The organism is Bradyrhizobium sp. 191 (assembly GCF_023100985.1).
Lineage (GTDB): Bacteria > Pseudomonadota > Alphaproteobacteria > Rhizobiales > Xanthobacteraceae > Bradyrhizobium > Bradyrhizobium diversitatis.
The window spans coordinates 5,456,903-5,512,827 of sequence record NZ_CP064692.1 but is presented as its reverse complement, the minus strand read 5'-3'; the positions used below and the strand labels follow the sequence as shown (position 1 = coordinate 5,512,827).

56 protein-coding genes (2 of these 56 running past the window's edge) are annotated in these 55,925 nt (G+C 65.1%); 21 read left to right on the top strand and 35 right to left on the bottom strand.

The window, feature by feature from the left end; all coding sequences use genetic code 11:
• The 3 genes from metG to IVB23_RS25605 form a co-directional block, all read left to right on the top strand.
• Positions 1–1,258: the 3' portion of a methionine--tRNA ligase gene (metG, locus tag IVB23_RS25615; protein WP_247800467.1), read on the top strand. It extends 422 nt beyond the left edge of the window; 1,258 of the gene's 1,680 nt are visible here — the last part of the coding sequence; its start codon lies beyond the left edge, outside the window; its stop codon occupies positions 1,256–1,258.
• A 66-nt stretch (positions 1,259–1,324) separates the two neighbouring features.
• Entirely contained in the window at positions 1,325–2,323 is a 999-nt protein-coding gene (locus IVB23_RS25610) for an NAD(P)H-quinone oxidoreductase (RefSeq protein ID WP_247800466.1), read from the top strand.
• A 151-nt stretch (positions 2,324–2,474) separates the two neighbouring features.
• Positions 2,475–5,351: an EAL domain-containing protein gene (locus tag IVB23_RS25605; protein ID WP_247800465.1), complete on the top strand. Its 2,877-nt coding sequence runs from the start codon at positions 2,475–2,477 to the stop codon at positions 5,349–5,351.
• Between the two features lie 240 nt (positions 5,352–5,591).
• Here the strand turns inward: IVB23_RS25605 and IVB23_RS25600 are convergent, their stop codons facing one another.
• Entirely contained in the window at positions 5,592–5,855 is a 264-nt protein-coding gene (locus IVB23_RS25600) for a hypothetical protein (protein WP_035708505.1), read from the bottom strand.
• A 144-nt stretch (positions 5,856–5,999) separates the two neighbouring features.
• Here IVB23_RS25600 and IVB23_RS25595 point away from each other — a divergent pair, with 144 nt between their 5' ends.
• Entirely contained in the window at positions 6,000–7,496 is a 1,497-nt protein-coding gene (locus IVB23_RS25595) for a sensor domain-containing diguanylate cyclase (protein WP_061880936.1), read from the top strand.
• Positions 7,497–7,702: 206 nt separating this feature from the next.
• On the opposite strand, the gene IVB23_RS25590 is transcribed toward IVB23_RS25595, so the two are convergent.
• Complete coding sequence (locus tag IVB23_RS25590; RefSeq protein WP_061880937.1) at positions 7,703–8,581, bottom strand: UTP--glucose-1-phosphate uridylyltransferase; 879 nt, start codon at positions 8,579–8,581, stop codon at positions 7,703–7,705.
• Positions 8,582–8,786: 205 nt separating this feature from the next.
• Between IVB23_RS25590 and IVB23_RS25585 the strand changes: the two genes are divergently transcribed.
• Both IVB23_RS25585 and IVB23_RS25580 read left to right on the top strand, forming a co-directional pair.
• Positions 8,787–10,172, top strand: a complete 1,386-nt coding sequence (locus tag IVB23_RS25585; RefSeq protein ID WP_247800464.1) for a lytic murein transglycosylase — start codon at positions 8,787–8,789, stop codon at positions 10,170–10,172.
• 169 nt (positions 10,173–10,341) lie between these two features.
• Complete coding sequence (locus IVB23_RS25580; protein ID WP_247800463.1) at positions 10,342–12,045, top strand: DUF459 domain-containing protein; 1,704 nt, start codon at positions 10,342–10,344, stop codon at positions 12,043–12,045.
• 76 nt (positions 12,046–12,121) lie between these two features.
• Here the strand turns inward: IVB23_RS25580 and IVB23_RS25575 are convergent, their stop codons facing one another.
• Entirely contained in the window at positions 12,122–12,490 is a 369-nt protein-coding gene (locus IVB23_RS25575) for a CsbD family protein (protein ID WP_131871924.1), read from the bottom strand.
• A gap of 60 nt (positions 12,491–12,550) precedes the next feature.
• Entirely contained in the window at positions 12,551–13,288 is a 738-nt protein-coding gene (locus IVB23_RS25570; protein WP_197964906.1) for an SDR family oxidoreductase, read from the bottom strand.
• Positions 13,289–13,384: 96 nt separating this feature from the next.
• On the opposite strand from IVB23_RS25570, the gene IVB23_RS25565 reads away from it, so the two are divergent.
• Positions 13,385–14,164: an SDR family NAD(P)-dependent oxidoreductase gene (locus IVB23_RS25565; protein ID WP_247800462.1), complete on the top strand. Its 780-nt coding sequence runs from the start codon at positions 13,385–13,387 to the stop codon at positions 14,162–14,164.
• Between the two features lie 98 nt (positions 14,165–14,262).
• Positions 14,263–15,150 carry a TauD/TfdA family dioxygenase gene (locus IVB23_RS25560; protein WP_197964904.1) on the top strand — a complete coding sequence of 296 codons (888 nt, stop codon included), beginning with the start codon at positions 14,263–14,265 and terminating at the stop codon, positions 15,148–15,150.
• 249 nt (positions 15,151–15,399) lie between these two features.
• Here IVB23_RS25560 and IVB23_RS25555 read toward each other — a convergent pair whose 3' ends face one another.
• Positions 15,400–16,044, bottom strand: a complete 645-nt coding sequence (locus tag IVB23_RS25555; RefSeq protein WP_061880942.1) for a YqgE/AlgH family protein — start codon at positions 16,042–16,044, stop codon at positions 15,400–15,402.
• A 142-nt stretch (positions 16,045–16,186) separates the two neighbouring features.
• Here IVB23_RS25555 and IVB23_RS25550 point away from each other — a divergent pair, with 142 nt between their 5' ends.
• The 3 genes from IVB23_RS25550 to IVB23_RS25540 all read left to right on the top strand — a co-directional run bounded on the left by IVB23_RS25550 (position 16,187) and on the right by IVB23_RS25540 (position 19,729).
• The gene (locus IVB23_RS25550) at positions 16,187–17,026 is read left to right on the top strand and encodes a protein-disulfide reductase DsbD domain-containing protein (RefSeq protein WP_061880943.1); all 840 of its coding nucleotides are present in this window, start codon (positions 16,187–16,189) and stop codon (positions 17,024–17,026) included.
• 322 nt (positions 17,027–17,348) lie between these two features.
• A complete protein-coding gene (locus IVB23_RS25545; protein ID WP_247800461.1) occupies positions 17,349–18,716 on the top strand; it encodes a flippase in 1,368 nt (455 codons plus the stop codon).
• 188 nt (positions 18,717–18,904) lie between these two features.
• Positions 18,905–19,729, top strand: a complete 825-nt coding sequence (locus tag IVB23_RS25540; protein ID WP_197964902.1) for a sulfite exporter TauE/SafE family protein — start codon at positions 18,905–18,907, stop codon at positions 19,727–19,729.
• A gap of 132 nt (positions 19,730–19,861) precedes the next feature.
• Here the strand turns inward: IVB23_RS25540 and IVB23_RS25535 are convergent, their stop codons facing one another.
• The 7 genes from IVB23_RS25535 to IVB23_RS25505 form a co-directional block, all read right to left on the bottom strand.
• On the bottom strand, positions 19,862–20,650 hold the full coding sequence (locus IVB23_RS25535; protein WP_061880945.1) for a 3-hydroxybutyrate dehydrogenase: 789 nt from the start codon (positions 20,648–20,650) through the stop codon (positions 19,862–19,864).
• 1 nt (position 20,651) lies between these two features.
• Positions 20,652–21,827: a patatin-like phospholipase family protein gene (locus IVB23_RS25530; protein ID WP_247800460.1), complete on the bottom strand. Its 1,176-nt coding sequence runs from the start codon at positions 21,825–21,827 to the stop codon at positions 20,652–20,654.
• A gap of 77 nt (positions 21,828–21,904) precedes the next feature.
• Entirely contained in the window at positions 21,905–22,408 is a 504-nt protein-coding gene (locus IVB23_RS25525; protein ID WP_247800459.1) for a CAP domain-containing protein, read from the bottom strand.
• Between the two features lie 200 nt (positions 22,409–22,608).
• Positions 22,609–23,643: a sulfate ABC transporter ATP-binding protein gene (locus IVB23_RS25520; RefSeq protein WP_028178407.1), complete on the bottom strand. Its 1,035-nt coding sequence runs from the start codon at positions 23,641–23,643 to the stop codon at positions 22,609–22,611.
• Positions 23,633–24,544, bottom strand: coding sequence for a sulfate ABC transporter permease subunit CysW (gene cysW / locus IVB23_RS25515; RefSeq protein WP_061880949.1), 912 nt, complete (start codon positions 24,542–24,544; stop codon positions 23,633–23,635). The genes IVB23_RS25520 and cysW overlap by 11 nt, the downstream gene beginning before the upstream one ends.
• Positions 24,545–24,553: 9 nt before the next feature.
• Entirely contained in the window at positions 24,554–25,339 is a 786-nt protein-coding gene (gene cysT, locus IVB23_RS25510; protein WP_247804962.1) for a sulfate ABC transporter permease subunit CysT, read from the bottom strand.
• An 88-nt stretch (positions 25,340–25,427) separates the two neighbouring features.
• Positions 25,428–26,429, bottom strand: a complete 1,002-nt coding sequence (locus tag IVB23_RS25505) for a sulfate ABC transporter substrate-binding protein (protein WP_156505192.1) — start codon at positions 26,427–26,429, stop codon at positions 25,428–25,430.
• Between IVB23_RS25505 and IVB23_RS25500 the strand changes: the two genes are divergently transcribed.
• Positions 26,416–26,559, top strand: coding sequence for a hypothetical protein (locus tag IVB23_RS25500; RefSeq protein ID WP_156505193.1), 144 nt, complete (start codon positions 26,416–26,418; stop codon positions 26,557–26,559). The genes IVB23_RS25505 and IVB23_RS25500 overlap by 14 nt on opposite strands.
• On the opposite strand, the gene IVB23_RS25495 is transcribed toward IVB23_RS25500, so the two are convergent.
• From IVB23_RS25495 to cysG, 5 genes are read right to left on the bottom strand one after another with little or no spacing between them, the layout of a single operon-like run.
• Positions 26,538–27,263: a phosphoadenylyl-sulfate reductase gene (locus IVB23_RS25495; RefSeq protein WP_247800458.1), complete on the bottom strand. Its 726-nt coding sequence runs from the start codon at positions 27,261–27,263 to the stop codon at positions 26,538–26,540. The genes IVB23_RS25500 and IVB23_RS25495 overlap by 22 nt on opposite strands.
• Positions 27,260–27,775, bottom strand: a complete 516-nt coding sequence (locus IVB23_RS25490) for a DUF934 domain-containing protein (protein WP_061880952.1) — start codon at positions 27,773–27,775, stop codon at positions 27,260–27,262. Before IVB23_RS25490 ends, IVB23_RS25495 begins: the two co-directional genes overlap by 4 nt.
• Positions 27,762–29,417: a nitrite/sulfite reductase gene (locus tag IVB23_RS25485; RefSeq protein WP_247800457.1), complete on the bottom strand. Its 1,656-nt coding sequence runs from the start codon at positions 29,415–29,417 to the stop codon at positions 27,762–27,764. Before IVB23_RS25485 ends, IVB23_RS25490 begins: the two co-directional genes overlap by 14 nt.
• 11 nt (positions 29,418–29,428) lie before the next feature.
• The gene (locus tag IVB23_RS25480) at positions 29,429–29,746 is read right to left on the bottom strand and encodes a DUF2849 domain-containing protein (RefSeq protein WP_028178414.1); all 318 of its coding nucleotides are present in this window, start codon (positions 29,744–29,746) and stop codon (positions 29,429–29,431) included.
• A complete protein-coding gene (gene cysG, locus IVB23_RS25475) occupies positions 29,743–31,167 on the bottom strand; it encodes a siroheme synthase CysG (RefSeq protein ID WP_247800456.1) in 1,425 nt (474 codons plus the stop codon). Before cysG ends, IVB23_RS25480 begins: the two co-directional genes overlap by 4 nt.
• Positions 31,168–31,411: 244 nt before the next feature.
• On the opposite strand from cysG, the gene cysD reads away from it, so the two are divergent.
• From cysD to IVB23_RS25455, 4 genes are all read left to right on the top strand, one after another.
• Positions 31,412–32,206, top strand: coding sequence for a sulfate adenylyltransferase subunit CysD (gene cysD, locus IVB23_RS25470; RefSeq protein ID WP_061881234.1), 795 nt, complete (start codon positions 31,412–31,414; stop codon positions 32,204–32,206).
• 14 nt (positions 32,207–32,220) lie between these two features.
• The gene (gene cysC / locus IVB23_RS25465) at positions 32,221–34,137 is read left to right on the top strand and encodes an adenylyl-sulfate kinase (protein WP_247800455.1); all 1,917 of its coding nucleotides are present in this window, start codon (positions 32,221–32,223) and stop codon (positions 34,135–34,137) included.
• Positions 34,138–34,433: 296 nt separating this feature from the next.
• Positions 34,434–36,599 (top strand): malate synthase G, encoded by a 2,166-nt coding sequence (locus IVB23_RS25460; protein ID WP_247800454.1) that lies wholly within the window; start codon positions 34,434–34,436, stop codon positions 36,597–36,599.
• Between the two features lie 129 nt (positions 36,600–36,728).
• Complete coding sequence (locus IVB23_RS25455; protein ID WP_061880957.1) at positions 36,729–36,929, top strand: CsbD family protein; 201 nt, start codon at positions 36,729–36,731, stop codon at positions 36,927–36,929.
• 119 nt (positions 36,930–37,048) lie between these two features.
• On the opposite strand, the gene IVB23_RS25450 is transcribed toward IVB23_RS25455, so the two are convergent.
• The 3 genes from IVB23_RS25450 to IVB23_RS25440 all read right to left on the bottom strand — a co-directional run bounded on the left by IVB23_RS25450 (position 37,049) and on the right by IVB23_RS25440 (position 38,872).
• On the bottom strand, positions 37,049–37,204 hold the full coding sequence (locus IVB23_RS25450; protein ID WP_061880958.1) for a Thivi_2564 family membrane protein: 156 nt from the start codon (positions 37,202–37,204) through the stop codon (positions 37,049–37,051).
• 218 nt (positions 37,205–37,422) lie between these two features.
• Positions 37,423–38,070 (bottom strand): DUF2865 domain-containing protein, encoded by a 648-nt coding sequence (locus IVB23_RS25445; protein ID WP_247800453.1) that lies wholly within the window; start codon positions 38,068–38,070, stop codon positions 37,423–37,425.
• 16 nt (positions 38,071–38,086) lie between these two features.
• The gene (locus tag IVB23_RS25440; protein WP_247800452.1) at positions 38,087–38,872 is read right to left on the bottom strand and encodes a L,D-transpeptidase; all 786 of its coding nucleotides are present in this window, start codon (positions 38,870–38,872) and stop codon (positions 38,087–38,089) included.
• A gap of 207 nt (positions 38,873–39,079) precedes the next feature.
• On the opposite strand from IVB23_RS25440, the gene IVB23_RS25435 reads away from it, so the two are divergent.
• The 5 genes from IVB23_RS25435 to IVB23_RS25415 all read left to right on the top strand — a co-directional run bounded on the left by IVB23_RS25435 (position 39,080) and on the right by IVB23_RS25415 (position 43,210).
• Positions 39,080–40,192, top strand: a complete 1,113-nt coding sequence (locus tag IVB23_RS25435; RefSeq protein ID WP_061880961.1) for an AI-2E family transporter — start codon at positions 39,080–39,082, stop codon at positions 40,190–40,192.
• Positions 40,193–40,269: 77 nt separating this feature from the next.
• Positions 40,270–40,641, top strand: coding sequence for a DUF883 family protein (locus tag IVB23_RS25430; protein ID WP_061880962.1), 372 nt, complete (start codon positions 40,270–40,272; stop codon positions 40,639–40,641).
• A gap of 92 nt (positions 40,642–40,733) precedes the next feature.
• Entirely contained in the window at positions 40,734–41,189 is a 456-nt protein-coding gene (locus tag IVB23_RS25425; protein WP_061880963.1) for a hypothetical protein, read from the top strand.
• Positions 41,190–41,376: 187 nt separating this feature from the next.
• A complete protein-coding gene (locus IVB23_RS25420; RefSeq protein WP_247800451.1) occupies positions 41,377–42,519 on the top strand; it encodes an OpgC domain-containing protein in 1,143 nt (380 codons plus the stop codon).
• 46 nt (positions 42,520–42,565) lie between these two features.
• The gene (locus IVB23_RS25415) at positions 42,566–43,210 is read left to right on the top strand and encodes a TetR/AcrR family transcriptional regulator (protein ID WP_061880965.1); all 645 of its coding nucleotides are present in this window, start codon (positions 42,566–42,568) and stop codon (positions 43,208–43,210) included.
• Here IVB23_RS25415 and IVB23_RS25410 read toward each other — a convergent pair.
• From IVB23_RS25410 to urtA, 15 genes are all read right to left on the bottom strand, one after another.
• Entirely contained in the window at positions 43,207–44,868 is a 1,662-nt protein-coding gene (locus IVB23_RS25410) for an HWE histidine kinase domain-containing protein (protein ID WP_061880966.1), read from the bottom strand. The genes IVB23_RS25415 and IVB23_RS25410 overlap by 4 nt on opposite strands.
• A 299-nt stretch (positions 44,869–45,167) precedes the next feature.
• Complete coding sequence (ureG, locus tag IVB23_RS25405) at positions 45,168–45,791, bottom strand: urease accessory protein UreG (protein WP_197964890.1); 624 nt, start codon at positions 45,789–45,791, stop codon at positions 45,168–45,170.
• Positions 45,792–45,829: 38 nt separating this feature from the next.
• Positions 45,830–46,558: an urease accessory protein UreF gene (locus IVB23_RS25400; RefSeq protein ID WP_247804961.1), complete on the bottom strand. Its 729-nt coding sequence runs from the start codon at positions 46,556–46,558 to the stop codon at positions 45,830–45,832.
• Positions 46,539–47,156, bottom strand: coding sequence for an urease accessory protein UreE (gene ureE / locus IVB23_RS25395; RefSeq protein ID WP_247800450.1), 618 nt, complete (start codon positions 47,154–47,156; stop codon positions 46,539–46,541). Before ureE ends, IVB23_RS25400 begins: the two co-directional genes overlap by 20 nt.
• Before the next feature lie 12 nt (positions 47,157–47,168).
• A complete protein-coding gene (locus tag IVB23_RS25390; RefSeq protein ID WP_027573733.1) occupies positions 47,169–47,468 on the bottom strand; it encodes a putative quinol monooxygenase in 300 nt (99 codons plus the stop codon).
• 127 nt (positions 47,469–47,595) lie between these two features.
• Complete coding sequence (ureC, locus tag IVB23_RS25385) at positions 47,596–49,311, bottom strand: urease subunit alpha (protein ID WP_247800449.1); 1,716 nt, start codon at positions 49,309–49,311, stop codon at positions 47,596–47,598.
• Positions 49,312–49,345: 34 nt separating this feature from the next.
• The gene (locus tag IVB23_RS25380) at positions 49,346–49,885 is read right to left on the bottom strand and encodes an HD domain-containing protein (RefSeq protein WP_247800448.1); all 540 of its coding nucleotides are present in this window, start codon (positions 49,883–49,885) and stop codon (positions 49,346–49,348) included.
• A 57-nt stretch (positions 49,886–49,942) separates the two neighbouring features.
• A complete protein-coding gene (locus IVB23_RS25375; RefSeq protein ID WP_247800447.1) occupies positions 49,943–50,248 on the bottom strand; it encodes an urease subunit beta in 306 nt (101 codons plus the stop codon).
• Between the two features lie 129 nt (positions 50,249–50,377).
• Positions 50,378–50,680, bottom strand: coding sequence for an urease subunit gamma (locus IVB23_RS25370; protein ID WP_007605424.1), 303 nt, complete (start codon positions 50,678–50,680; stop codon positions 50,378–50,380).
• Between the two features lie 24 nt (positions 50,681–50,704).
• Positions 50,705–51,535, bottom strand: a complete 831-nt coding sequence (locus tag IVB23_RS25365; protein ID WP_247800446.1) for an urease accessory protein UreD — start codon at positions 51,533–51,535, stop codon at positions 50,705–50,707.
• A 51-nt stretch (positions 51,536–51,586) separates the two neighbouring features.
• Complete coding sequence (gene urtE, locus IVB23_RS25360; RefSeq protein WP_028177269.1) at positions 51,587–52,282, bottom strand: urea ABC transporter ATP-binding subunit UrtE; 696 nt, start codon at positions 52,280–52,282, stop codon at positions 51,587–51,589.
• Positions 52,283–52,284: 2 nt separating this feature from the next.
• Positions 52,285–53,046: an urea ABC transporter ATP-binding protein UrtD gene (gene urtD / locus IVB23_RS25355; protein WP_197964884.1), complete on the bottom strand. Its 762-nt coding sequence runs from the start codon at positions 53,044–53,046 to the stop codon at positions 52,285–52,287.
• Between the two features lie 4 nt (positions 53,047–53,050).
• On the bottom strand, positions 53,051–54,220 hold the full coding sequence (urtC, locus tag IVB23_RS25350; protein ID WP_061880975.1) for an urea ABC transporter permease subunit UrtC: 1,170 nt from the start codon (positions 54,218–54,220) through the stop codon (positions 53,051–53,053).
• Positions 54,217–55,824, bottom strand: coding sequence for an urea ABC transporter permease subunit UrtB (gene urtB / locus IVB23_RS25345; protein WP_247800445.1), 1,608 nt, complete (start codon positions 55,822–55,824; stop codon positions 54,217–54,219). The genes urtC and urtB overlap by 4 nt, the downstream gene beginning before the upstream one ends.
• A gap of 83 nt (positions 55,825–55,907) precedes the next feature.
• A protein-coding gene (gene urtA, locus IVB23_RS25340) for an urea ABC transporter substrate-binding protein (protein ID WP_028177273.1) crosses the window boundary here: on the bottom strand, positions 55,908–55,925 show its final stretch. The gene runs 1,311 nt beyond the window's last position; 18 of the gene's 1,329 nt are visible here — the last part of the coding sequence; its start codon lies beyond the right edge, outside the window — the gene reads right to left on this strand; it ends in the stop codon at positions 55,908–55,910.

The window sequence follows — 55,925 nt, the reverse complement described above, 5'->3', positions numbered from 1 at the left end:
CACTTGCCCGCATTGTGGCGACCCATCCGCACGCGGCGATCAATGCGATCACTGCGGCACGCTCCTCGATCCGCCCGAACTGATCGATCCGCGATCTGCGCTATCGGGCGACCGCGCGCTTCAGACCCGCGAAAGCCGCCATCTGTTCCTGCGGCAGTCGCGGCTGGTCGCGGCGTTGAGCGAGTGGTTCGACAGCCGGTCCGGCTGGCCTGCCTTCGTGGTATCAACCGCGAAAAGCTGGCTCACGGCTGATTTGCGCGATCGCTGCATTACGCGCGATCTGACCTGGGGCATTCCGGTTCCGCGCCAGGGATTCGAGAACAAGGTCTTCTACGTCTGGTTCGACGCGCCGATCGGCTACATCGCAGCCACGGAGGAGTGGGCCGCCGCCGCACCAGGCCGCGACTGGCGAAAATGGTGGTGGCAGGCCGATGATGTCCGTTACATCCAGTTCCTCGGCAAGGACAACATCCCATTCCACACCGTAAGCTTTCCGGCAACGCTGATCGGCTCGAACGAGCCGTGGAAAACCGTCGATATCGTCAAGGGATTCCACTGGCTGAATTACGAAGGCGGCAAGTTCTCAACCAGCCGCAATCGGGGCATCTTCACCGATCAGGCCCTGGAAGAACTGCCGGCCGATCTCTGGCGCTGGTGGCTGATCGCCAACGCGCCCGAAAGCGCCGACACCGATTTCAGTATCGCGAAGTTCGTCGCCGACGTGAACAAGGATCTTGCTGACATCTTCGGCAACCTCGTCAATCGCATCGTCCGCTTCGCCCATCGGGCCTTCGACGGCCGAATTCCGGAAGGCGGTGCGCCAGGCGCGGCCGAGCACCTGCTCGCACGCGAACTCGAGCAACGTATCGCGACGCTGCGACGGCACCACGAGGCGCTCGAGTTTCGTGCGGCGGCGGCGGCAACTCGCGCGATCTGGGATGTCGCGAACGCTTACCTGCAGCACGCCGCGCCATGGACGGCCAGCAAGTCCGATCCGGTACGCGCAGCGCTCGTGACTCGAACAGGACTCAATCTGATCAGCGTCTGCGCCGTGCTGGCTTGGAGTATCATACCCAGCCTGTCGGAAAATGTGCTGCGCGCTTTCGGTCGCATTGACGCTGTTCCCAGCTGGCCCGTTGGCCCACTCGCGGACCTGCTCGATGGCGGTGCCGGCACGGCCGTCGCACCGATCCGTCCACTGGTCGAGAAAATCTCTCTCGAGAGAGCACGGCATCTGGCAGCGCGGTTCGGGCCTTAATGTCGTTTCACTTTGGCGGAAAAGGCGATATGCCATCCGCCGATCCCATGCACTCAAGGACACATCATGGACAAGCTGCCCGCGCAAATGACCGTGATCGCCATCTCCAAGCCCGGCGGACCGGAGGTGCTGGTGCCGGAACAGCGCGTGCTGCCACAGCCCGGCCCGGACGAGATCCTGGTCAAGGTCGAAGCCGCGGGCGTGAACCGGCCTGACGTTGCGCAGCGCTCCGGCGCCTATCCACCGCCGCCCGGCGCCAGCGACCTGCCGGGCCTCGAGATCGCGGGCGAGGTGGTGGCGGTCGGCAGCAATGCCAGGCGGCACAAGGTCGGTGACAAGGTGATGTCGCTGGTTGCCGGCGGCGGCTATGCGCAGTACTGCATCGCCCAGGATGCCCAGGCGATGAGCGTGCCGCCGGCCTTGTCGATCAAGGAAGCCGGCGCGCTGCCGGAAACCCTGATGACGGTCTGGCACAACGTGTTCGAGCGCGGCGGCCTCAAGGCCGGCGAGACGCTGCTGATCCATGGCGGGTCTTCGGGCATCGGCACCATGGCGATCCAGCTTGCGAAGGCATTCGGCGCAAAAGTGTTCGTCACCGTGGGATCGCAGGACAAGATCGATGCCTGCCTCAAGCTGGGCGCCGACCGCGCCATCAACTACAAGACCGAAGACTTCGTCGCCGTGGTCAAGGCCGAGACCAACAACCTTGGCGTCAACCTGATCCTGGACATGGTTGCCGGCGACTATGTCGATCGCAACTATGATGCCGCGGCGGTCGACGGCCGCATCGTCCAGATCGCCACCCTCAACGGCCCCAAGGTCAACGTCAACATCGCCAAGGTGATGGTCAAGCGCCTGACCCATACCGGCTCGACGCTGCGCCCCCGTACTAATGCGGACAAGGCGGCGATGGTGGCCGCGATCGAGGCGAAAGTGATGCCGCTTTTGCGCGAAGGCCGCATCAAGCCGGTCATGGACAGCGCTTTCCCGCTGGAAAAGGCGGCGGATGCCCACCGGCGCATGGAAACCAGCGCACATATTGGCAAAATTGTGTTGGAGGCCTAGGCCGCCGGCCCACAGGTCAGGCTGGAAACCCTTTGATTTTCCTCGCTTTCGTGGCATCTATCGCGACGCGCCGAACCACTTCGGTCCGGTTTGAATCGTCTTCTAGATTCGCCTTGCACTCAGAGTTTGCGTCGAACGCGGAGAACTGACCTTGCGTCTGATCAGGTGCCTCGCGCCCATCGCGCTGGGCCTCATGATTCTTGTCGCCGCGTATCCCGCGCGCGCGCTGGACGCCGTCAGCGTCCGCAGCGACGCGCCCGCGATCGACCTCACCGGCGTGCTCGAGCATCAGCGCAGCGATGCCGATCGCATCCAGGTCTCCACCGCGCCCGGCACTGACGGCATCGTCCGCCGCATCGAGGTGCGCGCCCGCGAAGGCGGGCAGAACTGGGTGGTGTTCGCGCTCGCCAACAACACTGACGACCAGCTCGACCGCCTGATCGTCGCCCCGCATTATCGCATCGTCGCCTCGGGGCTGCTGTGGCCCGACCTCGGCCTGTCCCGCATCGCGACCATCACGCCCTCGATCGGCGACCGCCCGGAACGTCAGGAAAGCGCCACCGCCGACGTGTTCCGCATCACGCTCGACCCCGGCGCCGTCGTCACCTTCGTCGCGGAGCTGCGCACCGACAAGCTGCCGCAGCTCTATCTATGGGAGCCGGAATCCTACAAGGACAAGGTCAATTCCTTCACGCTCTACCAGGGCATCGTGATCGGCATTTCCGGCCTGCTCGCGCTGGTGCTGACCATCCTGTTCGTCGTCAAGGGCAGCATCATGTTCCCGGCCGCCGCGGCGCTGGCCTGGGCGGTGCTGGTCTATATCGGCGTCGATTTCGGCTTCTGGGGCAAGGTGCTCGACATGTCGAACAACGCCGAGCGCATCTGGCGCGCGGCGGGCGAGGCCATCCTCGCGGCCACGCTGCTGGTGTTCCTGTTCGCGTACCTCAATCTCAGCCGCTGGCACGTGCGCTATTCCCACATCACGATCGGCTGGCTGGCCTTCCTCGGCTCCCTGGTGGCGCTGGCGCTGTTCGATCCGGCCGTGGCTTCCGGCATCGCACGCATCTCGCTGGTGCTGATCGCCTTCGCCGGCTTTGCGCTGATCGTCTATCTCTCCACCCACGGCTTCGACCGCGCGGTGCTGTTGATCCCGACCTGGTTCCTGCTGGTGGTCTGGGTGGTCGCGGCCGGCATGACCGTCGCGGGTTCCGTCACCAACGACATCGTCGGCCCGGCCCTGCTCGGCGGCCTCGTGCTGATCGTGATGCTGATCGGATTCACGGTGATGCAGCACGCCTTCGCCGGCGGCGGCGCCACCACCGGCATCGTCTCCGACATCGAGCGGCGGGCGCTGGCGCTCGCCGGCTCCGGCGATCTGATCTGGGATTGGGACGTCTCCGCCGACAAGGTGTTCACCAGCCCCGAGACCGAAGCCCTGCTCGGACTCAAGCGCGGCACGCTGGAAGGCCCCGCGGCGTCCTGGTTAGAGGTGCTGCATCCGCTCGACCAGGACCGTTTCCGCGCCGCGCTCGACAGCGTGCTCGACCAGCGCCGCGGCCGGCTGGTGCAGGATTTCCGCCTGCGCACGCCGGACGGTCATTTCATGTGGTTCGCGCTGAAGGCCCGCCCGGTGGTCGGCTCCGACGGCGAGGTCTCGCGCGTCGTCGGCACGCTCACCGACGTCACCGAGCTCCGCAACGCCGAGGAACGCCTGCTGCACGATTCTGTGCACGACAACCTCACCGGCCTGCCCAACCGCAAGCTGTTCATGGACCGGCTGGGTGCTGTCGCCAACTTCGCCAAGACCATGCCGACGCTGCGGCCGACGCTGATGGTGATCGATCTCGACCGCTTCAAGCAGGTCAACGATTCCGTCGGCATCGCGGTCGGCGATTCCATCCTGCTGACGCTGGCCCGCCGCCTCACCCGCATCCTGAAGCCGCAGGACACGCTGGCGCGACTGGCCGGCGACCAGTTCGGCCTGATCCTGCTGTCCGAACAGGACCCGGCGCGCATCACCGCCTTCGCCGAGACCATCCGCAAGACCATCCGCGCGCCGATCGCCTTCAACGACCGCGAGATCTTCCTGACGGCATCGATCGGCCTCGCCTTGTCCGATCCTCAGACGCAGCTCACGGACGAGATCATCAAGGACGCCGAGCTGGCGATGTACCACTCCAAGCGCATCGGCGGCGACCGCATCGACGTCTACAAGCCCGCCATGCGTGCGCGGAAGACGGACCGGCTGACGCTGGAGAGCGAATTGCGCCGCGCCATCGAGCGGCAGGAGATCACCATCCTTTATCAGCCGATCGTGCGGCTGGAGGATCGTTCGATCGCCGGCTTCGAGGCCCTGGCGCGCTGGGATCACCCGAAGCTCGGCCGCATGGCGCCGTCGGAATTCATCACCATCGCCGAAGAGACCGGGCTGATCGTCGACCTTGGCATGTTCGTGCTCGACCAGACCGCGAAGCAGCTCTCGGTGTGGCAACGCGCGATGCGCTCGCGCGAGCCGATCTTCGCCTCCGTCAACGTCTCCTCACGGCAGTTGTTGCGCCACGATCTGATCCACGACATCCGCACCGTGCTGTCGCGCTCCTCGGTGGCGCGCGGCACGCTCAAGCTGGAGCTGACGGAATCGCTGGTGATGGAAAACCCGGAGCACGCGGCGCAGATGCTGACGCGGATCCGCGAGCTCGGCACCGGGCTGTCGCTCGACGATTTCGGCACCGGCCACTCCTCGCTGGCCTATCTCCAGCGTTTCCCGTTCGACACCATCAAGATCGACCAGTCCTTCGTGCGCACCACCAGCCGCGGCACGCGCCCGGTGATCCTGAAGTCGATCATCGCGCTCGCGCACGATCTCGGCATGGACGTGGTGGCGGAGGGCGCCGAGACCGATTCCGATGCGGTCGAGCTCTACCAGATGGGCTGCGAATACGCGCAAGGTTTTGCCTTCGGCGAGCCGATGGATGCGGACGCGGCGATGCGCCTGCTGACGGAAGTGCGGCTGGAAGCGGCGAGCTAGGCTCTCTTCTTCCCTTCTCCCCTTGTGGGAGAAGGTGGCATAGGCGGCCTGTGGCCGCCGTTCTTAGGAACGCCGAAGCGAGCTTCGGCTATGGCGCCGGACGAGGGGTTCGTTCCGCAGGTTCAGATGCGAGAGACTGGCGCGCGGTGAGAACCCCTCACCTGTCTCGCCGCTTCGCGGTGAGCCACCCTCTCCCACAAGGCCCACAAGGGGAGAGGGGAAGAGCGCGCCTCGTCGACGTTAACGCCGCCGCTCGTTCCTCTGCTTCCTGAACCGCACGCTCGCACCATCAGGCATCCGTGTCGCCACGAACCCCGCGGCGAGGCAGGCTTCGCGTTGCGGCATCTGGATGTCGGGGCTGCGCAGGCTGTCCCACCAGGAGGCACGATGGGCCGCGCGCGGCAGCGCGGCGCCGATGATCTCCTCGATCTGCTCGAAGCTCAGCACGAACTCCTCCTGCTTCTGCCGCATCAGATAGTCGCGCAACGCGTCGTAGTCGTTCACAAGCGTCCTCTCGTCCGAAGTCCCGTCCGATCTGCCTAAAACCGTTCGATCCATAAACCGATTCTTAACTCATTGCGGTAGCGCCGTCCTGCCTTAAACACTACGCAAGCTTTCGGGCGCATCCACTGGTATCGGGAGCGACCGATGCCCTTTGGATGGCGCGAAATCACGGCCCGGCGGCCATGGCGGATTTCGGCGAAGCTGCTGATCATCTCGTCCGTGGTGACGGTGATCGGCTTCTCGGCCGTCTGCATCAACGTCATGCTGGACATGCGCCGCGGCGAGGAGGCGCTCGCCCGCCAGACGCTGGAGAACCTCGCAACCTCCATCGAGTCCGACATCGGCCGCAACATCGAGATCTACGACCTGTCGCTGAAGGCGGTCGCCGGCAACATGCTGCTGCCCGAACTCGCGACGGTCTCCAAGACGATCCGCCACCTGATCCTGTTCGACCACGCGACGACGGCCCGGCATTTCGGCGCCATCCAGGTGTTCGATGCCGAGGGCCGGCTGATCATCGACGCTTCCACGCTCGATCCCCTCGTCGAGAACCGGAGCCAGGAGGACTATTTCACGGTCCACCGCGACAATCCCGGAGCCGGGCTCTTCATCAGCCGCCCGATGCTGTTCCGCGGCGCCTATTCCATCGTGCTGAGCCGCCGCATCAGCGATACCGACGGCGGCTTCCTCGGCGTCGTCGCCGGCTCGATCCGCTTCAGCTATTTCCACGAATTGTTCGAGCGGCTGAACCTGGACCCTGAAGACACCATCACCGTGCTCAGGCGCGACCGCACCATCATCATGCGGCGGCCGTTCGATCTCGACATCATCGGCACGAACCTGAACGACCGCCGGAGCTGGAAGGCCGACAATCTCCCGGCCGGTGCCTCCTATTCCGGACAGGGCCCGGTCGATCCGACGCCGCGGCTCTATGTCCGCAGCGGCGACAGCGGACCGCTGTTCGTGGTGGCGGGCAAGCCCCTGGCCGCAGTGTTCGCACTCTGGCAGAGGGAGGCGTTCCGCATCGGCGCCGTGGTGCTGGCACTCGCGCTGTTCGTGCTGGGATCGACGCTCGTGCTCGCGCGCGAGATCGGGCGGCGCGCCGAGGCCGAACGCAAGCTCGAGGAGATGGCGACGACGGATGCGCTCACGGGGCTGAGGAACCGCCGCAAGTTCGATTCCGTCATCGACGTCGAATGGCGGCGCGCCATGCGCCAGAAGGCTCCGATCGCGCTCCTGATGATCGATGCCGATCATTTCAAGGCCTACAACGACACGTTTGGCCATCAGGCCGGCGACCAGGTGCTGGTCGGCATCGCCATCTGCATTTCGGATTCCGTGAGCCGCGCCGGCGACTGCGCCGCGCGCTATGGCGGCGAGGAATTCGCCGTATTGCTGCCGAACACCTCGGCCGACGACGCCTTCAAGGTCGCCGAGAAGATCCGCCTCAAGGTGCAGGGCTGGTCCGACGATCAAACGGCCTCGACGGTCTCCTGCGGCATCGCCAGCCTCGTGCCCGCGGCCGGCATGGACTGGCCGGTCCTGGTCGCTGCCGCCGACAAGGCGCTCTATGCCGCGAAGGCCGGTGGGCGCAACCAGTCGGTGGTCGCTAGCATTCCGAAGCTGTCGCGGGTGGCGTGAGGCTTGGTCATCGCCATTACGGCGACGCGCGCCACACCACAGGTGTCGTCCCCGCGAAACGCGGGGACCCATAACCACAGGGAGCGGTTTGGCGAAGACTTGTCGTTCGGTACTCCTACCGAACACACCCGATAGACTCCGCGGTATGGGTCCCTGCGCCCCGTGCGCAATTGCGCACTAGGCAGGGACGACAGCGGAGTTTGTAGCTACTCCTGCCCCAGATACTTCTTCATCTCGGCGATCAGCCCGTCGCGCAGTTCCGGGCGCTTCATGCCGTAGGCGATATTGGCGCGCAGGAAACCGGGCTTGGAGCCGCAATCATGGCGCTCGCCCTCGAACTCGACGCCGTAGAACTTCTGCGACTTGGCGAGCCCGATCATGGCGTCGGTGAGCTGGATCTCGCCGCCGGCGCCGCGCTCCTGGGTCTCCAGGATCTTGAATATCTCCGGCTGAAGGATGTAGCGGCCGGTGATCGAGAGATTGGAGGGCGCCGTGCCCTTGGCCGGCTTCTCGACCATGCCGTCGACCTCGAACATCTTGCCGTTGCGCTTGCCGACGCCGCAGATGCCGTATTGGTGGGTCAGGTGATCGGGGACCGCCTCGACCGCAATCAGATTGGATTGCTCGCCAAGCGAGGATGCCATCTCGATCATCTGCTTCAGGCAGCCGGGCGTGTTGAGCACGAGCTCGTCGGGCAGCACCACGGCAAACGGCTCGTTGCCGACGATGTCGCGCGCGCACCAGACGGCGTGGCCGAGGCCGAGCGGCGCCTGCTGCCGTGTGAAGCTGACGGCGCCGGCTTCCGGCTGGTTCTGCGCCAGGATGTCCTGCTCGGCCTTCTTGCCGCGCGCGGCCAGCGTCGTGTCGAGCTCGAACATGCGGTCGAAATGATCCTCGATGACACTTTTGTTGCGGCCGGTGACGAAGATGAAATGCTCGATGCCGGCTTCCTTCGCCTCGTCATAGACGTACTGGATCAGCGGCTTGTCGACGATGGTCAGCATTTCCTTCGGCATCGCCTTGGTGGCGGGCAGGACGCGGGTGCCGAGGCCGGCGACGGGGAATACAGCTTTGCGAATTCTCATGTGATTGATCGAATACCTGGGGGCACATGTGACGGGAGCAATGGCTTCTTGCTAGCCTGTTTGCAGCCGCCAACAAAGGCGGATGTGGGGCCTCGCCCGGTCAGAGTTAAGAAAAACGCCGTCACCAAAATTTCACCTTTGTTAAGCTATTGGCAACGCTAACCGGGCCTCCTGTGGCGGAATTTTTCAGGCCGACGGGTGAGACATGATGCAAACGATGGCAGGGCTGGCAAAACGGGCGGGATTTCTGACCGGCGCAGCGATGGTTGCTGCCGCTTCGCTGCTGCCGGCCTGCGCACACGCCCAGGCGCAGAACGGCCTGTCCAATCTGTTCGGCGGGATCTTTTCCGGCGCCAGTCAGGCACCTTCGCAAGCGCCGCCCGGCCCCGGCGGCGCTCAACCCTGGAGCGGCGAGGACGGCGCCTCGGGCCATCCGTCGATGACGGCCGCCGCGATCCGCGAAGCCGCCGGCAATTTCAGCAATTGCGTCGCCGCGATGTGGCCCGATGCCGCACGGCGCGGCATCACGCAGGAGAATTTTCAGCGCTTCACCGCAGGCCTTGGCCCCGACCTGCGCATCATGGACCTCATGGACTCGCAGCCGGAGTTCACCAAGTCGATCTGGGACTATCTCGACATCCTGGTGAACGACAACCGCCTCGCCAAGGGCCGCGAAATTCTCGCCAAGCACAAGGCGCAGTTCGACGCCACCGAAAGGGCCACCGGCGTCGACCGCTACATCATCGCCTCGATCTGGGGCATCGAGTCCAATTACTCGACGCAGATGGGCGACCGCAGCGTGCTGCAATCGACCGCGACGCTCGCCTGCATCGGCCGCCGCCAGGCCTATTTCAAGGACGAGTTCCTCTCCGCGCTGGAGATCCTCAACCGCGGCGATCTCAGGCCTGAGCAGCTGCGCGGCTCCTGGGCCGGCGCCTTCGGCCCGACCCAGTTCATGCCGACCGCCTTCAAGCGCTTCGCAGTCGATGGCGACGGTGACGGCAGGCGCGACGTCGTCGACAATCCCACCGACCTGATCGCCTCGACCGCCAACAACCTGAAGAAGGACGGCTGGCAGTCCGGCCAGACCTGGGGCTACGAGGTCGCGGTGCCGCAAGGCTTCAACTACATGCTGGCCGACCGCGCCAAGGCGATGCCGATCGCGCAATGGGAGAAGCTCGGGCTGAAGCGGGCGACGGGGCAGCCCTTCCCGCACCCGGCGGAGAAAGCCTATCTGCTGGCACCGGCCGGCGCGCAGGGACCGGGCTTCCTGATGCTGCAGAACTACCGCGTCATCATGAAGTACAACCCGGCCGAGGCCTATGCACTGGCAATCGGCCATTTCGCCGATCGCCTGCGCGGGGGGCAGCCCTTCGTGCAGCCCTGGCCGCGCCAGGAGCGGGAGCTGGCGCGCACCGAGCGGCTGGAACTGCAGCAGCTGCTGGCCCAGCGCGGCTTCTACAAGGGCACCCCGGACGGCCAGTTCGGCGGCCAGACCCGGGAAGCCCTGCGCAACTTCCAGGCCTCGATCGGGGTCCCCGCCGACGGATTTGCCTCATCGGACGTGCTGGACCGGCTGCGCGGGCGGTAAAATCGCGCTAAAAGTAACCCTGAGGCGGGATTTCGACAGGCAGCCTTGACGCCGGCCGCCGTTCCCCGGCCTATGGAGAGGAATCTGCAAAGAGAATCTGCCCGTTTGCGGCCTGATTCCGTTATTATATTAAGCTGCCTCCAATCCCCTCGCGCGCGCCCGAGATCGCATGTCGAAGAAGTCCCTGTTCAAGGTGCTGACCGAGACCGGCCCGTTGATCGCGCTGGGGACGGCGCTTGCGATCCTGGTCTCGGTCGCAGGACCTGCCTCGGCGCAGTTCTTCAACTTCCCCGGTTTCGGCGGCCCGCCGCAGCGCGCGGCCCCGCCGCCACGGGGCGGCGGCGGAGGCGGCGGATGGTTCGGCGGCGACTTCTTCGCACCGTACCCGCCGCAGCAGCAGCAGGCGCCGCGTCAGGATTTTTCGCGCGCGCCGGCGCCGGCGAAACGCGACACCATCCCCGAGAAGAACGTGCTGGTGATCGGCGATGCCATGGCCGACTGGCTCGCCTACGGCCTGGAAGACGCCTACAGCGAGCAGCCCGACATGGGCGTGATCCGCAAGCACAAGACCACGTCGGGCCTCATCAAGTATCAGCCGAGGGGTGAGCCCGCGGACTGGGCGGCGGCGGCCAGGGGCATTCTCGAGACCGAGAAGCCCGACGTGATCGTCGTCATGCTCGGCCTCAACGACCGCTCCGCGATCCGCGAGCCCGTCGCCGACAAGGCGGCCACGGAGAAAGACAAGGACAAGAAGAACGACAAAGGGGCGCGCGCCAAGCCGCCAGCAAAGCCGGGCGAGGCCAAGCCCGGCGACACTGCCGCCGCCGCCAAGCCGGACGACAAGCCTGCCGATGCCGATCTGCCGCAGGACGATGCCGACAATGCCGATACGCCCGCGGCGGCGCCGGAGAAGACCGCGCGCAACCCGAACGGCCTCTACGAATTCCGCGACGACCGCTGGGTCGAGCTCTACGGCAAGAAGATCGAGGAGCTCGCCAACATCCTCAAGGCCAAGGGCGTGCCGGTGCTCTGGGTCGGCCTGCCCGCAGTTCGCGGAACGAAGGGCACCGCGGACACGCTGTTCCTGGATTCGCTGTACCGTGAGGGCGCGGCCAAGGCCGGCATCACCTATGTCGACGTGTGGGACGGCTTCGTCGACGAGGCCGGCCGCTTCCTCCAGAAGGGCCCGGACTTCGAAGGCCAGATCCGTCAGCTCCGCAGCTCCGACGGAGTCTATTTCACCAAGGCCGGCGCGCGCAAGCTCGCGCATTATGTCGAGCGCGAGATCACGCGCCTGCTCGCGGCACGCTCCGGCCCGATCGCGCTGCCGAGCGAGCCTGCCACCCCCGATACCAGCGCCGAGCCGGGCAAGCCCGCGCCGCGGCCGCTGGCGGGGCCGATTGTGCCGCTGGTTGCAGCCTCGATTTCGACCGATCAATTGCTGGGCGGGCCGGGCACGCGTCCCGCCGCCGTCGATGCGCTCGCAGCCAAGACCATGGTAAAGGGTGAGCCGCTGGCGGCACCGGCCGGCCGCGCCGACGATTATGCCTGGCCGCGCCGGGAAGTCGGCCGTGAGCAGGCCAAGGGCGATACGCCGATGGCCACAACGACGCCCGAGGGCGGCACGGCTCAGGCGGCGCCAGGAGCGGCCGCGGTGATCGCGCCGCCGAAGCTCGCGCCGAAGAAGCCGCAGGTCCCGCCGCAGCAGCCGGCACAGGCGACGCCGGCTGGCCGGGATTTCTTCGGCTTCGGCTTCGGCTCTCCGCAGCCGCGCCAATGGACGCCGGCTCCAGGGCCGCGCAATCCGAATTCCAATCCAGGGATTCCGCGCCCGCCTGCCAATGTCGGGCGCTCGGCGGAGATGTTCCGGTAATCTGCCTTGCTGATTGAGATGTCATTCCGGGGCGCACGAGGTGCGAGCCCCGGAACGAGGTGGTATTGGCTCGGCTCTAGTAGCGCCAACGCGGCGGCGGGCGGCGCGCGGGTCGCGACATCAGGAGCGCGAGCGCGAAGCCGATGCCGCCGGCGACCAGCAGCGCGCCGAGCGGGTTGTCCTGCACCTTCTGCGCGATCGCCTTCGAGCCGTCGCGGAAGGTCTCGCCGCTGTTCTCGTAGGCGTCCTTGGCATAGCCCGCAGCGGTGTCCGTGGCATCGCGCACCGCATCCTTGGCCTGGCCGTAGAGATTCTGCACCGTGCCTGCAGCTTCCCGCGCCTTGCCCGACGCCTGCGTCTTCGCATCGCCTGCGATGTCTCCGATCGCGCCTTCCGCGCGGCCGGCATATTCCTTGGCCGATCCGACAATCCGATCCGTATCCATGTTGCTCCTCCTCAGGGGTCAACCCAAGTAACCGATCAAGAGCAGTGCAGTTCCACGGGATCAGAGAATGAGACCGCCATCGACGACCAGCGTCTGGCCGATGATGTAGGACGACAGCGGCGAGGCCAGGAACAGCGCCGCGCCGGCCATGTCGGCCGGCGTGCCCAATCGCCGCAGCGGGATGCGCGCGAGCGCGCCTTCGAGCCGCTTCGGATTGTCGGTCGTCACCTTCGTCATCTTGGTGTCGACGAGCCCCGGCGCGATGCCGTTGACGCGGATGCCGTCCTCGGCCCAGGCTTCGCCCAGCGTCCGCGTCAATCCGACCGCGCCGGTCTTCGACGCATTGTAGGCGGGATTGCCCATGGTGGAATGATAGGCCGCGGTCGAGGACACGATGATCAGCGAGCCCCTGGAATCCCGCAACATGGAATGGAAGCGCGTCGCGCAGGCCATCAGGCTCATCAGGTTGACCTCGACCACCTTGCGAAAGCCGGCCATCTCGAACTCGCCGCGGCGATAGAGCACCGCGCCCTGCGCGAGCACGAGCACGTCGAGCCTGTCGAAGGACGGCTTGAACGCCTCGATCGCTCCGGCATTGCCGACGTCGAGCTGGGCATAAGCGAGCCCCGTGAGATCGGAGCCTTCCTCGATGGAATATTCCCCAGGCCGAGCACGCGTGCCGCAAACCGCGACATGTGCGCCTCTCGCGCGAAAAGCCTGCGCGATGCCGTTGCCGATGCCGCTGGAACCGCCGACCACCAGCACCTGCTTGCCCGAGAAATCGAGTTCGTTCGCCATCGCGGCCTCCCCTTTGTCTTGCTTGTTTGACCTGTCTGCGGATCGATGCCAGCCTTGTCAATCACAACAAGAACAAGCACGGCGCGAGGAAACAGCATGTCCGACTCCAGGGAGCTCAGCCGGTCCGTCAAGGGCCTCACGGTTCTCGTCACCGGCGCGGCCAGCGGCATGGGGCGCGCGACGGCGCGCGTGTTCGCCGCCGAGGGGGCGAATGTGGCCGTCACGGATTTCGACGAGCAGGGCGCGCATGGTGTCGCCAGGGAGATTGCGGCGAGCGGCGGTTCAGCAAGGGCGTGGAAGCTCGACGTCGCCGACGGCGGCGAGATCAAGCGCGTGGTCGGCGATGTCGCCGCGCATTTCGGGGCAATCGACATCGTCGTCAACAATGCCGGCATCTCCGTGCGTGTTGCGATCGACGACGAGGCCTATGAGGACGCCTGGGCCCGGGGCATCGCCGTGATGCTGACGGCGCATCCGCGCATCATCCGAGCTGCGCTGCCGCACTTGCGCAAGTCGAAGAGCCCGCGCATCGTCAACATCGCCTCGACCGAAGCGCTCGGCGCCACCGCATTGCACAGCCCGTATTCGGCAGCCAAGGGTGGCGTTGCCAGCCTCACCCGCTCGCTGGCGGTGGAGCTCGGCCGCGAGGGCATCACCGTCAACTGCATCTGCCCCGGGCCGATCCGCACCGCCATCACCGACCGCATCTCCGAGGAGCACAAGACCATCTACGCCAAGCGCCGAACCGCACTCGGCCGCTATGGCGATCCTGAAGAGGTCGCGCATATGACGCTGAGCCTGTGCCTGCCGGCGGCATCGTTCCTCACCGGCGCGGTGATCCCGGTCGATGGCGGGCTGATGGCCCGCAACGCGTGAGAGCCATGCGCTCGAAGCGTTGACAACGACTGACGCGGGAGTAGCTTTTTCGTCAACAGAGCGGGAACAACCGCTCGCGACCCGCGGGAGAGAACGTCATGACGATCGCCATCCGGCAGCTTCAGAAGCATTTTGTCGGCGAGGTTTCCGGCCTCGACTTGCGAAAGCCTCTCACACCGGATGAAGCGCGCCAGGTCGAGGCGGCCATGGACAAATATGCGGTCCTGGTTTTCCACGACCAGGACATCACCGACGAGCAGCAGATGGCTTTCGCGCTGAATTTCGGCCAGCGCGAGGATGCGCGGGGCGGCACCGTGACCAAGGAGAAGGACTACCGGCTGCAATCCGGCCTGAACGACGTCTCCAATCTCGGCAAGGACGGCAAGCCGCTGGCGAAGGACAGCCGCGCGCATCTGTTCAATCTCGGCAACTGCCTCTGGCACTCCGACAGCTCGTTCCGTCCCATCCCCGCAAAATTCTCGCTTTTGTCGGCGCGCGTCGTGAACCCGAAGGGCGGCAACACCGAATTCGCCGACATGCGTGCGGCCTATGACGCACTCGACGACGAGACCAAGGCGGAGATCGAGGACCTCGTCTGCGAGCACTCGCTGATGTATTCGCGGGGATCGCTCGGCTTCACCGAGTACACCGACGAGGAGAAGGAGATGTTCAAGCCGGTGCTGCAACGGCTGGTGCGGACCCATCCCGTCCATCGCCGCAAGTCGCTGTATCTCTCATCGCATGCCGGCAAGGTCGTCGGCATGAGCGTGCCGGAGGGCCGGCTGCTGCTGCGCGACCTGAACGAGCATGCGACGCAGCCGGAATTCGTCTATGTCCACAAATGGAAGCTGCATGACCTCGTGATGTGGGACAACCGCCAGACCATGCACCGCGTCCGCCGCTACGACCAGTCGCAGCCTCGCGACATGCGCAGGGCCACGGTGGCGGGAACCGAGCCGACGGTGCAGCAGCAGGCGGCGGAATAGGCGTTCACCGCTGTCGTCCCGGACAAACGCAGCTCTTGGCAACGCGTAGCGTTGTCGAGAGCGGAGCGCAGATCCGGGATCCATAACCACGGGGAGTGGTTTGGCGAAGACTAGTGGTTGAGAGCTCGCGCCAAACTCCTCCCTGGGGGTATGGTCCCGGATCTGCGCGCGCTTGGGGCGCGCTTGTCCGGGACACCGGAGGATGATGATGCACGACAGCCGAGCATGTCGCGCTAGGGACTACGCCAGCTACGCGTGCCCTGCCTCGTTCGAGAGCATGCCGGGATCGATGCCGATCTTCTGCAATGCGCGGTTGTACTTGTCGTCGACGTCGTCGCCGAAGATCAGATCCGCATCCGCATCGCAATGCAGCCAGCCGTTGCTCTGGATCTCCGTCTCGAGCTGTCCCGGCGCCCAGCCGGCATAGCCGAGCGCGAGGATGGCATGCTTGGGGCCGGAGCCGTTGGCGATCGCGCGCAGGATATCGACGGTCGCGGTGAGGCAGACGCCATCATCGATCCGCAGCGTCGCATTCTCGATGTAGAAGTCGCTGGAATGCAGCACGAAGCCGCGGCCGGTGTCGACCGGTCCGCCCCGCAGCACCTTCATGCTTTCGGCATTCTCCGGCAGCTTGATGTGCTCGCCCTTCCTGATGATGCCGAGCTGCTGCAGCAGCTCGGGGAAGTCGATGCTGCCGGCGGGGTGGTTCACGATGATGCCCATCGCTCCCTCGGCCGAATGGGCGCAGAGGTAGATCACCGACCGCTCGAACCGGGAATCGCCCATCACGGGCATCGCAATCAGGAGCCGGCCGTCGAGATAACCGGCCGAATTGGGCAGTGCGGGGCCCGAGCTGCGGGTGCTTTCGCCCGTCCTCTTGCCTGTGGGAGCCATCGGTGAAGCACTCCGGTTTCAATTCCTATCCTGATGTCGGGCCGGTCCGCTGTCAAATCAAGCCTTGCGGTGACTTGGTTCAAGTGCATCCATCACAAGCAATTCAATGGTTTGCCCTGGGCCGACCCTGTAAAGACGTGCCATGCTCACAAGAGTTCCCCTGCGTGCGGCGATTGGCGTCGCGACAACCGTGCTTGCGTCGTCGTTGGCCATCGTAGCACGTGCCGATGACGCTTCGCCGTGGCAGCGCGACGGACATTCCGCGGTGCGGCTGGTGGCGGGATCGCGCAGCGGCGCGGTCCTGCTAGGCGGTATCGCGTTCCAGCTCCAGCCCGGCTGGAAGACCTACTGGCGCACCCCCGGCGATTCCGGCGTTCCACCGCGGTTCGACTTCTCGAAGTCCGAGAATGTCGAGGCGGTGACGATCATGTGGCCGGCGCCGCTGAAATTCGACGACGGCGCGGGCGGCCATTCGATCGGCTACCACAACCAGATCGTGCTGCCCTTGCGCATCGTCGCCAAGGCGGCCGACAAGCCCGTGACCTTGCGCGCCGAGATCAATTACGCGGTGTGCGAGAAGCTCTGCATTCCGGTCGAGGCCAGCGCCGAACTCGGCTTCAACAGCGTCGCCTCGACCGAGGATGCGAACTTGCGTGCCGCGCTCGACACCGTGCCCAAGCCCGCCAATATCGGCGACCCCAATCCGCTCACCATCCGCGACGTCAAGCGTGATGGGCCCAAGAACGTGGTGGTGGACGTGGTGACGCCGGATAACCGCAACGTCAATCTGTTCGTGGAAGGGCCGACGCCAGACTGGGCGCTGCCGATTCCCGCACCAGTACCGCACAGCCCGCCTGGGGTGACGCGGTTTTCTTTCGAGCTCGACGGGCTGCCGCCGGGCGCCAAGCCGGATGGTGCCGCGCTGAAGTTCACGCTGGTCGGGCCCGACAAGGCGTACGAGTTCAATACGAATTTGGAGTGAGGCGGAGCTGTCGTTCCGGCCGCCGTCCGGACCGCCAGCGCGACTGAATTGGACTGCTCTCGCCCACGCTCAGCTGTCGTCCCGGACAAGCGCGCCTCAGCGCGCGCCGATCCGGGATCCATAGCCACAGGGTGTGGTTTGGCGAAGACTCGGAGTGACCAGCTCGCGCCGCAACTTCTCCCTGGGTTTATGGGTCCCGGATCCGCGCTTCGCTTGTCCGGGACGACACTGAGTATGGGAACCCCACCCAACCGAATCTTAACGAATGGTTGCTAGTCCCCTGGCATGCCGCTGTACGCGGGACGCTTGGGGACTGTTCGACGTGGCCGTGATGGATGCACAACCCGGAACGACCGGACCGGCCGGGCTGATCGCGCGGCTGCGGGCCAAGCTGACGGGCGGATCGACCGAAGCGTCGCTGACGCGGCGGCTCGCCGGCACCATCTTCGTCATCCGCGTGATCAGCGCGGGGCTCGCCTATGTCTCGCAGGTTCTGCTTGCGCGCTGGATGGGTACGTCCGACTACGGCGTCTATGTCTATGTCTGGACCTGGGTGCTGCTGCTCGGCAGCATGATGGATTTCGGCATCTCCGCCTCCGCGCAGAAGATCATCCCGGAGTACCGCACCAGCGGCGAGCAGGCGCTGCTGCGCGGCTTTCTCTCCGGCAGCCGTTGGCTGACCTTTGCCGTGTCGACGCTGGTCTCGCTCGCCCTAGCCGGCATCGTCAAGCTGCTGTCGCCGTGGATCGATCCGGCCGAGGAGCTGCCGCTCTATATCGGCTGCATGACCCTCCCTGCCTTCGTCGTCGCCAATACCCAGGACGGCATCGCGCGCTCGCATGACTGGATGCAGCTCGGCCTGATGCCGCAATTCATCATCCGCCAGGCGCTGATCATCGGCCTCACGGCCGCGACCTTCCTGCTCGGCTATCATCTCGGCGCGGTCGCCGCGATGGTCGCGAGCGCAGGTGCGGTGTGGATCGCGATGACCGGGCAGATGTTGGTGCTGAACCGCAAGCTCGCCGACCACATCGAGCCGGGGCCGAAGGCCTACGACGTCAAGGGCTGGCTCGCCATCTCACTACCGATCCTGCTGGTCGAGAGCTTCTACCTGCTCCTCTCCTACACCGACGTGCTGGTGCTGCAGCAATTCCGCCCCTCGGACGAGGTCGGGGTCTATTTCGCCGTGGTGAAGACGCTGGCGCTGGTCTCCTTCATCCACTACGCGATGTCGGCCACGACGGCGCATCGCTTTGCGGAATACAATGCGCTCGGCGACAAGGCGCGCCTCTCGGCCTATGTGGCGCATGCCATCAACTGGACGTTCTGGCCGTCGCTGGGTGCGACCATCGTGCTGCTGGCGCTCGGCAAGCCGCTGCTGCGGCTGTTCGGGCCGCAATTCGTGGTCGGCTACGACATCATGTTCGTCGCCGCGATCGGGCTCGTGGTGCGCTCCGCGATCGGCCCGGTGGAGCGGCTGCTCAACATGCTCGGGCAGCAGAAGATCTGCGCGCTGGCCTATGCCCTGGCCTTCGCGATGAACCTCGTGCTCTGCATTGCGCTGGTGCCGCACTATGGCGGCCACGGCGCCGCGGCCGCGACCTCGATCTCGCTCAGCTTCGAGACGGTGCTGTTGTTCTGGATCGTGCGACAGCGGCTCGGCCTGCATGTGCTGGCGTTCGGCAAATAGGCCGCCGCGGCCTGCGCCGCCGTTGAGGAACGCCTATTGCGTGACGAGCCCTGGGACGAAGCAAAATGTCTGCCCAGTCCCGGCCAGCGGCACAATTTTTCTTATTCCATCCAAGCAGTTGCGCCTTGGGGAAAGTTTATTCTACGTCATATTGCCCAACCGATGAGATCAACCTAACATTCCCTGAGATGCTTGATCCACTTTACGTCGCCTCCGGATTCGCCGTCGGCCTGCTTGTCGGCATGACTGGCGTCGGCGGCGGCTCGTTGATGACGCCGCTGCTGATCCTGTTGTTCGGCGTCCACCCTTCCACCGCGGTCGGCACCGACCTGCTCTATGCCGCTGCCACCAAGACCGGCGGCAGCGTGGTGCATGGCTGGTCGCGCAGCGTGCACTGGCCGGCAGTGCTGCGGCTCGCCTGCGGCAGCATTCCTGCGAGCGCGGTGACGCTGCTGGTGCTGTGGAAGCTCGACCTCAAGAGCGATGCCGAGCGCAGCCTGGTCAATCTGGTGCTGTGCTTTGCGCTGCTGCTGACCGCGACCTCGTTGATCTTTCGCAAGTCGATCATGGACCGCTATCGAAAGCGCCTCGAGCAGGTCGACGCGCGCACCACTTTGATTGCGACCGTGATCACCGGCGTCGTGCTGGGCGTGCTGGTCTCGATCTCCTCGGTCGGCGCCGGCGCGGTTGGCGTGACCGTGCTGCTGCTGCTCTATCCGCGCCTGCCGATGGCGACCATCGTCGGCTCCGACATCGCCCATGCGGTGCCGCTGACACTCGTCGCCGGTATCGGACATTGGGCGCTCGGTGACGTCGACTGGGCCCTGATGGGCGTGCTGCTGCTGGGCTCTCTGCCCGGCATCATCGTCGGCAGCTACAGCGCGACGCGCGTGCCCGAGACGGTGCTGCGGCTGACGCTTGCCTGCGTGCTGTTCGTGGTCGCCGGCAAGATCATCTTTGCCGAGCTGAACCTGTCCTCGGCATTCGTGACGGCGCTGGCCTGGAGCCATTGAGCGGCAACTGCCGCCGCGCTCTCACTCTCGTAGGGTGGGCAAAGCGCAAGCGTGCCCACCACTTCTCTCAATCGCGGAAGAATGGTGGGCACGGCGCTGACGCGCCTTTGCCCAGCCTACGACATCGCGTTCTTACTCCGCGGTCCAGCCGCCGTCGATCGACAGGTTGGTGCCGGTGATCTGCGCGGCGTCGTCGCTGCACAGGAACAGGGCGAGCGCGGCGACCTGCTCGGAAGTGACGAACTCCTTGGTCGGCTGCGCGTCGAGCAGCACGTCGTTGATGACCTGCTCGCGCGTCAGGTTGCGCGCCTTCATCGTGTCGGGGATCTGCTTCTCGACCAGCGGCGTCCAGACGTAGCCGGGGCTGATGCAGTTGCATGTGATCTTGTGGGTCGCAACCTCCAGCGCCACGGTCTTGGTGAGACCGGCGATGCCGTGCTTGGCCGAGACGTAGGCCGACTTGAAGGGCGAGGCCACCAGCGAATGCGCCGACGCCGTGTTGATGATGCGGCCCCAGCCCTTCTTCTTCATGCCGGGGACGGCGGCACGGATGGCATGGAAGGCCGAGGAGAGGTTGATCGCGATGATCTGGTCCCACTTCTCCGGCGGAAACTCCTCGATCGGCGACACGAACTGGATGCCGGCGTTGTTGACGAGGATGTCGACCGAGCCGAACGTCTTCTCGCCGAGCGCGATCATGCCGGCGATCTCGGCGGGCTTGGTCATGTCGGCGGGCGAGTAGATCGCCTTGACCTTGAAGTCGGACTCGATCTTGGCGCGTTCCTTCTCGATGTCCTCGGCCGAGCCGAAGCCGTTGATGACGACATTGGCGCCGGCGCCGGCAAAGGCGCGTGCGTAAGCGAGCCCGATGCCACTGGTCGATCCGGTCACGACGGCGTTCTTGCCTGACAGACTACCCATTCTATTCGCTCCTTTTTGCCGAGGGCGCGGTGACGTCCCCCGTGAGATCGTAGGTCACCATAGTCTCGCTGGACTGGGGCCGCTCGAGCCAGTCCCTGTGGCGCATCGACAGATGCACGTCGCGCACGCCGGCCTCCCAATGCTCGACCATGGCGACATGAGAGAAGTCGTAGTCCTTGGACGAGGATTCGTAGTTCTTGCTGCGATAGATCAGATGCACCACCGTGACGGTGCTTTCGCGCGACACTTTCGCCAGGAATTCGACGGAAGGATCGTTCTTGAGATAGTCCGGCAATTTGCTGATCAGGTCACGCACGGCGCGTCGCGCGTTGTGCAGCTGCTTGTTCTTGTCGGTGTTCATCCGCGTGCGGCTGGAATAGCGGATGTCCTTCTCGCGCTCGGCCGCTTCCAGCAGCGAGTTCGGCAGGTCCCCGCGCGCGGAGAACAGATCGACCTGGAAGATCAGCATGTCGCGTTCGACCTCGGCATCGAGCACGTAGTCGAGCGGGGTGTTGGAAGCGATGCCGCCGTCCCAGTAATGTTCGCCGTCGATCATCACGGAGGGAAAGCCGGGCGGCAGCGCGCCGGAGGCCATGATGTGCTCGGGGCCGATGGTCTTGCCGAGCTTCTTGAACTCGTAATTGTCGAAGTATTTGAAGTTGCCCGAGGTGACGCCGACTGCGCCGACCGACAGCCGCGTCTTCAGATCGTTGATGCGGTCGAAATCGACGAGACGCTCCAGCGTCTTCTTCAGCGGCGATGTGTCGTAATAGCTTTCCGCTTCGGGGTGCCCTGGCGGCCAGAGCGGCGCCGGCGGAATGCGCGGTGTGAAGAAGCCGGGCACGCCGAAGGTCGCAATCAGCGCAGCGCTGGTCGAATTGAACAGCTCGCGGCTGTGGTCGCTCTTGCCGATCGGCTTCCACGGGACCGGCGCCGAGACCATCTCCCAGAATTCCTTGAGCCGCTTGACGCGCGTCTGGCCGTCGTTGCCGGCGATGATGGCAGCGTTGACCGCGCCGATGGAGATGCCGGCCACCCATTCCGGCTCGAAGCCGTAGCCGCACAGCGCCTGATAGGCCCCGGCCTGATAGGAGCCGAGCGCGCCGCCGCCCTGGAGAACCAGGACGCGTTGCGCATTCGTCGGGATCGTTGCGATGTCCGGACTATGATCTGTCATTCGGGAACAATAGCAAAAGGCGAGCTACCGTGGCGACACTCCGCCGCGGCGTCAACGCATCCCGGATCAAGTCTGGCTTATCGGGGCTCCGTCGAGGCCAGGATCATGGTCCAGAACACCTTGTATTTGGTACCGGGAGCATAGCTCGCCGCGATGCCTAATTTTGTGACACCGCCCTTGAGCATGTTGGCGCGGTGAGGCGGCGAGTCGCGCCAGCCGGAAAACGCTTCCGCTAGCGTATGATAGCCGGCCGAGATGTTCTCAACCGCCACGGTCGCGGGATAACCGCCGGCAGCGAGGCGCTTGGCGAGCGGCGCGCGGACGTCGTGGTCCATCTTGTTGGCCGCCGCCATCGCGCCCGACTGGGACTCGGCGAGCCGCATCAGGTCGGAATCGATCACGACGGTGCCCAGCCCGTTGTTCTGGCGGTATTGCGAGATCATCACCGCAGCCGCCTGCGCATCGAGCTTGGAGCCCGGAACCGCCATGTCGGTGTACATGGATGGCTGCTGGACCGGTGCTTCGTTGCCGGCACAGCCGGCGAGCAGCAAAATGATGAGAATTGCGGCCGCAGCGCGCATGAATCGAGGCCCCCAAATGAGGGGCCGTTGTTGCATATCAACCGTGGCTGAAAGGTGAATTTTGAAGAAAATCGTAGCTGTCATTCCGGGGCGCGCGTCAGCGCGAACTATGGTGCGCAATCGCGCACCTGAGAATCTCGCACTATCATCTCGGGTTTCCCGGTTCGATGCTTCGCATCGCCCCGGAATGACGGGGGGTTCTAGCCCGCAAATATCCGGTAGCGGCGGGGCTCCAATCCGATGGTGTCGCCGGCGCGAAGTTCCTTGTCGCGGGGGGCGTCGATCTCGATGGTCTGGCCGCCAGAGAGCGCGACCTCGGCGCGCTGTACGGGGCCGAAATTGCGGACATGCCGGACCGCGCCCTCGAAGGCACCGCTGCCGGGCGGGCCGACCAGCATGTCATGTCGCCGCACGAACAGTTTTGACGCGCCAGGCGCAAGCCCATCCGCTGTGAGCCGAAGCGGCCGGCCGCCGAGCGTGACAGCACCACCTTCGACTTCAACTGGCAGTTCGATCGATTCACCTATGAAACCGTGGACGAAGGCGGTCGCGGGACTTGCATAGACGTCATCGGGCGAGCCGATCTGCTCGATCCTGCCCTTGTCCATCACCACGACGCGGTTGGCGACTTCCAGCGCCTCCTCCTGGTCATGGGTGACGAAGATCGAGGTGACGTGGATTTCATGATGCAGCGAGCGCAGCCATTTGCGCAGCTCTTTCCTCACCTTCGCATCGAGCGCGCCGAACGGCTCGTCGAGCAGCAGGATGCGCGGCTCGATCGCCAGCGCGCGGGCGAGCGCGATGCGCTGGCGCTGGCCGCCGGAAAGCTGGCTCGGGTAGCGATCGGCGAGCCAGTCGAGCTGTACGAGATCGAGCAGCTCCTTGACCCGGGCGCGGATCGCCGCCTCGTCCTTGCGGACCGTGCGCGGCTGCACGCGCAGGCCGAAGGCGACGTTCTCGAACACCGTCATGTGGCGGAACAGCGCATAGTGCTGGAACACGAAGCCGACGTGACGCTCTCGCGCGCCTTGCGCCAGTGCGTCCTCGCCATTGATGAAGACCTCGCCGGAATCAGGCCAGTCGAGCCCGGCGACGATCCGCAGCAGCGTGGTCTTGCCCGAGCCGGACGGACCGAGCAGCGCCACCAACTCGCCGCTGTCGACCTTGAGATCGACGCCGTCGAGGGCTTTGAAGCTGCCGAACGACTTGACGAGATTTCTGACTTCAATGGTCACTTGGCTCTTGTCCTTCGTCCAGATGGCGTTCGAGAACGGTCTTCACGATCAGCGTGATCAGCGCCAGCATCGCCAGCAGCGAGGCGATCGCGAAGGCGGCGACGAACTGGTACTCGTTGTAGAGAATCTCGACAAGGAGCGGCATGGTGTTGGTCTCGCCGCGAATGTGGCCGGAGACGACCGAGACCGCGCCGAACTCGCCCATGGCGCGGGCGTTGCAGAGCAGGACGCCGTAGAGCACCCCCCATTTGATGTTGGGCAGCGTGACGCGGAAGAAGGTCTGGAGGCCCGAGGCGCCCAGCGAGATCGCGGCCTCCTCCTCCTGCGTGCCCTGCTCCTGCATCAGCGGGATCAGCGCACGGGCCACGAAGGGAAAGGTGACGAAGGTGGTGGCGAGCGCAATGCCGGGCACCGCGAACAGGATCTGGATGTCGTGGTCGCGCAGCCAGCTGCCGAAATAGCCCTGTGCGCCGAACAGCAGCACGAAGACGAGACCCGAGATCACCGGACTGACCGAGAACGGCAGGTCGATCAGCGTGATCAGGAACGTCTTGCCCGGAAAATCGAACTTGGCGATGGCCCAGGCGGCGACGAGGCCGAACAACAGATTGAGGCCTACTGAGATCGCTGCGACCAGCAACGTCAGCCTGATTGCAGCCAGCGCCTCCGGCTCCGCGAGCGCGGCGAGATAGGCGACGACGCCCCTCGAGAACGCCTGCGCAAAGACGACGACGAGCGGGAGCACGACGAAGATGGTGAGAAAGATCATCGCGAGCGCGATGATGGTGATGCGCACGGCGCGCGGTTCGGTACGCAAATTGTCCTGCGCTGCCGCCGCCTGCGCACGCGCCTTCGCGTCGGAGGCCGAGAGCGGTATGGAATCTGCGATCTGCATCGTCATGATCCGCCCTCAGCGCGCCGGAATCCGGCTCTGCGCCCAGCGCTGGAGCCGGTTGACGGCAAAGATGATGACGAAGGAGACGACGAGCATGACCACCGCGATCGCGGTCGCATCGGCGTAACGGAATTCGGACAGGCGTATCACGATCAAGAGCGGCGCTATTTCGGAGACGTTGGGCAGATTGCCGGCGATGAAGATCACCGAGCCGTATTCGCCGACGGCCCGGGCGAAGGCGAGCGCGAGGCCGGTAAGCAGCGCCGGTGCGAGCGACGGCAGGATCACGCGGAAGATGGTCTGCCAGCGGCTGGCGCCAAGGCTGCCCGCGGCTTCCTCGATCTCGGGGTCGAGATCCTGGAGCACCGGCTGCACCGTGCGAACCACGAAGGGAATACCGATGAAGATCATGGCGACGAAGATGCCGACCGGCGTGAACGCGACCTTGATGCCGAGCGCGGCAAGCGGCGCGCCCAGCCAGCCCTTCTCGGCGAACAGCGCGGTCAGCGCCACGCCGGCCACCGCGGTCGGCAGCGCGAAGGGCACGTCCACGATGGCGTCGAACAGCCGCCGGCCCGGGAAACGGTAGCGCACCAGCGCCCAGACGATGATGCTGCCCATGACGAGATTGACGCAGGCCGCCGCAAAGGCGAGGCCGAACGAGACGCGGAGCGCGTTCAGGGTGCGGCGGCTCGAAAGGATGTTCCAGAACTGCTCGGGGCTGAGCTCGAGCGATTTCAGGAACAGGCCGGCGAGCGGAATCAGGATGATCACGGACAGCCAGGTCAGCGTCAGTCCCATGGTGAGACCGAAGCCCGGCAATGTCCGGCGTTGTGCTGCAACTGCGCTCACCAGGCCCCCTGCAAAAGCCTCCTAAGACAGCGCCTGATCAGTTCTTGTAGATCTGATCAAAGACGCCGCCGTCGGCAAAATGTTCCCTCTGTGCCTTGGTCCAGCCGCCGAAAACGTCGTCGATCGTGAACAGCTCGACCTTGGCGAAGGCATTTTCATACTTCTTGGCGATTTCGGCATCGCGCGGACGGTAGAAGTTGCGCGCGGCGATCTCCTGCCCCTCCTTGGTGTACCAGTATTGAAGGTAGGCATCGGCCGCATTGCGGGTGCCCTTTTTGTCGGCAACCTTGTCGATGATCGCGACCGGCGGCTCGGCAAGGATCGATTGCGGCGGCGCCACGATCTCGAACCTGTTCGTGCCGAACTCCTTCAACGCAAGGAACGCCTCGTTCTCCCAGGCGAGCAGCACGTCGCCGACACCGCGCTCGACGAAGGTCACGGTGGCGCCGCGCGCGCCGGTATCCAGCACCGGGACCTGCTGATAGAGCTTGCCGATGAAGTCCTTGGCCTTGTCGGCCGAGCCGAACTTCTTCTGCGCAAATCCCCAGGCGGCCAGATAATTCCAGCGCGCCCCGCCTGACGTCTTCGGGTTCGGGGTGATGATGGCAACCCCGGGCTTGACCAGGTCGTCCCAGTCCCTGATGCCCTTGGGATTGCCCTTGCGCACCAGGAATACGATCGTCGAGGTATAGGGGGATGAATTCTGCGGCAGCCGCTTTTGCCAATCCGCCGCCACCAGGCCCTTGGCAGCGATGGCATCGATGTCATAGGCGAGCGCGAGCGTCACCACGTCGGCCTGCAGTCCGTCGATCACCGCGCGCGCCTGCGAGCCGCTACCGCCATGCGACTGCTTGATCTCGATGCTCTTGCCGGTCTCCTTCTGATAGGCATGCGCGAACGCCTTGTTGAACTCGCCATAGAGCTCACGCGTCGGATCGTACGACACGTTCAGCAAACTGATGTCAGCAGCGAGAGCCGAGCTTGCCCAGAGGAGTCCTGCAGCGAGCGGAACGATACGGCGCATCATGTCCATCTCCATTCACCTCGACGACATCGGCGTCATCGACGGCAGGCATAACTCGGGGCGAAACGCACTCAAGTCAACGGAACCGGATTTTCTTGTTCGCAGCGTGGCGGCGCAACCGTGCTACGAAACCTTCATCGTGTGAATGCCGCATTCTGTTTTGGCGCGGCCCCGCCATCGGCCGGCGCGGGAATCCTCGCCCTCGCCCGTTCTGCTGGTGCAAGGCATACAGCCAACCGACAGAAATCCTGACGCAACCAGAGGGTGCCGCGGCAATTTGGCACGAGTGAAGATCGCCTCGATCTCCTCGCGCGAGGCGTTGGCGAAGGGATTGAACTTCAGCCGCGCGCCGTCATCCTCGACGACGGGAATGTCGGCGCGCGCACTGCCCTGGAAGCGCTTGCGGCCGTTGAGCCAGGCCGAGAACGGCTTCAGCGCCCGCGCCAGCGGCTCGACCTTGCGGATGCGGCAGCAGGCGTCGGGATCGGAGAACCAGAGGTCGCGGTCGGGATCTTCGCGCGACAGCGTCTCGTCGGCCGGCTTGATCGACCGGACGTCCTTCAGGCCCAGCTTCGCGATCAGCGTGTCGCGATAGGCCAGCGTCTCCTCGAACAACCAGCCGGTGTCGAGAAAGATCACCGGAATCGCGGGATCAACGTCCGCCATGACCTTCAGCAGCGTCGCCGATTCCGTACCGAAGGACGATACCAGCGCGAGCTTGTCGCGCCCGACCGTCTTCAGCGCCGCAGCGACGATCTCCGCGGGCGAGGCATCGCGCAAAGCGCGATCGAGCTCTTCCGCCGAGGGCAACGCAGAGACCGCTGGAACCTGAGGCGCGATCGCGGTCACGTGCCGACACCTTCGGAATGACGCAGCTGCATGCGCCGGTGCAGCGCCGTGATGCGGCCATCGCCGGTCGGCTGGTAGAATACCGAATAGCGCCTGGCCGTCTGCATGAAGGCTTCCGCGTCCGCCTGCTTCTTGACCTCGAAGGCGTCGAAGCCGGCGCGCAGCATGAACACGAACTGGTCGCGCAGCACCTGGCCGGTGGCGCGCAATTCGCCGCGGTAATCGTAGCGTTCGCGCAGCAGCCGTGCCTGACTGTAGGCACGCCCGTCGCGGAAGGTCGGGAACACCAGCGCGACGGCCGCGATCCTGCCGAGATACGGCACGAGTTCGGCGATGTCGCGATTGTTCGGCCAGATCACGCCGACCTTGCCGGCGCGCTGGAGCAAGCCCTCGGCCTCGCCGAGGAAACGCTCGGCCGGCACAAGAATGTCGCCGCGCTCGGGCAGCGGCGTATCGACGGCGAGCTTGACGAAGCCGTCATCGACGATCTTTCCGCCGTTAACGAGTGGCATAGACGCGCTCCTTGAAGGGTTCGACGCCGAGGCGCCTGACCGTGTCCATGAACAGCTCCTCGGGCCGCTCACGCAGCGCCAGATAGGCTTCCACGATGTCCTCGACGACATCGGCGACCTCGTCGAACTTGACGCCCGGTCCGATCAGGGTCCCAAGCGCCGCGTTCTCGTCGGCGCGGCCGCCGATGGTGATCTGGTAGACTTCCTCGCCGTTCTTCTCGACGCCGAGAATGCCGATATGGCCGACATGGTGATGGCCGCAGGCATTGATGCAGCCGGAGATGTTGATGTGGAGCCGGCCGATCAGATTGGCGAGCTCGTGATTGGCGAAGCGCCGCGTCAGCTCCTGCGCGATCGGGATCGAGCGCGCATTCGCCAGCGAGCAATAATCGAGCCCCGGGCAGGCGATGATGTCGGTGATCAGGTTGACGTTGGGCGTCGCCAGCCCGAGCTTGTCGAGCGCCTTCCACAGCGCCGGCAGGTCGCGCTTGGCGACGTGCGGCAGCGCCAGGTTCTGCTCGTGGCCGACGCGGATCTCGCCGAAGGAATATTTGTCGGCGAGATCGGCCAGCGCGTCCATCTGCTCGGCCGTGGCATCGCCCGGAGGCCCGCCGGTCGGCTTCAGCGAGATCGTGACGATGGAATAGCCCTGCACCTTGTGCGGAGCCACCGAGTTCTTGCGCCACGCCTCGAAATCCGGATCGGCCGCGGCCTGGCGCAGCTCGTCGGGCATGTGCGGCAGCTTCTCGTAGGCCGGATAGGTGAAGCGCGAGCGGATGTCCTCGATCACCTCGTCGTCGATCTGAAGCGAGGAGTTGCGGATGTGCTGCCACTCGTCCTCGACCTCGCGGGAGAACTTCTCGATTCCGAGCTCGTGCACCAGGATCTTGATACGCGCCTTGTAGATGTTGTCGCGGCGGCCGTACTGGTTGTAGACGCGTAAGATCGCCTCGATGTAGCTGAGGATGTCGCGGCCGTGGACGAAATGCTTGATGGTCTTGGCGATGAACGGCGTGCGGCCGAGGCCGCCGCCGACCAGCACCTCGAAGCCGGTCTCGCCCTTCTCGTTCTTGATCAGCCGCAGGCCGATATCGTGGATCTTGATCGCGGCGCGGTCATGGTCCGACGCGGTGATCGCGATCTTGAACTTGCGCGGCAGGAACGAGAACTCCGGGTGCAGCGTGGTGTGCTGGCGGATCAGCTCCGACCAGATACGCGGGTCCTCGATCTCGCCGGGCGCGACGCCGGCCCACTGGTCCGAGGTGACGTTGCGCATGTTGTTGCCGGAGGTCTGCATCGCGTGGATGCCGACCTTGGCAAGATCTTCGAGCGCGTCCGGCAGCTCGGCGAGCTTGATCCAGTTGAACTGGATGTTCTGCCGCGTGGTGAAATGGCCGTAGCCGCGATCGTATTTGCGCGCGACATGGGCGAGCGCCCGCAGCTGGTTGGTCGCCAGCGTGCCGTAGGGGATCGCGACGCGGAACATGTAGGCGTGCAGTTGCAGATAGACGCCGTTCTGAAGCCGCAGGATCTTGAATTCGTCCTCGGTGAGCTCGCCGGAGAGGCGCCGCTTCACCTGGTCGCGGAACTCCGAGACGCGCTCGTTGACGAGCGTGCGGTCGATTTCGTCGTAAGCATACATAAGTGCGTGCCTTAAACCTGGGCCGGCTGTCCGATGGTGACGCCGGTGCGGCGGATCTGTTCGCGCAGATTGCCGGGCAGGATCTTGCCGTCCTCGCCGATCTGCACCGGCGCGATATAGGGGCCGATCGCACCGACATCATCGGCGATGGACTCCGCAAGCAACGCCCTGGCCTCGTCGGAGTTGCGTACGATCGCGGCTTCCGAGAGTTCCGCGGACCAGCCCTTGGCAGCGGTACGGTAGACCACGATGCCGTCCCAGGTGCGGTTGGCGGTCACGACCGAGGGGCCGGCGATCTTGATCTTCTTCTGTTCGAGCGGGGAGGTCATTCGGCTGCATCCAATAGGTCAGAGATGATTTGTTTGGGTGTGTGGCGGCGAAGCGAGCCGGCATGCCGGACCACGTCGCCGATGATGAGGATGGCGGGACCACCTTGGATCCGCCGCGCCAATTCCGGCAGGTCGCGCAGCGTGCCGATCGCGCCCTGCGCATCGGGCCGCGTGACACGGGCGAACACGCCGACCGGCGTTTCCGGCGAGCGGCCGGCCGCGAACAGGCCGGCGCGCACGGCCGGCGCCGCCGTCATGCCCATGTAGACCACGACGGTCATCCTGGTGTCGGTCAGCATCGACCAATCCACGTTCTCGGCATCGCGCGCCTTGTGCGCGGTCAGGAAGGTGATGCGGGTCGCCTCGTGGCGGTAGGTAAGCGGCACCTCGAAATCGGCGGCGCCGCCGAGCCCTGCGGTGATGCCGGGAATGATCGAATAGGCGACGCCGGCGGCGCGCAGCGCTTCGACCTCTTCACCACCGCGGCCGAACACGAAGGGATCGCCGCCCTTCAGCCGCACCACACGTTGGCCGGCTTGCGCGGCTTCGATCATACGCTTGTTGATGGCGTCCTGGCCGATGCCGGGCTTGCCGACGCGGCGGCCGACCGCAACGCGCGTGGTGTCGCGGCGGATGCGGTCGAGAATCTCGGGCGAGACCAGCTCGTCATGGAAGACGATGTCCGCATCCTGCAAGGCGCGCAACGCCTTGATGGTGAGAAGGTCAGGATCGCCGGGGCCGGCGCCGACCAGCGCGACCGAGCCTTCCGGCTTGTCGACGCGCGCGAATGCGGACGGGTCGGAGATAGCCTTGAGCGATGCATCCGCTTCGCCCTTGCGGCCGGCGAGCACGGCTGCGCCGATCGGACCGTCGATGACGCGCTCCCAGAAACGACGGCGCAGCGGAAACTCGGCGATGCGCTCGTTGATCGACTTGCGGAAGGTGCCGATGAACTCGGCGAGCTCGCCGATGCGCGCCGGCAGCAGCGCCTCGATCTTCTCGCGCACGCGCCGCGCCACCACCGGCGAGGTGCCGCCGGTGCCGACCGCGACCACGACATCGCCGCGATCGACGATCGCCGGGAAGATGAAGCTGGAGTGCTCGAGATCGTCCATGACGTTGACGGGCAGGCCGAGCGCCTTCGCCCGAGCGGACATCGCAACGCCGATGTTGCCGGCACCCGCGCAGACAATTGCGATGACACCTGAGAGATCGGCCGTGAGCGGATCGCCGCTCGCGATTTCGACGCGCGCCGCGTCCCCGGAGCTGAGGCCGAGGTCATGATTGCCGTCGATCGCATGCACGCGCATGCGCGCGCCGGCGGCGGCGAGCACGCGCAGCTTGGCGCGCAACAGCTCACCCGCGCCGATGAGGACCACCGGGCCGGCCTTGAGATCGAGAAACACCGGCAAGAACCGCATGCGCTACTCGCTTCCCCACAAACGGGGTTGACTGGAATTATTTTCTATATATGTCTCGTTTCGAGCGCGCAAAGAGAAAATTTTTTCTTCTCTTCCGCAGTGCAACTATAGAATTTTAGCCTCCAAACGCAAAGTGGCAGAGATGCATCTTCTCAAGGACGATTCCGCTGCTGATCGGCTGAGCAATCCGGCGCTAGCTGAGCGCGTGCGCGCGCAAGAATTTTCTGCCGAGCTTGCCCCGAGCATGGACCATCTCGACCAGCTCGAAGCGCAGAGCATCTACATCTTCCGTGAGGCCTTTGCCCGGCTGAAGAAGATCGCCCTGTTGTGGTCGCTCGGCAAGGACTCCAACGTCATGATCTGGCTGGCGCGGAAAGCCTTCTTCGGCAAAATGCCGTTCCCGGCCCTTCATGTCGATACCGGCAAGAAGTTTCCGGAGATGTATCGCTTCCGCGATCATTACGGCAAGGAATGGGATCTCGATCTGCGCGTCGAGCCCTGCCCGCCGATCGATGCCGTCGACCCAACGCTGCCGCCGGCCGCCCGTTCCGCCGCGCGCAAGACCGAGGGCCTCAAGATGGCGCTGGCCAAATACGGCTTCGACGGCCTGATCGCCGGCATCCGCCGCGACGAGGAGGCAACGCGCGCCAAGGAGCGCGTGTTCTCCCCGCGCGGGTTGGAGGGCAATTGGGACGTGCGCGACCAGCCGCCGGAATTCTGGGATCATTTCAACGCGTCGCCGCCGCAAGGCGCGCATTTGCGCATCCATCCGATCCTGCATTGGACCGAGGCCGACATCTGGGCCTACACCAAGCGCGAAAACATTCCGATCATCCCGCTGTATCTCGCCAGGAACGGCAAGCGCTATCGCTCGCTGGGTGACCAGGACATCACCAACCCCGTCGCCTCGACAGCGTCGAGCATCGACGAGATCCTGGTCGAGCTCGAACAGACCAAGGTGCCGGAGCGCGCCGGACGCGCGCTCGACCACGAGACCGAGGACGCCTTCGAGCGCCTTCGCGTCGCCGGCTATCTCTGATCAAGGACGCGGCCATGAACATGATTGTCACGTCAGCTTCGTCCGCCACGCCGAACGGCACCACGCGTCCCCAGGTGCGCATCGTCATCGTCGGCCATGTCGACCACGGCAAGTCGACGCTGGTCGGCCGCCTCCTGCACGAGACCGGCAGCCTGCCCGAGGGCAAGCTCGACATGCTGAAGGCCGTCAGCGCACGGCGCGGCATGCCGTTCGAATGGTCGTTCCTGCTCGACGCGCTGCAGACCGAGCGCGACCAGGGCATCACCATCGACACCACGCAGATCCGCTTCCGCACCAATTCGCGCGACATCGTGCTGATCGACGCGCCCGGCCACGCCGAGTTCCTGCGCAACATGATCACCGGCGCCTCGCAGGCCGACGGCGCGGTGCTGATCATCGACGCGCTCGAAGGCGTGCGCGACCAGACGCGGCGGCACGGCTATCTCCTGCACCTGCTCGGCGTGAAGCAGGTCGCTGTCGTCGTCAACAAGATGGACCGTGTCGATTTCTCCGCCGCGCGCTTCAAGAACATCAGCGACGAGATTTCCGCGCATCTCAATGGCCTCGGCGTGAAGCCGACGGCCGTGATCCCGATCTCGGCGCGCGACGGCGACGGCGTCGCGGAGCGCACCGGCCGGATCGGCTGGTACAAGGGACCGACCGTGGTCGAGGCGCTCGATAGGCTCGAGCCGGCGCGGCCGCTGGAAACGCTGGCGCTGCGGCTGCCGGTGCAGGCGATCTACAAGTTCGACGACCGCCGCATCGTCGCCGGCCGCATCGAATCCGGCAGCCTGATTGCCGGCGACGAGATCGTGATCATGCCTGCGGGCAAGATCGCGAAGATCAAGACGGTCGAGAGCTGGCCGGTGACGCCGGTGGCGGGACGGCAGGGCGCGGGCCGCTCGGTCGGCATCACGCTCGACCGCGAATTGTTCATCGAGCGCGGCGACATCATCGCGCATGCGGGCAGCGCCCCGCGCGAGACGCGGCGGCTGCGCGCACGCATCTTCTGGCTGCACCACAAGCCGCTTGCCAAGGGTGACCAGATCCTGGTGCGCAGCGGTCCGAAGGAGAGCCGCGCCACCGTCGTCGCCATCGAGAAGGCGGTCGATCCCGGCGAGCTCTCGAGCACCGAGAACAAGGCGATTGCACGCAACCATGTCGGCGAGATCGACATCTCCCTGTCCAATCCGATCGCGACCGATCCCTACACCGAAAATCCGCGCACCGGCCGCCTCGTGATCGAGGTCGCAGGGCGCATCGCCGGCGGCGGCCTGGTGCTGTCGGTCGATGCCGGTCAGCGTGCCGTCCCCGTCGACATCGTGCCGGTGGAATCGGCGCTGCGGCCCGACGAGCGCTCGGCGCGCTACCGCCACAACGGTGCCGTGGTCTGGCTTACCGGCCTGCCGGCTTCCGGCAAGTCGACGCTGGCGCGGGCGCTGGAGCGGCGGCTGTTCACCAATGGCGGCTCGCCGGTGCTGCTCGATGGCGACACGCTGCGCGCCGGGCTCAACAGCGATCTCGGCTTCTCCGCTCCCGATCGCAGCGAGAACATCCGCCGCCTCGCCGAGGTCGCGACGCATCTGGCCCGCAACGGCCATATCGCGATCGTCGCGGCGGTCTCGCCCGCGCGCGAGGACCGCGCCGCCGCGCGCCGCATCGCCGACACCGCGTTCCGCGAGATCCATGTCGCGACGCCGGCCGAGATCTGCGAGGAGCGCGATCCCAAGGGCCACTACAAGAAGGCTCGCGCCGGCGCGCTGGCCTCGTTCACCGGCATCGGCAACGACTACGAGAAGCCTGAGGCGGCGGAGCTGGTGATCGATACGTCGACGCGGACGGTCGCGGAGGCGGCCGACGAGATCGAGCAAATGCTGAAGACCACCGGCGTACTGTTCGACGAGGTCGTCGACCTCGCTGCGAATATTTGAGGCTGCCCTAGTCCCCGCTGTCGTCGCCCGGCTTGGCCGGGCGACCCAGTATTCCAGAGACAGCGTTGGGATACAGAGAAGCCGCGGCGTACTGGATTCCCCGCTTTCGCGGGGAATGACACCGGTGGTGGGGCCTTTCCTCTCTCTTCTTGACATTTTGACAAGCCCCCAGGGGTCTTCTCACCGCCCTGATTTTGGGGCTAATAGGTCTCCGAAAGCCGCCCCGCGTGGGCGCATTTTGCTGCTGTCGGGTCAAAAGCAGCCAAAAACAGCCATTTCCAACAAGAAAGCCCATCATGAAACGCGTCGACGCCCACGGATTGAAGATCGCTCCCGTCCTGTTTGACTTCATCGCCAAGGAAGCCGCCCCGAAAACGGGGATCGCGCCGGATGCGTTCTGGGCCGGGCTTGCCGGCATCATCAAGGAGCTGGGACCGAAGAACCGCGAGCTGCTCGCATTCCGCGACAATCTGCAGGCCAAGATCGACGACTGGCACCGCGCCAACAAGGGCAAGGCGTTCGACCTCGATGCCTACACCGCCTTCCTGAAGGACATCGGCTATCTCGTCCCGGAGCCGGCGACGCAGAAGGTCGAGACCGCCAATGTCGACGAGGAGATCGGCAAGATCTGCGGCCCGCAGCTCGTGGTGCCGCTCACCAATGCGCGCTACGCGCTGAACGCGGCGAATGCGCGCTGGGGCTCGCTCTATGATGCCTTTTACGGCACCGATGCGATCCCGCATGACCCGTCCGAGAGCGGCAAGGGCTACAACAAGGCGCGCGGCGACAAGGTGATCGCCAAGGCCAAGGCGTTCCTCGACGCCGCCGTGCCGCTCGCGACCGGCAGCCACACCGACGTCACCGCCTACAGCGTCGTCGCGGGCCAGCTGGCGGTGAAGCTGAAGAGCGGTAATGCCACCGCGCTGAAGAACGCGGCACAGTTCGCGGGTTTCCAGGGCGATGCGGCGGCGCCGAGCGCGGTGCTGCTCGTCAACAATGGCCTGCATGTCGAGGTGAAGATCGACCGCAGCAGCGCGATCGGCAAGGACGATCCGGCCGGTGTCGCCGACATGATCATGGAGGCTGCGGTCTCGACCATCCTCGACATGGAAGACTCGGTCGCGGCGGTCGATGCCGAGGACAAGGTGCTGGTCTATCGCAACACGCTCGGCCTGATGAACGGCACGCTCTCGGCCGATTTCGAGAAGGGCGGCAAGACGCTGACGCGCTCGCTCAACGCCGACCGCAACTACAAGACGCCGGACGGCAAGGGCGAGGTGAGGCTGCACGGCCGCAGCCTGCTCCTGATGCGCAATTGCGGTCACCACATGTTCACCGACGCGGTGCTGGACGAGAAGGGCGAGGAGGTCCCCGAGGGCCTGCTCGATGCCGCCGTCTCCGGCCTGCTCGCCATTCACGACCTCAAGGGCAATTCCAAGGTCAAGAACAGCCGCACCGGCTCTGCCTATATCGTCAAGCCGAAGATGCACGGCCCCGACGAGGTGTCGCTGACCTGCGAGATCTTCGACCGCGTCGAGAAGATGCTGGGCCTGCCTGAGAACACGCTCAAGGTCGGCATCATGGATGAGGAGCGTCGCACCACCGTCAACCTCAAGGCCTGCATCCAGCGCGCCTCCAAGCGCATCATGTTCATCAACACCGGCTTCCTCGACCGCACCGGCGACGAGATCCACACCTCGATGGAAGCGGGTCCGATGATCCGCAAGAACGAGATGAAGGCGCAGGCCTGGATCAAGGCCTATGAGGACTGGAACGTCGACATGGGCCTGATCGATGGTCTGCCCGGCCACGCCCAGATCGGCAAGGGCATGTGGGCCGCGCCCGACAAGATGGCGGACATGCTGGCGCAGAAGCTCGGCCATCCACAGGCCGGCGCCACCACCGCCTGGGTGCCATCGCCGACGGCGGCGACGCTGCACGCGCTGCACTACCACCAGGTCAACGTCACCGCGCGCCAGCAGGATCTCGCCAAGGGCGGACCGCGCGCGAAGCTCTCGGACATCCTCACCATCCCGGTGTCGAAGTCGAACTGGGCGCCGGATGACGTCAAGCAGGAGATCGACAACAACTGCCAGGGCATCCTCGGCTACGTCGTGCGCTGGATCGACCAGGGCGTCGGCTGCTCCAAGGTTCCCGACATCCACGATGTCGGCCTGATGGAAGACCGCGCCACCTTGCGCATCTCCAGCCAGCATCTCGCCAACTGGCTGCACCAGGGTGTCATCACCGAAGCGCAGGTGATGGAATCGCTGAAGCGCATGGCCGTCGTCGTCGACAAGCAGAACGCGGGCGATCCCGTCTACAAGCCGATGGCGCCCGCCTTCGACGGCGTCGCCTTCAAGGCGGCCTGCGACCTCATCTTCAAGGGGCGCGAGCAGCCGAACGGCTACACCGAATACATCCTCACCGCCCGCCGCCGCGAGGCCAAGGCGACGGGCTGAGTGCCGATAGAGAACTTCAAAAGCCCCGGCCCACGCCGGGGCTTTTTTGTGGGCGAAACGCCGCGGCGGGCCGCGGAACGGCTGCACCGTGGCCCGCGTTGTCCGGCCATCAACCAACGGGAGACGGTCATGGACTGGAATCGGATCGAAGGAAACTGGAAGCAATTCAAGGGCTCGGCCAAGGAGAAATGGGCCAAGCTCACCGACGACGATCTCCAATTGATCGAGGGTCGGCGCGAGCAGCTCGAGGGCCGGCTCCAGGAACGCTACGGCAAGGCCAAGGACCAGGTTCGTCAGGACGTCGACGACTGGCTCAAGGGGCTGCACTAAAGCAGCACAAACGAAGCCCCGGCTTACGCCGGGGCTTTTGCTTTTGAGGTGTAGATATCCGGGAAGACGCAACAAAGGTCCCGGATATCGCTTCGCTCATCCGGGCTACGATACCTTCGCTAGAATACCGCCAGATACTTCAGCAACGACACGATGCCGATGATGATGACAACCACGCGCGCGATCTGCTTGGCCCGGCCGTCCAACGGCAGCATGTTGATGAGATAGAGCACGAGAATGACGACGAGAAAGGTAACGAGTACGCCAACCAGCATTGCAGGACCCCCTTCAGGCAAATTGTGCCACTGTTCTTAACGCGCTGCACTCTGGTCGGTTCCAATTCTGCAACCCGCTGAATCCTTTCGCGAAATCCCAACGATCGGACGAGCCACCCACGATTTCGTTCTTGCAGATGCGGACCCGCGAGCGCTCGCGGCGAGCTTGTCCGGAGACCACTGCCGATGGGGCGACAGTCTGCTTCGTTGCGGCAACCTTACTCCTTCGCCACCACGGGGACCTGGCGGAATTTGGCGCGCACCGAGTCCGGCAGCGGCGAAAAATTCATCGCGACGCCGCGGCGGTCGTTGGCGTTGCGGCTGGCGACCACGAGGCCGTTGGCGCCGGCGACGATGTCGCCCTTGCGCAGGGTGGGATCATCCTCGACCTTGACTTGGGCGAGCCCAGCCGGGTCCTTGCCGTTGCAGGTGCACCCCGCGACGATCTCGTTACGATAGCGGAACGCGTTCGGCAGGTCGGAATAGGACTTCCCGTTCTCCGTGGTGGCGTCGTCGATATTGCTGCCGTAGACCAGCGAGGTTTCCGAGGCCGGGCAGAAGCTCTTGCAGGACTGTGCCTTGCTCGCGGCATCGGTGCCTTGCGCCGGGAAGTAGCGGCCGTCGCAGCCGCGCACGCAATAGGCGGTGCCGGCGCCATAGGAGGACCGCCGCGGCGCGTCGTAGCGCGGCGCGTCGTCGTTCGGAAACGGCATCCGGATCTCCGGCGGCGGCCGCATCCGGAAGCCGCCGAACAATGCCGAGAAAAAATCCTCCGCATGCGCCGACGGTGCTGACGCCAAACCGGCGGAGACAGCGATCAACATCGCCGTACCGCCAGCCAATTTGCCAACCAGGCGCCTGCTCATACGACCTCACTCACTCTCAGTTCACGGCCGACGTCGTGATGTTCAGCGCCTGGCGGCCGGTGGGCAGCGTGCTCACGGCCGGGCGCTTTCGCGCGGGATCTGCGCCTTTGGCCATCAACGGCGCGTTCTTCGGCAGCACCACGACCTTGGCACCGATATTGACCCGGTTGAACAGGTCGATGACGTCCTCGTTGGTCATGCGGATGCAGCCGGACGAGACGAACTTGCCGATGGTGGAGGGATCGTTGGTGCCGTGGATGCGGTATTCGCTGGAGCCGAGATACATCGCACGCGCGCCGAGCGGATTGCCGGGGCCGCCGGCGACGAAGCGCGGCAGATAGGGCTGGCGCGCGATCATCGCGGTCGGCGGATGCCAGTCCGGCCATTCCGCCTTGCGGCTCACGCTCTGCACGCCCGACCAGGTAAAGCCCTCGCGGCCGACGCCGACGCCGTAGCGGATCGCGCGGCCATTGCCGAGCACGTAGTAGAGATAGGTGTTGTTGGTGTCGATGACGATGGTACCGGCCGGCTCGCCCCTGTCGAAGCTGACGATCTGCTTGCGCAGGCGGTCGGGCAACCGGGCGTCCTCGTCGGCGGCCTGCGGCGCCTCGTTGAGGTCGCCTTGAGAGTAACCCTGGGAGTAATCCTGGTCCGGCGGATAGGCCTGCGGCTGCATCGGAGCATAGCCGAAGGTTTGCGCGCTCGCGCCACCACAGGTTACCGCGAGAAAGGCAGTAGCGAGCGCGAGCGCGGCGACAGCGCGCGGCGCGGAGCTGCGGCGAACTACAGAAAACTTGGTCATGTGCTGCCCCGTTGGATGTCTGCATCAGGGTGACGCAGCTAGTCCAAGCAACGCAGCGGTGCCGATTCGAGTTCCATCCCAGGCTGTGGCAGCTTGGTCACAGTCAAGCGAGCACATCTTCACGAAGCTGCGATGGAACTCTCGCTTCCTCCGCAACGTTATGGAATGGGCGCGCGGATCGCTAGCCTTCCATGCGGGAGATATGTCGTGCGCGTCCTTCCCAGCGAACGCCTGATGTCCGGAAACAGCGAAGGCGAACCGCTCCCCGAGAGCCGTGGCGAGCTGCCGCCGGTGATCCGCCGCACCGAGTTCGTCGCTTTCGCGCTCGCGGGCCTGCTGCTGATTGCGGTCGTCACCGTTCTCTATGTCGGAAGGGCGTTCTTCCTGCCCGTGGTGATGGCCTTCGTCACCGGCACCATGCTGTCGCCGGCGGCAAACTTCCTGGAGCGGTACAAGGTGCCGCGGGGGCTCGGTGCTGTCCTGATCGTGATCGCGGGGACGACAGTGGTCGCCTTTGTCGTCGCCCTGATCGCTTCACCCGTGATGGAGTGGAGCACGCGCCTGCCGGAGCTCGGCGCTCAATTGAAGGACAAGCTGCACGTATTCAACCGGCCGCTGGCGCTGTGGCGAGAGCTGCAGGGCATGATCGGCGGCTCCGAGGGCTTCCCCAGCATTGAGATGCCCAAGGTCGAATGGGTGCAACCCACGCTGGAATTCCTCTCGCCGACTTTTACCGAATTCCTGCTGTTCTTCGTCACCCTCATTCTGTTCATCGCGAGCTGGCGCGACCTGCGGCGAGCCATGATCATGACATTCAGCGATCGCGACGCCCGCCTGCGCACCCTTCGCATTCTCAACGAGATCGAGGTTCATCTCGGCAACTACCTCCTGACCGTCACCCTGATCAATGTGGGCGTTGGCATCGGCACCGGCCTTATCTGCGCGCTCACCGGCATGCCCAATCCGGCCGGGCTCGGCGCGCTGGCGGCAACGCTCAATTTCATCCCGATCATCGGGCCGGTCGCAATGTTCGTGGTGCTGGTCGTGGTAGGGCTGGTCGCCTTCCCCACCATCGGCGGCGGCCTCATGGCCGCGCTCGCCTTCGGCGGGCTCACCTTCCTGGAGGGGCACTTCATCACGCCGACCATAATCGGCCGGCGACTGGCGCTGAATGCACTTGCGGTCCTGCTTGCGCTGGCCTTCTGGACCTGGATGTGGGGTCCCATGGGCGCGTTTCTGTCATCGCCGCTTCTGATCATGGCCTTGATCCTCAAGGAGCATCTGCTGCCGACGGACGCGCCGCATCTGCCCCAGGCCTGACTGGTTTCCGTGACGGAACTTCCCCGACGACGAAACGTTCTCCGGCTATCTCAGCCGTCAACAGTTTGGAGCTCCCGATGTCCACGCCCAATGCCGAAGCCGGGATGAAAGACTGGACCGACAAAGCCACCCGAGAACGTCTCGAGAAGGATGTAGCAGCCGTGAAAAGCGATATCGCCGCCCTCACCGACCAGATCACCGACGCGCTCAATACTTTCGCCAACTCCACCGGCAAGCAGGCTCGCCGCGGCTATCGCCAGGCGCGCGAAAACATGGATTCCGCGATGGACGACATGTCCGAGCGCGGCAGCGCGATGATGGAAGCTGCGCAAGACGCCTACGGCTCGATCGAGGAGACGCTGGAAGAGGCGATCACGCAGCGACCGCTCGCGACCGTCGGACTGGCGCTCGGCATCGGCTTCCTGATCGGCGTCGCCTGGCGCCGGTAAGATTGCGGAACGGATGCTGAACGGCGGCGCTGCCGCGCCGCCGATGTTGGCTTGTGACGTTTCGGCTTGTGGGGGGATTGAGGAGCAAGGCCATGTTTCAGCGCATCATCGACGGGATCAGTGCATCCACCGGCACGACAATTCGGCTGACCTCCCTTGCCGCAGGCGCGGCCTTTGCGCTGTTGGTGACGACAGGCTTCCTATGTGCCGCCGTCTTCATCTCGGTCCTGGAGGCATATGGCCCGGTGCAGGCCTGCCTGGCCGGCGCGGGCATCTTCTTCCTGCTGACCCTGGCGGCAGCAGGCTCCTACTGGGGTTACAAGCGCGAGGTGCAGAAGCGTGCCCGGATCGCGGCCGAGCGCGCCGCGAAGTCGGCCGCGCAGAGCATGCTTGCGGATCCGATGCTCCTCGCCACCGGACTCCAGATCGTTCGCGCCATCGGCATGAAGCGGCTGTTGCCGATCCTGGCGATCGGCGGCGTCGCCCTCGGCATCCTGGCAAGCCGCGCCGGTGTGCCCGACGAGGTGTCGGCTGAACCTGCCGAGTAGCAGTCGGAGCCGGTCAGAAAATTTCGTCGTAAGTCCTGCGATCGCATCTATCGGCATTCGATAGAAGCCGCGCCGCGCAATTTTGCACCAGCCGGTGCAAATCGGTCCCACTCACGCAAACGCTACTCGGATAGGCAGGAGGTTGCCGGTAAAAGCATCATCCTGATTCCAAAAGCTATTTTACTCAATGAAAACGTCCGTCAAGGCGAACCTCGCCGCGTTCCATCACGACGCCAGGCTGTATTTGACGCTCGGCATCGCCAACTGGTCGGTCTTCGTCGACCACGTTCCGAACAATGTCGTCAATCTGCTGACGCTGCGCAATTTCGGCTTCAGCGGCGCGGCGGATTTGTTCGTGTTCGTGGTGGGCTATGGCGTCGCCATCATCCACGGCAGGATGGCGCTGGAGCGTGGCTACTTGGTCGCGGCGACGCGAATCTTTCGCCGCGTCTGGCGGCTCTACGCCGCCTATGTCGTGCTGTTCGTGATCTATATCGACGCCATCGCCTATGTGGCCTCGCAATCGATGGCGCCGGAGATCATCCACGAATACAACATCTCGGGGATTCTCGAGCACCCGCTGCGGATCCTGATTGGCGGCCTCGTGCTCCAGGAGGAGCCGCTGAACCTTGACCTTCTGCAGCTGATGATTCCTCTGATGGCCTTCTTTCCGTTCGCGCTGTGGGGTCTGTTGCGACGGCCGAACGTGACGCTTGCGGCATCGGTCGCGCTGTATCTTGCCGCACGCTGGTTCGAGTGGAATTTTCGGGTCTCTCCAGACCAGGAGTGGACCTTCAATCCGCTCTGCTGGCAGATGCTGATGGTGCTGGGCGGCTGGTTCGCCGTCACCGGCGCACCGGGACGGGCGCTGCGCGACCTTCCCTGGCTGCGGCTACTCGCGGGGAGCTATCTCGTTTTCGCGATGGCGGTCACCCTGTTGCGCCATTCGCCGGAACTGTCCGCCTATCTGCCCGGCCTGCTCCTCGAGAGCATCGCGCCGACTGACAAGGAGAATCTTGCGCCTTATCGCGTGGTTCACTTCCTCGCGCTCGCCTTGCTTGCGACCCATCTGGTTCCAGCCGATCACCCCGGCCTGCGATTGAAGCCGCTTCAGGCGGTCATACTATGCGGCGAGGAATGGCTCGCCGTGTTCTGCGTCGGCGTGTTCCTGTCCTTTGCCGGCCATCTCATCTTGATCACCGGCCCCAATCTGGTGGCGATGCAGATCGTGGTGAGCCTCGTCGGCTTCGCCGCGATGACCGCCGTCGCCTACTACGTCGCCTGGTCGAAGCGGCAGGACATGCCTGCCGCCCTGAGGCAGCAGGCCTAGTCGCAAAATCGTGCGATTCTGCTAGGCCGAAGGCCATGGCTGCGCTATGCCGGAGGTCTGTGTGAGGAGACCGGGCGTGGCGGGGGCGAAAGGCGGGAGTGACGAGGCTGACAGCGCGCCCCGGCGCGGCCGGCCGAGGTCAATCGAGACCAGCAACGCCATTCTCGAGAGCGCCTATGCGCTGATGGCCTCCACCGGCCTTGCCACCACCACCATCGACGCGGTCGCGCGCCATTCCAGCGTCTCCAAGATGACGATCTACAAATGGTGGCCGTCCCGCGAGGCGCTCTTGATCGACGCCTTTCTCCACCACGCCGCGCAGATGCTGCCGCTGCCGCCGGCGAGTTCGGGCAGCCCCGCGGCGCGCGCGCGCCGCCATGCCGCGGCCTATGCCGAAGCGCTCCAGGGCGAGTTCGGCAAGGTCCAGCTCGCCGTTATCTCCGAATGCATCTCGAAGACCGGCTCGGCGGAGCTGTTCTACGCGCGCTACCTGCAATTCCGCCGCGACGCGCTCGTCGAGATGATCGCCGCGGGCCAGCAGGATGGCAGCATTCTGGCCGAGGGGCTTCCCGAGGATCTCTACGATGCGATCTATGGCAGCCTGTTCTATCGCTACGTCTTCGGCATCACGCCGGTCACTCCGGCTTACGCACGCAGCCTCGTCGATCTCGTGTTGCGGCCGAAGGGTTAGCTGCGCACAGGCCTGACCGGCGCCGAGATCTTGTCCGTGCGGTCGCGCTCGGTCATGTCGACCACCGTCTCCATCGGGGCGGTCAATTCATAGACGTAGGAGACGTCGGTGAAGAAGCGCTTGGCGGTGCCCCCTAGCGCCTCGGGCGCGACGCGGTCGAGCAGGATCAGGCCGAAATCGGAATCCGGCCGACGCGTCGCCTCGCTGGTGTTGAACTCCTCCCAGCGGAAATGGAAGACCTCGTTGCCGTCCTCTCCCGTCACCGTCCAGTTGGCGGTGATGTGCGGATGCTTTCCAACCAGCGACAGGCCCTCGTCGGAATGCGAGGCGAGCTCGAAGAACAGCAGCGACAGGCTCTGCGCCGCGCGTGCGCTGACCGCGATATCAGGACCGGTGACGGCGATGCGGTCCGCATGCGGGATGGCACGCGCCTCGAACAGGCCCTTCAGCTTGACGCCCTGCCACTGGCTCTCGCTGAGCAGCGAGACCACGTTGGACATGGCGTGGATGCGCCCGATCAGCAGCTCGCGCGCGATGTCGATGTCCGAGCCGTGGCGCAAGGTGCGCGTCACGATCGACTGGATCACCGCCAGGATGTTCTTGACGCGGTGGTTGAGCTCGTCGATGACCGCGGTCAGCCGGCGCTCGAACCCGATCCTGACCTGTATCTCCCGGCTGAGTCGCAGATTGTTGTAGGCGACATAGCCGAACAGGCCGCACACCATTGCCGTGATCGCAAAGCCGATCGCCGCGACGATGATGGCGGTCTGCTCGGCACGACGCGCCGAGTTGGTTTTCGCGTAATAGCTGAGTTGCCAGTCACGCCCACCGAAGCTCACGGTGCGCGTCGCCGACGGCGCCGGCCCGTCCGCTGCAACCCTGCGCGTCGAGACCACGCCCTGATCGTTGGCGATCAGCTCGCCGCCTTCCTTGCGCGGATCCTTGAGCGCGACCGCGAACAACGACATGTCATCGTTGGTGAGCATCAGCGTGGCGAGCTCGTAGGAGAATGTGACGAAGCCGGCAGGCTCCGTTGCTCCCTCGGGAATGACGGGCGCGGCCACGATGATGCCGATCGCGCCGTTCCCGCTGATCAACGGCACCGGGTCCGAGGCAACCGACCTCTTCTCGGCGCGCGCACGCGTCAGCATGGCACTGCGAACCGGATCCTGATCGTAGCTGCGGCCGGGCAGCGTCTTGGTCTCGTTGCTGCGTGGCTCGAGGTCCATCAGCACGTCGATCGGCTGCGTGATCTCGGCCGGATTGATCGGCTTGTCGTCATAGGACCGAATCTGCGGATTCGGGAAGCCTGCGCCGGCGATGGCGGCCTGCGCCGCCGCGAGCTCGTTCGGCTTCAGCCGGGCGATCCAGCCGGCCACCACGAAATCGGTCTTGAAGGCGTAGATCGCCGAGCGCAGCGGCTCCAGCATGTTCGGTTTGACCACGGATGGCGTGCGGAACAGGCCTGAGGCGACACGCGCGAGCAGCTCCCGCTCGGTGAGGCGGTCCTGAACCAGGCTCGCATGAACGTCGATCGCGCGCGCGAGCGCAATCCGATCCAGCGCCAGTTCCTGGTCATGGACGCGATAGGCTGCAAGCCCGGAGAGCAAAGCCCCGAGCAGAGCGATGAAGCCGATGATGAAACCGAGCCTGACCACGCGATTACTCAGGCGAAAGCAGGAGGTCGGCAATAAACACGGAGCATATGAACGCCGCTCGAACGGCCATCTGCCGAAACAGGGTAGACCCCAGTGGCGGAGATAATGGAGGAGGAGGCATCAGTACGCAACTTGGGTCGCCTGAAAAGCTTAATCCGCCCGGCCGATGGACTGGCAGGGACGGATCTGCCCCGGGCGCCGGAGGTAGTTAATCGCCGTGTCCGAAATTTGTTCCGCGGTTACGGCGCCTACCAAATGTTAACGGCGAGGAAATGCCTGCGCCAAGTGGTCGCGTCCGGTCAGCCCGGCCGTTTCAGGCCGCCTTTGGCTTCGATGAAGCCGACGATTCGGTCGAGCCCCTCGCTTTTCTTCAGGTTGGTCATGACGAAAGGACGCTCGCCGCGCATGCGCTTGGCGTCCGTCTCCATCTTCTCCAGGGAGGCGCCCACATGGGGCGCGAGGTCGATCTTGTTGATGACCAGGAGGTCCGACCGGGTGATGCCGGGGCCGCCCTTGGACGGGATCTTGTCGCCGGCGGCGACGTCGATGACGTAAATCGTGAGGTCGGCCAGCTCCGGTGAAAAAGTAGCAGCGAGATTGTCACCGCCGGACTCGATCAGCACGAGATCAAGTCCGGGAAACTTGGCGCGCATGTCCGCGACCGCGGCGAGGTTCATCGAGGCGTCCTCGCGGATCGCGGTGTGCGGGCAACCGCCGGTCTCGACGCCGGCGATGCGATCCGGCGTCAGCGACCCCGAACGCACGAGGAACTCTGCATCCCATTTGGTGTAGATGTCGTTGGTAATCGCCGCAATGTCATAGCGCTCGCGCATGGTCTTGCAGAGCAGGTCCATCAGCGCCGTCTTGCCAGACCCGACCGGGCCGCCGACACCGACGCGCAAGGGGCCGTGAGATTTCGACATGTGATCCGCTCTCTCTCGATTGGTTGAAGCCGCGCCGGTCACGAGCGAAACAGCCGCGTGTATTGCGCCTCGTGCCGCAGGCTGGCGAGATCGGCCCGGAACGTCGCGCTGCCGAGATCGTCCAATGCCGCGTTGAGCGCACGATTGGCGGTCGCAGCGACTGCGGCTTCCAGCCTTGCCAGCACGCGCTGGCTATCGCTCTGACCGAGCGGAATGAGCCGGCTGGCCGCCGAGATCCAGTTCGAGACCAGCGCATGCAGAAAGGCGTGCAACGTCGGCGCCAGCGGCACGGCGTGCTGAGCTGCGACGACACCGACGGCGACCGGATAGACCGGTGGCGTGCTGCATGCCGCAATCACGGCATCCAGTCCGTCGGCATTCCACGCGGCGCGGGCGATGTCGATGAAGGCGCGGCCCTGCGAGGCCGTCTCCAGCTGCCGTTCGCGCGACGGCACGAAGGCGGCGGCGAGCTCGGCGATCTCGTTCAAAGCGGTGGTCTCGCCCGCTTCCGCGGCGCGATAGGCGTGGACCAGAAACGTCGCGTCACAAAAGCCGGAGCCGTCGCCGAGCATCGCATCGAGCCAATCCGCCAGCGTCGCCGTGTCGGTGATGTCGCCCGCCTCGACGGCCCATTCGAGGCCGCTGGAATAAGAGAAGCCGCCGACCGGGAACGCCGGCGACAGCCAGGTCATCAGCCGGTACAGCGCCGCCGCCTCGCCTTCGGCAAGGGCACCGGCAGCGACCGGTTCATTTGTGGTCATGAGCATGCTTGTGGCCGTGGTGATGGTCGGGGTGGTCGCAGTGCTCATCGTGGTGATGGTGGTGATCATGGCCATGATCATGCGCGGCATGATCATGACCGTGGTGGCCGTAATCATGGTGATGATGGCTGTGATCGTGATGCGCATGGTCATCGTGCCCATGCGCGTGGCCGGCATCGGCATAGGCCCCGCCTTCGGGATCGAACGGCGCCTCGATCTCGATCACGCGCGCGCCGAGGCCCTTCACCATGGCCTCGATGACATGGTCGCGGCGGATGCGCAGGGCCTTGGCCATGATCTGCGTCGGCAGATGGCGATTGCCGAGATGCCAGCCGACCCGGATGAGGTGGTGCGGATCGCGGCCGCGGATCTCCAGCAGCGGCTCGGGCGCCGCGACGACTTCGATCAGCCGGCCGTCCTCCAGCACCAGCGCGTCGCCGCCGCGCAAAGCGACGGCATGCTCCAGGTCGAGCAGGAATTCGAGCCCCCGCGTGCCCGTCATCGCCATGCGCCGGCGGTGCCGATCGTCGAAATCGAGCACGACCGTATCGGCTGGCGCTTCCGTGAAGCGGTGCTGTCCCCTGACCTGCGTCGCCCGGATCATCCGTTTACCCCGCTACCGCGTTTCGACCTTCTCGGGCGTGATCACTTCGATCTTCGGCGGCGCCGTGAAGCACTTCACCGCGACGCGGCCGAACGTCTTCATGTGCTCCATGCCCCGATGAGGCACCAGCGCCTCGGCATTCTCCCACTGCTCGACGAACACCATTTTGCTGGGATCGGTGACGCTCTCGTGCAGATCATAGGCGATATTGCCGGGCTCCTTCCGGGTCTCCTTGATGCAGGCGGTGGCGGCTGCAATGAATTCGGCGCGCGTTTCGGGCTTGATGGTCAGGGTGGCTACGACGTAAATCACGAGAAATCCTCCCGGCTTTTCTTCTCGAAGTTGGATACCGGGCGGGACATTAGACCAGGCGGGACCGAACGCAAAACCGAAAAGCCGTCCCCGGACATTCGCCGGGGACATGCATTGAGGGGCTATTTCAGTACATGAAATATCGCTGCGCCATCGGCAACACCTCGGCAGGGGCACAAGTGAGCAACTCGCCGTCGGCGCGCACTTCATAGGTCTCCGGATCGACCTCGATGTTGGGCGTGGCGTCGTTGTGGATCATGCTCTTCTTCGAGATCTTGCCGCGGGTATTCTGGACCGCATAGAGCTTCTTCTCGATGCCGAGCTTTCGCGCGAGGCCGCCGGTGACCGCCGCCTTCGAGGTGAATACCACGGACGACGCGGTGCGCGCCTTGCCGAAGGCGCCGAACATCGGCTGGTAGTGCACCGGCTGCGGCGTCGGGATCGAGGCGTTGGGATCGCCCATGGGCGCGGCGACGATCGAGCCGCCCTTGATGATGCAATCCGGCTTGACGCCGAAGAAGGCCGGCGACCACAGCACGAGATCGGCGAGCTTGCCCTTTTCGACCGATCCGATCAGCTTCGACACGCCATGCGCGATCGCGGGATTGATCGTGTACTTGGCGATGTAGCGCTTGACGCGGAAATTGTCGTTGTCCTTGCCTTTGTCCTGCGTCAACGCCCCGCGCTGCTTCTTCATCTTGTCCGCGGTCTGCCAGGTCCGGATGATGACCTCGCCGAGACGGCCCATGGCCTGCGAGTCCGACGACATCATCGAGAGCGCGCCGAGGTCGTGCAGGATGTCTTCGGCCGCAATCGTCTCCTTGCGGATGCGGCTTTCGGCGAACGCCAGATCTTCCGCGATCGAGGGATCGAGGTGGTGGCACACCATCAGCATGTCCAGATGCTCGTCGATCGTGTTGCGGGTGAAGGGCCGCGTCGGGTTGGTCGAAGACGGCAGCACGTTTTTCAGGCCGGCGATCTTGATGATGTCAGGGGCGTGACCGCCGCCGGCGCCTTCGGTGTGGAAGGCATGAATGGTGCGGCCCTTGAAGGCCTTGACCGTGTCCTCGACGAAGCCGGATTCGTTCAGCGTGTCGGTGTGGATCATGACCTGGATGTCGTGATCGTCGGCAACCGACAGGCAATTGTCGATCGCCGCCGGCGTGGTGCCCCAGTCCTCGTGCAGCTTCAGCGCACAGGCGCCGGCCTTGATCATCTCGACCAGCGCGGCGGGACGCGACGCGTTGCCCTTGCCTGAGATGCCGAGATTGACTGGGAAGGCGTCGAACGACTGGATCATCCGCCCCATGTGCCACGGCCCCGGCGTGCAGGTGGTGGCGAAGGTACCGTGCGACGGGCCGGTGCCGCCGCCGAGCATCGAGGTGACGCCACTCATCAGCGCGTGCTCGATCTGCTGCGGACAGATGAAATGGATGTGGCTGTCGAAGCCGCCGGCGGTGAGAATCTTGCCTTCGCCCGCGATCACATCGGTCCCGGGGCCGATGATGATGGTAACGCCCGGCTGGATGTCGGGATTACCGGCCTTGCCGATGCCTGCGATCATGCCCTCCTTGATCGCGACGTCGGCCTTGACGATGCCCCAGTGATCGACGATCAGCGCATTGGTGATGACCGTGTCGGCCGCACCCTGCCTGTTGGTGACTTGCGACTGCCCCATGCCGTCGCGGATGACCTTGCCGCCGCCGAACTTCACCTCCTCGCCGTAGGTGGTGAAATCCTTCTCGACCTCGATGATGAGGTCGGTATCGGCCAGCCGCACCCTGTCGCCGGTGGTCGGGCCGAACATGTCGGCATAGACGGAACGCTTCATTTTGACGGACATCACAAGCCCCGTTTGCGTTTGAATATCTGGTGGATCACAACAGCGCCCTCGCTGCTTTCACGGCATCATCGAACTTCTCGTCCAGCCACGCATTTCCGCCGCGGCAGCCCGCAACGACCTGCGTGGCCCACGCGATATAGTCGGCGAGATCCTCGCGCTCCTCGTCACTCGGATCGGTTTGTATGCGCGCGCCCGTATTGCTGATTTTGTCGGCGATCTTGATCAGCTTGGCCCCGGCGGATTTCTTCGGCGCGTCCAGCACCTGAAGCCGCCGCCGCTCGGCCTTCGGCAAGCTCATGTCATCGGTGCATTCGACAACGAGCGAGGCGACACGTTCGGAAAATCTCCGCGCGAGCTCGTCGCGTGTGGTGTCGGTGTCCTCGATCGTGTCGTGCAGCCAGCCGGCCGCGACCAGTTCGGCGTCGGCACCGTCAGTCGCGGTCGCAAGCAGGTTCGCGACCTCGGCGAGATGATTGATATACGGCTCATTGCCGCGCCCCTTGTGCGCCATGCCGTTGTGGCGGCGCGCGGCGAGCTCGGCAGCTTCCGAGACGAGGCGGATGGCGGACAGCATGGAAAAAACCTCCGTTTCCGCCTCAACCGTGCCGCGCCGCGCTCGTTCCTCCCGGTGTCACAGCTTCCCCATGACGTCGCCGCGGAAACCGTAGATCATCTTTTTGCCGGCCATGGCGACGAGCTGGACGTCGCGGGTCTGGCCGGGCTCGAAGCGGACGGCGGTGCCGGCGGCGATGTCGAGGCGCATGCCGCGGGCCTTCTTGCGGTCGAACTTCAGCGCGGGGTTGGTCTCGAAGAAATGGTAGTGCGAGCCGACCTGGATCGGGCGGTCGCCGGTATTGGCAACCGTCAGCGTCACGGTCTTGCGCCCGGCATTCAGCTCGATTTCGCCGTCCTGGATGAAGAGTTCGCCGGGGATCATGTGCTACCTCGTCTTGCTCCGCTGCGTCATGGCCGGGCTTGTCCCGGCCATCCACGTGGGGCCGCTTGGTTGATGGTCGTGGATGCCCGGGACAAGCCCGGGCATGACGATGTTGATACAGTTCGCGCTTCAACGGATCGGCTCGTGCACGGTGACGAGCTTCGTTCCGTCAGGGAACGTCGCCTCGACCTGGATGTCGTGGATCATCTCGGGAATCCCCGGCATCACCTGGTCGCGGGTCAGGACCTGCGCGCCGGATTGCATCAGCTCGGCAACGGTACGACCGTCGCGCGCGCCTTCGAGGATGAAATCGGAGATGATCGCGATCGCCTCGGGATGGTTGAGCTTGACGCCGCGGTCCAGCCTGCGGCGCGCCACGATCGCCGCCATCGAGATCAGAAGCTTGTCCTTTTCGCGGGGAGACAGATTCATGCGACATCTCTTCCGTTCAACACGTCAATTCAGCCAGAGCCGCGGCAGGGCGACGCCGGTGCGCGCCAGCACGGCCATCATGTCGGCGCGCAAACGCGCCGCATCTTGGGCACAGAACCGCGCCATTGCAAAGCCATTCCAGGCGGATATCCCGACCTCGCCGGAGAACGACTCCGACGCCTCGCGGATGCGCTCGACCAGCGCCTCATCGCCGGGCACGATCAGGGCCGTGCCGATCGCCGCGCCGCCCTTGGCAACTGCTGATCGCGCGAGCTTCGCGCCGATATCGCCGCCGAGCCTGACCGTCTCAGCAAGGACCAGCCTGCCGCCGCGGCGCATCCGCCAGCGGTCGACGAATTCGCCCTGCTCCATCCGCTCGCCCATGGCGGCGCGGCCGAACACGACGATCTCGCAAAGCAGGAGCGAGGCGCTCTCGTCGAGCGCGATGTCGAAGCGGCGCTGAACCCGGGCGCGATCGAACAGGATCGTCTCCTGAGGCAGCCAGGCAAGACGCGCACCCACGCCGGCCTTCAGGGTGATGTTGAGCTGCGCCGCCGAGCCCGGCGCGCGATAGACCTTTTCAGCCGCCGCCGTCGTCAGTGTCAGCCGCGAGCTATCCGCCGCCGATATCTCGATGTCGAAGCGATCACCGCCGGCAACGCCGCCGGCGGTATTGACGAACACGCCGGAGAGGCCCTCGTCTTCGGGCGAGGGAAAGCGCACGCGGAGCGAACCGGATTCATGCAAGGCCCCGCGCCGCGTCACGCCGTCACGCGCGTGCACGTCGAACCTGACAGCGCCACGGGCGCGGTTGGCCTCGAACACCGAATTTGTCGCTAAAGCGTCGCTGCGCATCCGTCTCCCCAGCCGGCCGCGGCAGGATTTCTTGGCTTACCGGCCCCTGGCTTACAGCGCCATCTGGCGGCTGATCTCGCCGGGATCCAGGTTGGCGCGATCACAGGTGAACTTCACCGCGCCGCGATCCATCACCGCGAAACTGTCGCCGAGTTCGCAGGCAAAGTCGAGATATTGTTCGACCAGCACGATCGCGATGTTGCCGAGGTTGCGCAGGTAGGAGATGGCCCGGCCGATGTCCTTGATGATCGAGGGCTGGATGCCCTCGGTCGGCTCATCCAGCAGGAGCAGCTTCGGCCGCATCACCAGTGCGCGGCCGATGGCGAGTTGCTGCTGCTGGCCGCCGGAGAGGTCGCCGCCACGCCGGCCGAGCATGGATTGCAGCACCGGAAACAGCGAGAAGACGTCGTCCGGAATATGCCTGTCCTCGCGCTTGAGCGGCCCGAAGCCGGTCTTGAGGTTTTCCTCGACCGTCAGCAGCGGAAAGATCTCGCGGCCCTGCGGCACGAAACCGATGCCCTTGCGCGCACGCTCATAGGGCTTCAGGCCCGTGATGTCGCTGCCATCGAACACGATCGCACCCGAGGAGATCGGATACTGCCCGACCATGGCACGCAAGAGAGACGTCTTGCCGACGCCGTTGCGCCCGAGCACGCAAGTGACCTTGCCCGGCTCGGCCGAGATCGAGACGCCGCGCAGCGCTTGGGCCGCGCCGTAGAACAGGTTGATGTCCTTGACCTCAAGCATGCTCAGCGTCCCAGATAGACTTCGATGACCCGCTCGTTGGACGAGACCTGGTCGATGGTTCCTTCCGCGAGCACGGTGCCTTCGTGCAGGCAGGTGACCTTGACGCCGAGCTCGCGCACGAAGGTCATGTCGTGCTCGACCACCATGACCGTGTGGGTCTTGTTGATCTCCTTCAGCAACTCGGCAGTGAGATGCGTCTCGACGTCGGTCATGCCGGCGACCGGCTCGTCGACGAGGAGCAGCTTGGGATCCTGCGCCAGTAGCATGCCGATCTCCAGCCACTGCTTCTGGCCATGGCTGAGGCTGCCGGCGAGCCGGTTGCGGGCCTCGGTGAGACGGATCGTCTCCAGCACCCTGTCGATGCGCTCGGCTTCCGCCCTGCTGCCGCGCCAGAACAGCGTGGCCTTGACGCTGTGGTCGACATTGAGCGCGAGCAGCAGGTTGTCCTGCACGGTCTGGCTCTCGAACACGGTCGGCTTCTGGAATTTCCGACCGATGCCGAGCTCGGCGATGCGGGTCTCATCGAGCCGCGTCAGGTCGGTGACGCCGTCGAACAGCACGGTGCCCTCGTCGGGCTTGGTCTTGCCGGTGATGATGTCCATCATCGTGGTCTTGCCGGCGCCGTTCGGGCCGATGATGGCGCGCATCTCGCCGGGCTCGAGCGTCAGCGAAAGATTGTTGATGGCGTGGAAGCCGTCGAACGAGACGTGCACCCCGTCCAGATAGAGCATCGCGGAAGTCGCGCGGGTATCCATGACGTTCATCGCGCTACTCCGCCATCTTGGGTTCGGTGACACCGTCCTCGGCCGCCGCGCTCACGGAGGCCGCGGCGGTGCGCTTTTCCTTCGACGAGTCCCACCAGGCGTTGAAGGTGCCGACGATGCCCTTGGGCAGCAGCAGCGTCACCAGGATGAACAGCGCCCCCAGCATGAACAGCCAGTACGGCGCCAGCATGCCGGACGTGAAGAACGTTTTTGCATAGTTGACGACGACGGCGCCCAGCGCGGCACCGACCAGCGTGCCGCGGCCGCCGACCGCGACCCAGATCACCGCCTCGATCGAGTTACCCGGAGCGAACTCGCTCGGATTGATGATGCCGACCTGCGGCACGTAGAGCGCGCCGGCGACGCCGGCCATGCAGGCCGAAACCGTGAACACGAACAGCTTGTAGGATTCGACGCGGTAGCCCAGGAAGCGCGTCCGCGATTCCGCGTCGCGCACCGCGATCAGCACCTTGCCGAGCTTGGACGAGACGATGGCGCGGCAGATCAGGAAACCTACGATCAGCGCCAGGCAGCTCAGCGCGAACAGCGCGGCACGTGTGCCCTCCGCCTGCACGTTGAAGCCCAGAATGTCCTTGAAATCGGTGAGGCCGTTATTGCCGCCGAAGCCGAAGTCGTTGCGGAAGAAGGCAAGCAGCAGCGCATAGGTCATCGCCTGCGTGATGATCGACAGGTACACGCCGGTGACGCGGGAGCGGAACGCGAGCCAGCCGAAGCAGAAGGCGAGCAGGCCGGGCACGACCAGCACCATCAGCGCGGCGAACCAGAACATGTCGAAGCCGTACCAGTACCACGGCAGCTTCTCCCAGTTCAGGAACACCATGAAATCGGGCAGGACCGGATTGCCGTAGACGCCGCGGGTGCCGATCTGCCGCATCAGGTACATGCCCATGGCGTAGCCACCGAGCGCGAAGAAGGCGCCGTGACCGAGCGAGAGGATGCCGCAATAGCCCCAGATCAGGTCGATCGAGAGCGCCAGAATGGCGTAGCAGACATATTTGCCCCAGAGCGCGACGAGATAGGTCGGCACTTGCAGGAACGAGCCTGCAGGCAGCAGCAGGTTGGAGAGCGGGATGAGGATGCCGCAGGCCGCGACGACGGCGAGGAAGATCGTCGCGCTGCGGTCCAGCGATCGCGTCAGCATGTGAGGGGTCATGCTTCCACCGCGCGGCCCTTGAGCGCGAACAGGCCGCGCGGCCGCTTTTGAATGAACAGGATGATGAGGACCAGGATCGCGATCTTGCCGAGCACGGCGCCGGCGACCGGCTCCAGGAACTTGTTGGCGATGCCGAGCGTGAAGGCGCCGACCAGCGTGCCCCAGAGATTGCCGACGCCACCGAACACCACGACCATGAAGCTGTCGATGATGTAGCTCTGGCCGAGGTTGGGGCTGACATTGTCGATCTGCGACAGCGCCACGCCGGCGATGCCGGCGATGCCCGAACCGAGGCCGAAGGTCAGTGCATCGACGCGCGAGGTGGCAATGCCCATCGAGGCCGCCATGCGGCGGTTCTGCGTCACTGCGCGCATCTCGAGGCCGAGCGCCGTGTAGCGCAGCATCGCGAGCAGGATCATGAACACGGCAAGCGTGAAGACGAGGATCCAGAGCCGGTTATAGGTGATGGTGATCTGGCCGAGCTCGAACGCGCCGCTCATCCAGGAGGGGTTGCCGACCTCGCGGTTGGTCGGACCGAACATCGTTCGCACCGCCTGCTGCAGCACGAGCGACAGGCCCCAGGTCGCCAGCAGCGTCTCCAGCGGCCGGCCATAGAGGAAGCGGATGATGCTGCGCTCGATCAAGACGCCGATGGCGCCGGCGACGAGGAAGGCGAGCGGCACGGCGATCAAGAGCGAATAGTCGAACAGGCCGGGATAGCGGGTGCGGATCACCTCCTGCACCACGAAGGTGGTGTAGGCCCCGATCATCACCATCTCGCCATGCGCCATGTTGATGACGCCCATCACGCCGAAGGTGATGGCGAGTCCGATCGCCGCGAGCAGCAGCACCGAGCCGAGCGAGAGGCCGTACCAGGCGTTCTGCACCATGGACCAGACCGCCAGCGAGCTCTGGATCGAGCCGATCGCGCTCGCGGCGGCCTTGGTTACCGACGCCGGCTGGTCGCCCATGCCGGTCAGCAGCGCCAGCGCGTCTTGGTCGCCGCGCGCCTTGAGGGTGGCGACGGCCTCGAGCTTCTCGACCTCGGTGGCGTCGGACTTGAACAGCAGGATCGCGGCGCGGGCCTCGCCGAGCGCGGTCTTGACGGATCCGTTGGTTTCCTTGGCAAGCGCCGCATCGACCGCCTCGAGCGCGGTCTCCTCATGCGACTTGAAGACGGACTGCGCGGCCTGCAGCCGCGTTCCGACGTCCGGCGACTGAAGCGTCAGGCCGCCGAGCGCGGCATCGACGCTGCGGCGCAGGCGGTTGTTGAGGCGGACCGCGCTCGCACTGTCGGGAACGCTGGCGACGGCTGCGCCCGTCGCGGCGTCGATCGACTTGCCGTCGGCGCCGGTAACGTAAACCTTCTTGCTGTCTGGATCGGCCATGAGACGGCCATCCTGGAGCGCGCTGATGATGGGGAAAGCCAACGGGTTGCCGCTGCCCGCGACCACGCCGATCGCCTCCTCCGTGTCGGAAAAATCGTCATTGGCGAATTTGGCGACCGCATCCTCGAACGGCCCGGCGAAGGCCGGCAACGCGAACGCGATCAGAAACAACGAGAGTGCAAGCGAACAGAGACGGGCGGACAAATGGGCTGGCACTGTGAATGACCCCGGCAGAAATGAATGGAGAAGGCGGCGGGATCGCCGCCCTCTCCGATCTTGCAATGGACGTCAGATCCGGATCAGGAGCCCGAACCGAG

What these genes read in the sequence shown, in the direction of transcription:
- IVB23_RS25610 (WP_247800466.1), top strand. Translation starts at nt 1,325, where the DNA reads ATGGACAAGCTGCCCGCGCAAATGACCGTGATCGCCATCTCCAAGCCC.
- IVB23_RS25595 (WP_061880936.1), top strand. Translation starts at nt 6,000, where the DNA reads ATGCCCTTTGGATGGCGCGAAATCACGGCCCGGCGGCCATGGCGGATT.
- IVB23_RS25590 (WP_061880937.1), bottom strand. Translation starts at nt 8,581, where the DNA reads ATGAGAATTCGCAAAGCTGTATTCCCCGTCGCCGGCCTCGGCACCCGC.
- IVB23_RS25585 (WP_247800464.1), top strand. Translation starts at nt 8,787, where the DNA reads ATGATGCAAACGATGGCAGGGCTGGCAAAACGGGCGGGATTTCTGACC.
- IVB23_RS25580 (WP_247800463.1), top strand. Translation starts at nt 10,342, where the DNA reads ATGTCGAAGAAGTCCCTGTTCAAGGTGCTGACCGAGACCGGCCCGTTG.
- IVB23_RS25575 (WP_131871924.1), bottom strand. Translation starts at nt 12,490, where the DNA reads ATGGATACGGATCGGATTGTCGGATCGGCCAAGGAATATGCCGGCCGC.
- IVB23_RS25570 (WP_197964906.1), bottom strand. Translation starts at nt 13,288, where the DNA reads ATGGCGAACGAACTCGATTTCTCGGGCAAGCAGGTGCTGGTGGTCGGC.
- IVB23_RS25565 (WP_247800462.1), top strand. Translation starts at nt 13,385, where the DNA reads ATGTCCGACTCCAGGGAGCTCAGCCGGTCCGTCAAGGGCCTCACGGTT.
- IVB23_RS25560 (WP_197964904.1), top strand. Translation starts at nt 14,263, where the DNA reads ATGACGATCGCCATCCGGCAGCTTCAGAAGCATTTTGTCGGCGAGGTT.
- IVB23_RS25555 (WP_061880942.1), bottom strand. Translation starts at nt 16,044, where the DNA reads ATGGCTCCCACAGGCAAGAGGACGGGCGAAAGCACCCGCAGCTCGGGC.
- IVB23_RS25550 (WP_061880943.1), top strand. Translation starts at nt 16,187, where the DNA reads ATGCTCACAAGAGTTCCCCTGCGTGCGGCGATTGGCGTCGCGACAACC.
- IVB23_RS25540 (WP_197964902.1), top strand. Translation starts at nt 18,905, where the DNA reads ATGCTTGATCCACTTTACGTCGCCTCCGGATTCGCCGTCGGCCTGCTT.
- IVB23_RS25535 (WP_061880945.1), bottom strand. Translation starts at nt 20,650, where the DNA reads ATGGGTAGTCTGTCAGGCAAGAACGCCGTCGTGACCGGATCGACCAGT.
- IVB23_RS25530 (WP_247800460.1), bottom strand. Translation starts at nt 21,827, where the DNA reads ATGACAGATCATAGTCCGGACATCGCAACGATCCCGACGAATGCGCAA.
- IVB23_RS25525 (WP_247800459.1), bottom strand. Translation starts at nt 22,408, where the DNA reads ATGCGCGCTGCGGCCGCAATTCTCATCATTTTGCTGCTCGCCGGCTGT.
- cysW (WP_061880949.1), bottom strand. Translation starts at nt 24,544, where the DNA reads ATGACGATGCAGATCGCAGATTCCATACCGCTCTCGGCCTCCGACGCG.
- cysT (WP_247804962.1), bottom strand. Translation starts at nt 25,339, where the DNA reads ATGGGACTGACGCTGACCTGGCTGTCCGTGATCATCCTGATTCCGCTC.
- IVB23_RS25500 (WP_156505193.1), top strand. Translation starts at nt 26,416, where the DNA reads ATGTCCATCTCCATTCACCTCGACGACATCGGCGTCATCGACGGCAGG.
- IVB23_RS25505 (WP_156505192.1), bottom strand. Translation starts at nt 26,429, where the DNA reads ATGGAGATGGACATGATGCGCCGTATCGTTCCGCTCGCTGCAGGACTC.
- IVB23_RS25490 (WP_061880952.1), bottom strand. Translation starts at nt 27,775, where the DNA reads ATGCCACTCGTTAACGGCGGAAAGATCGTCGATGACGGCTTCGTCAAG.
- IVB23_RS25485 (WP_247800457.1), bottom strand. Translation starts at nt 29,417, where the DNA reads ATGTATGCTTACGACGAAATCGACCGCACGCTCGTCAACGAGCGCGTC.
- IVB23_RS25480 (WP_028178414.1), bottom strand. Translation starts at nt 29,746, where the DNA reads ATGACCTCCCCGCTCGAACAGAAGAAGATCAAGATCGCCGGCCCCTCG.
- cysG (WP_247800456.1), bottom strand. Translation starts at nt 31,167, where the DNA reads ATGCGGTTCTTGCCGGTGTTTCTCGATCTCAAGGCCGGCCCGGTGGTC.
- cysD (WP_061881234.1), top strand. Translation starts at nt 31,412, where the DNA reads ATGGACCATCTCGACCAGCTCGAAGCGCAGAGCATCTACATCTTCCGT.
- cysC (WP_247800455.1), top strand. Translation starts at nt 32,221, where the DNA reads ATGAACATGATTGTCACGTCAGCTTCGTCCGCCACGCCGAACGGCACC.
- IVB23_RS25460 (WP_247800454.1), top strand. Translation starts at nt 34,434, where the DNA reads ATGAAACGCGTCGACGCCCACGGATTGAAGATCGCTCCCGTCCTGTTT.
- IVB23_RS25455 (WP_061880957.1), top strand. Translation starts at nt 36,729, where the DNA reads ATGGACTGGAATCGGATCGAAGGAAACTGGAAGCAATTCAAGGGCTCG.
- IVB23_RS25450 (WP_061880958.1), bottom strand. Translation starts at nt 37,204, where the DNA reads ATGCTGGTTGGCGTACTCGTTACCTTTCTCGTCGTCATTCTCGTGCTC.
- IVB23_RS25445 (WP_247800453.1), bottom strand. Translation starts at nt 38,070, where the DNA reads ATGAGCAGGCGCCTGGTTGGCAAATTGGCTGGCGGTACGGCGATGTTG.
- IVB23_RS25440 (WP_247800452.1), bottom strand. Translation starts at nt 38,872, where the DNA reads ATGACCAAGTTTTCTGTAGTTCGCCGCAGCTCCGCGCCGCGCGCTGTC.
- IVB23_RS25430 (WP_061880962.1), top strand. Translation starts at nt 40,270, where the DNA reads ATGTCCACGCCCAATGCCGAAGCCGGGATGAAAGACTGGACCGACAAA.
- IVB23_RS25425 (WP_061880963.1), top strand. Translation starts at nt 40,734, where the DNA reads ATGTTTCAGCGCATCATCGACGGGATCAGTGCATCCACCGGCACGACA.
- IVB23_RS25420 (WP_247800451.1), top strand. Translation starts at nt 41,377, where the DNA reads ATGAAAACGTCCGTCAAGGCGAACCTCGCCGCGTTCCATCACGACGCC.
- IVB23_RS25415 (WP_061880965.1), top strand. Translation starts at nt 42,566, where the DNA reads ATGCCGGAGGTCTGTGTGAGGAGACCGGGCGTGGCGGGGGCGAAAGGC.
- ureG (WP_197964890.1), bottom strand. Translation starts at nt 45,791, where the DNA reads ATGTCGAAATCTCACGGCCCCTTGCGCGTCGGTGTCGGCGGCCCGGTC.
- IVB23_RS25400 (WP_247804961.1), bottom strand. Translation starts at nt 46,558, where the DNA reads ATGCTCATGACCACAAATGAACCGGTCGCTGCCGGTGCCCTTGCCGAA.
- ureE (WP_247800450.1), bottom strand. Translation starts at nt 47,156, where the DNA reads ATGATCCGGGCGACGCAGGTCAGGGGACAGCACCGCTTCACGGAAGCG.
- ureC (WP_247800449.1), bottom strand. Translation starts at nt 49,311, where the DNA reads ATGTCCGTCAAAATGAAGCGTTCCGTCTATGCCGACATGTTCGGCCCG.
- IVB23_RS25380 (WP_247800448.1), bottom strand. Translation starts at nt 49,885, where the DNA reads ATGCTGTCCGCCATCCGCCTCGTCTCGGAAGCTGCCGAGCTCGCCGCG.
- IVB23_RS25375 (WP_247800447.1), bottom strand. Translation starts at nt 50,248, where the DNA reads ATGATCCCCGGCGAACTCTTCATCCAGGACGGCGAAATCGAGCTGAAT.
- IVB23_RS25370 (WP_007605424.1), bottom strand. Translation starts at nt 50,680, where the DNA reads ATGAATCTGTCTCCCCGCGAAAAGGACAAGCTTCTGATCTCGATGGCG.
- IVB23_RS25365 (WP_247800446.1), bottom strand. Translation starts at nt 51,535, where the DNA reads ATGCGCAGCGACGCTTTAGCGACAAATTCGGTGTTCGAGGCCAACCGC.
- urtE (WP_028177269.1), bottom strand. Translation starts at nt 52,282, where the DNA reads ATGCTTGAGGTCAAGGACATCAACCTGTTCTACGGCGCGGCCCAAGCG.
- urtD (WP_197964884.1), bottom strand. Translation starts at nt 53,046, where the DNA reads ATGAACGTCATGGATACCCGCGCGACTTCCGCGATGCTCTATCTGGAC.
- urtC (WP_061880975.1), bottom strand. Translation starts at nt 54,220, where the DNA reads ATGACCCCTCACATGCTGACGCGATCGCTGGACCGCAGCGCGACGATC.